Origin of the sequence: Dyella agri (assembly GCF_044904705.1) — a bacterium.
GTDB lineage: Bacteria > Pseudomonadota > Gammaproteobacteria > Xanthomonadales > Rhodanobacteraceae > Rhodanobacter_A > Rhodanobacter_A agri.
On record NZ_JADIKL010000011.1, the window covers coordinates 1 to 56,557 of the forward strand.

49 protein-coding genes and 1 pseudogene are annotated in these 56,557 nt (G+C 66.8%); 36 read left to right on the plus strand and 14 right to left on the minus strand.

Going from position 1 to position 56,557, the window contains the following annotated elements:
- The first annotated feature begins 208 nt into the window (after positions 1–208).
- Positions 209–574: a DegT/DnrJ/EryC1/StrS family aminotransferase gene (locus ISP14_RS16030; protein WP_404541734.1), complete on the plus strand. Its 366-nt coding sequence runs from the start codon at positions 209–211 to the stop codon at positions 572–574.
- 42 nt (positions 575–616) lie between these two features.
- Here ISP14_RS16030 and ISP14_RS16035 read toward each other — a convergent pair whose 3' ends face one another.
- Both ISP14_RS16035 and ISP14_RS16040 read right to left on the minus strand, forming a co-directional pair.
- On the minus strand, positions 617–2,452 hold the full coding sequence (locus ISP14_RS16035; protein ID WP_404541735.1) for a hypothetical protein: 1,836 nt from the start codon (positions 2,450–2,452) through the stop codon (positions 617–619).
- 477 nt (positions 2,453–2,929) lie between these two features.
- Positions 2,930–3,133, minus strand: coding sequence for a hypothetical protein (locus tag ISP14_RS16040; protein WP_404541737.1), 204 nt, complete (start codon positions 3,131–3,133; stop codon positions 2,930–2,932).
- Between the two features lie 53 nt (positions 3,134–3,186).
- Here ISP14_RS16040 and rsgA point away from each other — a divergent pair, with 53 nt between their 5' ends.
- The 4 genes from rsgA (at position 3,187) to aceE (ending at position 11,291) form a co-directional block, all read left to right on the plus strand.
- Entirely contained in the window at positions 3,187–4,242 is a 1,056-nt protein-coding gene (gene rsgA / locus ISP14_RS16045; RefSeq protein WP_404541740.1) for a ribosome small subunit-dependent GTPase A, read from the plus strand.
- 8 nt (positions 4,243–4,250) lie between these two features.
- Complete coding sequence (locus ISP14_RS16050) at positions 4,251–5,519, plus strand: flavohemoglobin expression-modulating QEGLA motif protein (protein ID WP_404541742.1); 1,269 nt, start codon at positions 4,251–4,253, stop codon at positions 5,517–5,519.
- A 267-nt stretch (positions 5,520–5,786) separates the two neighbouring features.
- Positions 5,787–8,063 carry an NADP-dependent malic enzyme gene (locus ISP14_RS16055; RefSeq protein ID WP_404541743.1) on the plus strand — a complete coding sequence of 759 codons (2,277 nt, stop codon included), beginning with the start codon at positions 5,787–5,789 and terminating at the stop codon, positions 8,061–8,063.
- 531 nt (positions 8,064–8,594) lie between these two features.
- Positions 8,595–11,291: a pyruvate dehydrogenase (acetyl-transferring), homodimeric type gene (aceE, locus tag ISP14_RS16060; protein WP_404541745.1), complete on the plus strand. Its 2,697-nt coding sequence runs from the start codon at positions 8,595–8,597 to the stop codon at positions 11,289–11,291.
- 77 nt (positions 11,292–11,368) lie between these two features.
- Here the strand turns inward: aceE and ISP14_RS16065 are convergent, their stop codons facing one another.
- The 4 genes from ISP14_RS16065 to ISP14_RS16080 all read right to left on the minus strand — a co-directional run bounded on the left by ISP14_RS16065 (position 11,369) and on the right by ISP14_RS16080 (position 15,346).
- Positions 11,369–11,689, minus strand: a complete 321-nt coding sequence (locus tag ISP14_RS16065) for a hypothetical protein (RefSeq protein WP_404541747.1) — start codon at positions 11,687–11,689, stop codon at positions 11,369–11,371.
- A gap of 74 nt (positions 11,690–11,763) precedes the next feature.
- On the minus strand, positions 11,764–12,315 hold the full coding sequence (locus ISP14_RS16070) for a hypothetical protein (protein WP_404541748.1): 552 nt from the start codon (positions 12,313–12,315) through the stop codon (positions 11,764–11,766).
- A gap of 88 nt (positions 12,316–12,403) precedes the next feature.
- Entirely contained in the window at positions 12,404–14,026 is a 1,623-nt protein-coding gene (locus ISP14_RS16075; RefSeq protein WP_404541750.1) for an alpha/beta hydrolase-fold protein, read from the minus strand.
- Between the two features lie 45 nt (positions 14,027–14,071).
- Positions 14,072–15,346, minus strand: a complete 1,275-nt coding sequence (locus ISP14_RS16080) for an MFS transporter (RefSeq protein ID WP_404541751.1) — start codon at positions 15,344–15,346, stop codon at positions 14,072–14,074.
- A 247-nt stretch (positions 15,347–15,593) separates the two neighbouring features.
- On the opposite strand from ISP14_RS16080, the pseudogene ISP14_RS16085 reads away from it, so the two are divergent.
- Positions 15,594–15,662 (plus strand): annotated as a pseudogene (locus ISP14_RS16085) (hypothetical protein); the annotation flags it as partial.
- A 150-nt stretch (positions 15,663–15,812) separates the two neighbouring features.
- Here the strand turns inward: ISP14_RS16085 and ISP14_RS16090 are convergent.
- Positions 15,813–17,615, minus strand: a complete 1,803-nt coding sequence (locus ISP14_RS16090; RefSeq protein ID WP_404541753.1) for an FAD-binding oxidoreductase — start codon at positions 17,613–17,615, stop codon at positions 15,813–15,815.
- 157 nt (positions 17,616–17,772) lie between these two features.
- On the opposite strand from ISP14_RS16090, the gene ISP14_RS16095 reads away from it, so the two are divergent.
- The 3 genes from ISP14_RS16095 (at position 17,773) to ISP14_RS16105 (ending at position 19,968) form a co-directional block, all read left to right on the plus strand.
- Complete coding sequence (locus ISP14_RS16095; protein WP_404541755.1) at positions 17,773–18,648, plus strand: LytTR family DNA-binding domain-containing protein; 876 nt, start codon at positions 17,773–17,775, stop codon at positions 18,646–18,648.
- 67 nt (positions 18,649–18,715) lie between these two features.
- The gene (locus ISP14_RS16100) at positions 18,716–19,450 is read left to right on the plus strand and encodes a hypothetical protein (RefSeq protein WP_404541904.1); all 735 of its coding nucleotides are present in this window, start codon (positions 18,716–18,718) and stop codon (positions 19,448–19,450) included.
- 68 nt (positions 19,451–19,518) lie between these two features.
- The gene (locus ISP14_RS16105) at positions 19,519–19,968 is read left to right on the plus strand and encodes a DUF6491 family protein (protein ID WP_404541757.1); all 450 of its coding nucleotides are present in this window, start codon (positions 19,519–19,521) and stop codon (positions 19,966–19,968) included.
- A gap of 6 nt (positions 19,969–19,974) precedes the next feature.
- Here the strand turns inward: ISP14_RS16105 and ISP14_RS16110 are convergent, their stop codons facing one another.
- A complete protein-coding gene (locus ISP14_RS16110) occupies positions 19,975–20,388 on the minus strand; it encodes a universal stress protein (protein ID WP_404541760.1) in 414 nt (137 codons plus the stop codon).
- Positions 20,389–20,593: 205 nt separating this feature from the next.
- Between ISP14_RS16110 and ISP14_RS16115 the strand changes: the two genes are divergently transcribed.
- From ISP14_RS16115 to ISP14_RS16150, 8 genes are all read left to right on the plus strand, one after another.
- A complete protein-coding gene (locus tag ISP14_RS16115) occupies positions 20,594–21,052 on the plus strand; it encodes a hypothetical protein (protein WP_404541762.1) in 459 nt (152 codons plus the stop codon).
- A gap of 99 nt (positions 21,053–21,151) precedes the next feature.
- The gene (locus ISP14_RS16120; protein ID WP_404541764.1) at positions 21,152–21,694 is read left to right on the plus strand and encodes a peroxiredoxin; all 543 of its coding nucleotides are present in this window, start codon (positions 21,152–21,154) and stop codon (positions 21,692–21,694) included.
- Positions 21,694–22,230: a hypothetical protein gene (locus tag ISP14_RS16125; RefSeq protein WP_404541767.1), complete on the plus strand. Its 537-nt coding sequence runs from the start codon at positions 21,694–21,696 to the stop codon at positions 22,228–22,230. Before ISP14_RS16120 ends, ISP14_RS16125 begins: the two co-directional genes overlap by 1 nt.
- A 99-nt stretch (positions 22,231–22,329) precedes the next feature.
- Positions 22,330–23,082: a DUF2884 family protein gene (locus ISP14_RS16130; protein ID WP_404541769.1), complete on the plus strand. Its 753-nt coding sequence runs from the start codon at positions 22,330–22,332 to the stop codon at positions 23,080–23,082.
- 146 nt (positions 23,083–23,228) lie between these two features.
- A complete protein-coding gene (locus ISP14_RS16135) occupies positions 23,229–23,672 on the plus strand; it encodes a PA2169 family four-helix-bundle protein (RefSeq protein ID WP_404541770.1) in 444 nt (147 codons plus the stop codon).
- A 139-nt stretch (positions 23,673–23,811) separates the two neighbouring features.
- The gene (locus ISP14_RS16140; protein ID WP_404541771.1) at positions 23,812–24,138 is read left to right on the plus strand and encodes a DUF2845 domain-containing protein; all 327 of its coding nucleotides are present in this window, start codon (positions 23,812–23,814) and stop codon (positions 24,136–24,138) included.
- Between the two features lie 51 nt (positions 24,139–24,189).
- Complete coding sequence (locus ISP14_RS16145; RefSeq protein ID WP_404541772.1) at positions 24,190–25,107, plus strand: DUF2884 family protein; 918 nt, start codon at positions 24,190–24,192, stop codon at positions 25,105–25,107.
- A gap of 228 nt (positions 25,108–25,335) precedes the next feature.
- Positions 25,336–26,172, plus strand: coding sequence for a mechanosensitive ion channel family protein (locus tag ISP14_RS16150; RefSeq protein ID WP_404541774.1), 837 nt, complete (start codon positions 25,336–25,338; stop codon positions 26,170–26,172).
- Positions 26,173–26,309: 137 nt separating this feature from the next.
- Here the strand turns inward: ISP14_RS16150 and ISP14_RS16155 are convergent, their stop codons facing one another.
- Together ISP14_RS16155 and ISP14_RS16160 are read right to left on the minus strand one after the other, a co-directional pair.
- Positions 26,310–29,894: an ABC transporter permease/M1 family aminopeptidase gene (locus tag ISP14_RS16155; RefSeq protein ID WP_404541775.1), complete on the minus strand. Its 3,585-nt coding sequence runs from the start codon at positions 29,892–29,894 to the stop codon at positions 26,310–26,312.
- A 25-nt stretch (positions 29,895–29,919) separates the two neighbouring features.
- On the minus strand, positions 29,920–30,804 hold the full coding sequence (locus ISP14_RS16160; protein ID WP_404541777.1) for an ABC transporter ATP-binding protein: 885 nt from the start codon (positions 30,802–30,804) through the stop codon (positions 29,920–29,922).
- 251 nt (positions 30,805–31,055) lie between these two features.
- On the opposite strand from ISP14_RS16160, the gene aceF reads away from it, so the two are divergent.
- The 3 genes from aceF to dapB all read left to right on the plus strand — a co-directional run bounded on the left by aceF (position 31,056) and on the right by dapB (position 35,526).
- A complete protein-coding gene (gene aceF, locus ISP14_RS16165) occupies positions 31,056–32,744 on the plus strand; it encodes a dihydrolipoyllysine-residue acetyltransferase (protein WP_404541779.1) in 1,689 nt (562 codons plus the stop codon).
- Positions 32,745–32,843: 99 nt separating this feature from the next.
- On the plus strand, positions 32,844–34,679 hold the full coding sequence (gene lpdA, locus ISP14_RS16170; protein WP_404541782.1) for a dihydrolipoyl dehydrogenase: 1,836 nt from the start codon (positions 32,844–32,846) through the stop codon (positions 34,677–34,679).
- Positions 34,680–34,725: 46 nt separating this feature from the next.
- Positions 34,726–35,526: a 4-hydroxy-tetrahydrodipicolinate reductase gene (gene dapB, locus ISP14_RS16175; protein WP_404541783.1), complete on the plus strand. Its 801-nt coding sequence runs from the start codon at positions 34,726–34,728 to the stop codon at positions 35,524–35,526.
- A gap of 60 nt (positions 35,527–35,586) precedes the next feature.
- On the opposite strand, the gene ISP14_RS16180 is transcribed toward dapB, so the two are convergent.
- The 3 genes from ISP14_RS16180 to ISP14_RS16190 all read right to left on the minus strand — a co-directional run bounded on the left by ISP14_RS16180 (position 35,587) and on the right by ISP14_RS16190 (position 37,413).
- A complete protein-coding gene (locus tag ISP14_RS16180) occupies positions 35,587–36,273 on the minus strand; it encodes a hypothetical protein (protein WP_404541785.1) in 687 nt (228 codons plus the stop codon).
- 94 nt (positions 36,274–36,367) lie between these two features.
- Positions 36,368–36,841 carry a hypothetical protein gene (locus ISP14_RS16185; protein ID WP_404541786.1) on the minus strand — a complete coding sequence of 158 codons (474 nt, stop codon included), beginning with the start codon at positions 36,839–36,841 and terminating at the stop codon, positions 36,368–36,370.
- Positions 36,838–37,413, minus strand: coding sequence for an RNA polymerase sigma factor (locus ISP14_RS16190; RefSeq protein ID WP_404541787.1), 576 nt, complete (start codon positions 37,411–37,413; stop codon positions 36,838–36,840). The genes ISP14_RS16185 and ISP14_RS16190 overlap by 4 nt, the downstream gene beginning before the upstream one ends.
- Positions 37,414–37,533: 120 nt before the next feature.
- Between ISP14_RS16190 and ISP14_RS16195 the strand changes: the two genes are divergently transcribed.
- The 4 genes from ISP14_RS16195 (at position 37,534) to ISP14_RS16210 (ending at position 43,540) form a co-directional block, all read left to right on the plus strand.
- Positions 37,534–37,860, plus strand: a complete 327-nt coding sequence (locus ISP14_RS16195; RefSeq protein WP_404541789.1) for a hypothetical protein — start codon at positions 37,534–37,536, stop codon at positions 37,858–37,860.
- A 57-nt stretch (positions 37,861–37,917) separates the two neighbouring features.
- Positions 37,918–38,547, plus strand: coding sequence for a trimeric intracellular cation channel family protein (locus tag ISP14_RS16200; protein ID WP_404541792.1), 630 nt, complete (start codon positions 37,918–37,920; stop codon positions 38,545–38,547).
- Between the two features lie 344 nt (positions 38,548–38,891).
- A complete protein-coding gene (locus ISP14_RS16205) occupies positions 38,892–42,668 on the plus strand; it encodes a YadA-like family protein (protein WP_404541793.1) in 3,777 nt (1,258 codons plus the stop codon).
- A gap of 50 nt (positions 42,669–42,718) precedes the next feature.
- The gene (locus ISP14_RS16210; protein ID WP_404541906.1) at positions 42,719–43,540 is read left to right on the plus strand and encodes an OmpA family protein; all 822 of its coding nucleotides are present in this window, start codon (positions 42,719–42,721) and stop codon (positions 43,538–43,540) included.
- A 158-nt stretch (positions 43,541–43,698) separates the two neighbouring features.
- Here the strand turns inward: ISP14_RS16210 and ISP14_RS16215 are convergent, their stop codons facing one another.
- Positions 43,699–44,697 carry an AraC family transcriptional regulator gene (locus ISP14_RS16215; protein WP_404541795.1) on the minus strand — a complete coding sequence of 333 codons (999 nt, stop codon included), beginning with the start codon at positions 44,695–44,697 and terminating at the stop codon, positions 43,699–43,701.
- Between the two features lie 590 nt (positions 44,698–45,287).
- On the opposite strand from ISP14_RS16215, the gene ISP14_RS16220 reads away from it, so the two are divergent.
- From ISP14_RS16220 to ISP14_RS16275, 12 genes are read left to right on the plus strand one after another with little or no spacing between them, the layout of a single operon-like run.
- Entirely contained in the window at positions 45,288–45,464 is a 177-nt protein-coding gene (locus tag ISP14_RS16220) for a Flp family type IVb pilin (protein WP_404541797.1), read from the plus strand.
- 49 nt (positions 45,465–45,513) lie between these two features.
- Positions 45,514–46,035, plus strand: coding sequence for an A24 family peptidase (locus tag ISP14_RS16225; protein ID WP_404541800.1), 522 nt, complete (start codon positions 45,514–45,516; stop codon positions 46,033–46,035).
- A 50-nt stretch (positions 46,036–46,085) separates the two neighbouring features.
- The gene (locus ISP14_RS16230) at positions 46,086–46,571 is read left to right on the plus strand and encodes a pilus assembly protein (protein WP_404541804.1); all 486 of its coding nucleotides are present in this window, start codon (positions 46,086–46,088) and stop codon (positions 46,569–46,571) included.
- A 28-nt stretch (positions 46,572–46,599) separates the two neighbouring features.
- Positions 46,600–47,628, plus strand: coding sequence for a Flp pilus assembly protein CpaB (gene cpaB, locus ISP14_RS16235; RefSeq protein WP_404541806.1), 1,029 nt, complete (start codon positions 46,600–46,602; stop codon positions 47,626–47,628).
- A 20-nt stretch (positions 47,629–47,648) separates the two neighbouring features.
- Positions 47,649–48,974 (plus strand): type II and III secretion system protein family protein, encoded by a 1,326-nt coding sequence (locus tag ISP14_RS16240; RefSeq protein WP_404541808.1) that lies wholly within the window; start codon positions 47,649–47,651, stop codon positions 48,972–48,974.
- Between the two features lie 60 nt (positions 48,975–49,034).
- Positions 49,035–50,264: an AAA family ATPase gene (locus ISP14_RS16245; protein ID WP_404541810.1), complete on the plus strand. Its 1,230-nt coding sequence runs from the start codon at positions 49,035–49,037 to the stop codon at positions 50,262–50,264.
- On the plus strand, positions 50,249–51,544 hold the full coding sequence (locus tag ISP14_RS16250; RefSeq protein WP_404541813.1) for a CpaF family protein: 1,296 nt from the start codon (positions 50,249–50,251) through the stop codon (positions 51,542–51,544). The genes ISP14_RS16245 and ISP14_RS16250 overlap by 16 nt, the downstream gene beginning before the upstream one ends.
- Positions 51,541–52,479, plus strand: coding sequence for a type II secretion system F family protein (locus ISP14_RS16255; protein WP_404541814.1), 939 nt, complete (start codon positions 51,541–51,543; stop codon positions 52,477–52,479). The genes ISP14_RS16250 and ISP14_RS16255 overlap by 4 nt, the downstream gene beginning before the upstream one ends.
- The gene (locus tag ISP14_RS16260; RefSeq protein ID WP_404541817.1) at positions 52,476–53,423 is read left to right on the plus strand and encodes a type II secretion system F family protein; all 948 of its coding nucleotides are present in this window, start codon (positions 52,476–52,478) and stop codon (positions 53,421–53,423) included. The genes ISP14_RS16255 and ISP14_RS16260 overlap by 4 nt, the downstream gene beginning before the upstream one ends.
- A gap of 2 nt (positions 53,424–53,425) precedes the next feature.
- A complete protein-coding gene (locus tag ISP14_RS16265; protein ID WP_404541818.1) occupies positions 53,426–54,289 on the plus strand; it encodes a tetratricopeptide repeat protein in 864 nt (287 codons plus the stop codon).
- Positions 54,286–54,708 (plus strand): DUF3613 domain-containing protein, encoded by a 423-nt coding sequence (locus ISP14_RS16270; protein ID WP_404541821.1) that lies wholly within the window; start codon positions 54,286–54,288, stop codon positions 54,706–54,708. The genes ISP14_RS16265 and ISP14_RS16270 overlap by 4 nt, the downstream gene beginning before the upstream one ends.
- Positions 54,709–54,725: 17 nt before the next feature.
- Positions 54,726–56,510 carry a TadG family pilus assembly protein gene (locus ISP14_RS16275; protein ID WP_404541823.1) on the plus strand — a complete coding sequence of 595 codons (1,785 nt, stop codon included), beginning with the start codon at positions 54,726–54,728 and terminating at the stop codon, positions 56,508–56,510.
- The last annotated feature ends 47 nt before the right edge of the window (positions 56,511–56,557 follow it).

The following is a 56,557-nucleotide window of genomic DNA, read 5'->3' on the forward strand; positions in this document are numbered from 1 at the left end:
AAGCATCGGCGACCCACTGGCTATGGACATACAACCACGAGCGTCCGAACATGGCTCTCGGCGGCATCACACCCATGCAGAAATTGGCCTTGCCCGCTTAGCTCCACTTTTGGCGAGCGCTAAAAGCGGGGGGATTACCCATCGATCCGGGCTGGCATCGTCATTTCCAGCCAGTGGACAGCGCAGGATTCCCTCCAATAGGCCTTACATGACCGGCGACGAGCTTCGATTCATCGGGAAGGCCCATGCCAACAAACAGCTCTCTGGTGACGGCCTGTTAACGAGGCGTCGCCATGTTTGGCTTGAGCAGCGTATCGGATGCAAGAAGGCCTTGCTGACCCACTTGTGTACCGGGGCGCCCGAGATGGCGGCATGGCTGCTCGATCTGCAGCCCGACAATGAAGTGATCATGCCGTCCTTCACGTTCGTGCCCACATCCAATGACTTCGCTCTTCGTGGCGCCACTCCTGTCTTCGTGGACATTCGGCTCGGCACGCTGAACATCGACGAGACGCTCTTCGAGGCGGCCATCACGCCACGCACCAAGGCCATTTCCGTCGTGCACACGTACTGAGGCTGGGCCGCCGATCTTGCTTCAAAGCGCCATGGTGCGCGATCAAGGCATGGCGGCTCGGTCGAACACCACCCACTGTCCGACCAGGGCCACTTGACGATAGTGAGCTGAAGCAAGATAAGGCGCGGCGACTACACGAGCAGCGCTGGCGGTGATGACAGTATCCGGCTTTTCCCGTTGCAACACATCGGCAAAGTCCTGTGCGAAATCGCCCTCTCCCGTGACGAATTTCGCTGCACGGTCGCGTCGGTTGAACTCGTCCGGGTCCTTGAAGAAGGCGTTCTTCATGAAGTCGGGGCGCGTCATCACCAGCGTATGGTCCGCCGAAAAGAGGGCCATATCCTGGGCCAACGAGATAGGTGCCAATATCGCCCCGGGCCTTGCGAACCTCAGGCAAGCGCGAGCGTCCGCCGCATAGGCATCAAGTGTCAGGCCGGGCGGTGCAATGCGGACACCGTTGCCGTGGCGCGTGACGGATGTTGGCACAACAGTCACCGCGGCTCCCAGAGCCAGCAACGCCACCCAGGGCAGGAGGCGGCCAGCCTTTGAATCGGTCCCGATGCGGGCAATGCCGTATCCCATCACCATGCCTATCGTGAGGGGTATCGGAAGCAGGTAGAAGAGTCGCCAGTAGATATTTTCCGTAGTGACAAACCTAATGATGCCTGATGCCGACCACGGATTTAGATACAGCGCCATGGTTATGGCCGTCCACAGCAATAAAAATGCGTGTTGACGAGTGCGCCACGCGTATAGGCAGACACCGAGTGCCAAAGCGAAGGCTGCAAATGTGGGTGGAAAACTCAATCCGCCTGTAACCAGCTCGATTTGATCCATGAATGTGCTGGGGAAGCCGGCGTTGAGATCCGATCCGAAACCCGCGCGTTCCAAGGCATAACGACGATAGTCGAGAGCGAATGCGGCAACCGGTAGCAAGGCCAGGCCGTAGGCAATACTCGCGGTCGTGACGCGATGATGTGACTCCGTGCACCACCACGATACAAAAAGCGGTATGGCGAGCATAGGGATCATCACAAGCGCAGAGGTCGTCACACCGGCTATCGCCAAGACCACCACCAATAGCGCGACCCAGCGGGATGACCCCGGCTCTTTGAAGAAAAGCAGCGAAGCGGCGATAAACGCCTGGATACCAGTGAAGATAAATGCGCACTTGGACTGATAGATGCGTACGAGTGTGAAATTGCCAAAGCTGCGATGGCTTTCGCCCATGAGTAAGAACAAGGGGATCAGCAGCGCAGCACAGATGGCTGCAGTACGCGCAGACTGGCCAAGCAGCCTCAGGTTAAGAATGATCAACAAGACCCCGAAAATGGCAGCGGCACAAGGGGCAAGTACATAGTAGATCGTCAGGAAATTCGTTCGGGTCGCATGGGCGAATACTGCCTGGATGAATTCGTACGACGTCGGGTAGTACGTCGCCGCGGCTTTGGGAAATGACAGCATCGGATTGCCCGCCAGCGCGGGGATCAGGCCGTCCATTCGGGTTTCCGGGTGCGCCAGCAAGTAGAGCACCTTAGGGACATAGATCACGTCATCCGCATCGGAGCGATGAAGACAAGTGGCAGCCAGCGCTCCGAGTGTGCACGCCACCAGCACCCAAATCACTGCCCCTCTGTCCGTGGTTCTCGCCAACAAGTACAGGTTGTGCCGACGGTTCACAGCAAACGCGAGTGTGCCCATCGCGAGCATGAGCGTTAGGCCGCTCTGCAGTAACGCTGCCGTATGAAACGAGAGACCGCCATAGACGGCGAGGCGAATCACCAGCGTCGCCGATGCCAACGGCGACAGCAGGAGAGCTAGAGTCAGCGCAACAAGATCAACGCAACCATCGGAATGTGGAACCCGCTGCTCCGGCATTACCCTGCGCCCAGACAAAGGACCCATCGAGTTCAGCCAATCTGGTCAGGAGAGGAACCACTGAAACCGATGCAGGAAGCTATCGACGAGTTCCCTGGTCGTATCCCGCGCGTGATGTTGCAGGATCCTTGCGATGGGATTCCTGCAGCATTGACAGCAACGCCCCTGGCCATTTGTCTCCAATCTCTCTCTTTCAGTACTGCCTAGCCTAGCGCTTGCGTTGAATGAATCGAAGACTGTAAATGTCTCCAAGAGGCTTCAGAGACGATGGACGGGTCTAACTATCTTGTGGCCGGCCCGCCCGGCGCGTACGGCCTAAATGAACCTGTCCCTGTAGACCGGGCGAGGACACAAAAATTGCGGGGACGGTGGCCTTCGCACCCAAGGGATTTTCCGTGGGCCAAATTGCGGGACTGAAAACTGCACAGGCATGCGATGTCCGCGCTGGTGCCGTTCCAAATAGGACACTCACACCCCTCACGGCCTGCCCTTGGCGGCCATCAACACGGTGTCTGCACAAGCACGGCGCAGTGTTTCAAGATTGTCGATTGTGTGCCGAAGGCGCGTTTCTTCAAGTCTTTGATTAAAAGCTAAAATGTCGAAAATTTGCCTAACTTGCAGCTTGTTGGCGCCATAGGCCAACGTTTGTGGGGCCGGCACAAACGATGGCTTTTTGAACACCGGCTCTTTCGAGGCAGGGCATAATCACGCCACATGTCGAAGCCCCCTGACTCATGAGCGATGCCGAAACCCTGGAACGGCTGCGGCGCATTGGCTGGCGCGGAGCGGTCCTGCAGACCGCCGATCGCCGGCTGGCGCGGGTGGTGGCGCAGCACCGCACTGGCTACGAGCTGCACGACGGCGAACACAGCTTCGGCGCGCAGCCGGCCGGCCAATTCCTGAAGCGCGGCATCGATCCGGCTCTGCGGCCGGCGGTGGGCGATTTCGTGGAGATCGAGCACGGCCAGCCGCCGCACATTGTCGCCGTGCTGCCGCGGCGAACCGTGCTGTCGCGGGCCGCTGCTGGCGAACGCTACGCGCGGCAGATCATCGCCACCAACATCGACTACGTGCTGGTGCTCACGGGACTCGACGGTGACTACAACCCCGCGCGCATCGAACGCTACCTCTCGCTGATCGAGGATTCCGGCGCACGGCCAGTGGTGCTGCTGAGCAAGCCGGACCTGCACGAGGATGTCCAGGCGCGCATAGACGAGCTGCGCCAGCGGCTGGCGCCCGGCACGGCCATCCACACGATCAACGGCAAGGACCCGGCCAGCGCGGAACAGCTCGCGCCCTACCTGCAGCCCGGCGACAGTGCGGTGCTGGTGGGGTCTTCCGGCGCGGGCAAGTCCACGCTCACCAATACTTTGCTCGGCATCGACAAGATGGCGACCAGTGCGGTGCGCAGCCACGATAGTCGCGGCCGCCACACCACTACGCACCGGGCGCTGCTGCAACTGCCCACCGGTGGCTGCCTGATCGACACCCCGGGCATGCGCGAGCTGAAACTCACCGGCGAGGAAAACCTCGACTTGTTCGCCGACATCGAGGAGCTGGCCGAAGCCTGCCGCTTCGCCGATTGCGGCCACGGCAGCGAGCCCGGTTGCGCGGTACAGGCCGCGCTGGACAGTGGTGAACTGTTGCCCGAACGCTGGCGCAATTACCTCAAGCTGCGCGACGAACGCGAGGAGCAGGCCACCACGCTGGAGGCGAAGCTGCGCCGCCAGCGCGGAGGGCGACCGTCCGAGCGGCCGCATGCGCCGCGTGGCCGGCGTGAGAGGGAGTGAGAGTGCGCATGAATAGCTTGAATCCCGAGCTGCAGCATTGCGCCGCGCTCGACCAGCGCCTGCTGGCCGCGGTGAAGGGCATCCAGATCCTGCCCACGGTGGCGTGGCCGGCCTCGCTGGAGAACAGGATGATCGCGGACTATGCCGCGGGCCGCTTCGCCTTGCCCGAGGTGAACTACAAGCGGCCCGATCTCGCGGCCGCGCGTGTCGAGCTGGCCGCGATCGAGCGCGAGACGGCGGCGCTGGGCGGTGACCCGCTGGGTGACTACCTGGCGCGCACCGCCGAATCCTGGCGGATCGCGGCGGAGATGCTGGAGGCGGTGGGCAGCGACGGGGTCAGCGCGCCATCGATCACGCTGTATGGCCGGCCGGGCGACGCGATTCCCGGCAGCCAGCGCAGCAACCTCGATGCGGCGCGCTACTTCGTGGAACTGTCGGACGAGCTTGGCGCTGACCTGCTGGCCGACGACACCCGCGAAGGCATCACCGCCGAAGTGCTGCGCGATGAGATGGCGCGCACGCTGGACGATTTCTTCGGCGCGGGCACGGTGAAGGTGGAGGTCGATCCCGAGCTCACCGCCAAGGCTGCCGCTGGCGCTGCCCGCATCCGCCTGCGCGGCGGCGCCATGTTCAGCGATTACGACCGCCACCAGTTGCTGGCGCACGAGGCGCTGGTGCACACGCTTACCGCGCTGAACGGACGCGCGCAGCCGCTGCTGGCCTCGCTGGGGCGCACCTCGCCGCGCGTCACCGCCACGCAGGAAGGCCTGGCAGTGTTCGCCGAGCTGATGTCGGGCGCGATCGACATCGCGCGGCTGAAACGTATCAGCCTGCGCATCCTGGCGATCGACATGGCGCTCTCCGGCGCTGATTTCGTGGAGGTGTACAAGTTCTTCGTCGGGTGCGGACAGAGCCCGGCGGACAGCTTCCATTCCGCCCAGCGTGTATTCCGCGGGGTGCCGGTGACCGGCGGCGCAGCATTCGCCAAGGACAATGTGTACCTGTCCGGTCTGCTCACCGTGCACACCTTCTTCCGCTGGGCGCTGAAGGAGCGGCGCCTGGACATGCTGCGCTGCCTGTTCGCCGGCAAGCTCACCTTGCACGACGTGGTGGCGTTGCAGCCGCATTTCGAATCCGGAGCGATCGCGCCGCCGCGCTGGCTGCCGCCGTGGATGCAGCACGTGCACGGCCTGGCCGGCAAGCTGGCGTTCTCGGTGTTCGTCAACGGCATCCGCATGGGCAAGGTGCATGCCGACGAGCTGTCGCTGAGCGTTTAGAGCCTGTTCCCTATCTCCGCGTAGCTCGCGTTGCCTTGCCGAGGCAACCCGCAGGGCCGGGTCTGTTTGCCCGCATACCGGCGTCATCACTCGGTCGTGGACGGACGTCCACTCTCTCCCTCTTCCTTGGCCTGCGCGCAAACAGCTCCCGGCGCGGGCCATGCGGAGATAGGGGGCAGGCACTATAGCCGCGGCCCGGGCGATGCCCGGTGTTACCATGTCGCCACCGCCCCGCGGCCCCCCTGAATCCCACGAAAAGCCCCCTCCATGGCCCACTCTGAAGACTTGCGCCGTGCCGCGCTCGAATACCACCGCCTCCCGCGCCCGGGCAAGATCAAGGTCAGCCCGACCACCCCGCTGCTGACCCAGCGCGACCTGTCGTTGGCCTATTCGCCTGGCGTGGCCTACGCCTGCGAGGCTATCGTCGAGGATCCGAACGCGGCCAGCGAGATGACCGCGCGCGGCAACCTGGTCGCGGTGATCACCAACGGCACCGCGGTGTTGGGCCTGGGCGATATCGGGCCGCTCGCCGGCAAACCGGTGATGGAAGGCAAGGGCGTGCTGTTCCAGAAGTTCGCCGGCATCGACGTGTTCGATATCGAGCTTGCCGAGCGCGACCCGGACAAGCTGGTCGAGATCATCGCCGCGATGGAGCCCACCTTCGGCGGCATCAACCTGGAAGACATCAAGGCGCCGGAGTGCTTCATCGTCGAGCGCAAGCTGCGCGAGCGGATGAAGATCCCGGTATTCCACGACGACCAGCACGGCACCGCGATCATCGTCGGCGCCGCCATCGTCAACGCGCTGGAAGTGGTGGGCAAGAAGATCGAGGACGTGCGGATCGCCACCACCGGCGCCGGCGCGGCCGGCATCGCCTGCCTCGACATGCTGGTGGCGTTGGGCGCGAAGCCGGAACACATCCTCGCCTTCGATCGCGAGGGTGTGATCTACCAGGGCCGCGACCACCTCGATCCGGACAAGGCGCGCTATGCGCGCGATACCGACAAGCGCACGCTGGCTGAAATCGTGGCTGGCGCCGACGTGTTCCTGGGCCTGTCCGCCGGCGGCATCCTGAAGCCGGAGATGGTGGCCACCATGGCCGACAAGCCGGTGATCCTGGCGCTGGCCAACCCGAACCCGGAGATCCTGCCGGAAGACGCCAAGAAGGTGCGCCCGGACTGCATCATCGCCACCGGCCGTTCGGATTATCCGAACCAGGTCAACAACGCGCTGTGTTTCCCGTACATCTTCCGCGGCGCGCTGGATGTGGGCGCCACCGGCATCAACGAGGCGATGAAGACCGCCTGCGTGCGCGCCATCGCGGAACTGGCGCGGATGGAAGCCTCGGACCTTGGCAGCGCCTACGGCGGCGAGGTGCCTTCGTTCGGCCCCGAATACCTGATCCCGCGCCCGTTCGATCCGCGCTTGCTGGTGATGCTGGCGCCCGCGGTGGCGCAGGCGGCGATGGATTCGGGCGTGGCCACGCGGCCGATCGCCGACATGGATGCGTACAAGGAGAAGCTCGGCCAGTTCATCTACCGCACCGGCCTGATCATGAAGCCGGTGTACGACCGCGCCCGCTCCGACCTGAAGCGCGTGGTCTACGCCGAGGGCGAGGAAGAGACCGTGTTGCGCGCGGTGCAATCGGTGGTCGACTACAAGCTGGCCTATCCGATCCTGATCGGCCGCCCCGAAGTGATCGAGATGCGCATCCAGCGCCTCGGCCTGCGCCTGCGCGCAGGCGTGGATTTCGAGCTCACCAACATCAACGACGATCCGCGCTTCAACGAGTACTGGCAGCAGTACCACACGATGACCGAGCGCCGCGGCGTGACGCCGGACGCGGCGAAGAACCTGATGCGCTCGCGGCCCACCCTGATCGCCGCGATGATGGTCGAGCGCGGCGAGGCCGACGCGATGATCTGTGGCCTGGTCGGCCGCTACCACAAGAAGCTGGGCTATCTGCGCAGCGTGTTCGGGCTAGACCCGGGCGTGCAGTGCACCTCGGCGATGACCGGCGTGATCAACGACAAGGGCGCGTGGTTCTTCCTCGACACCCACGTGCAGCTCGATCCTGGCGCGGAGCAGATCGCCGAGGCCACGCTGCAGGCCATCTATCGACTGAAGCTGTTCGGCATCGAGCCCAAGGTGGCGCTGCTGTCGCACTCCAACTTCGGCAGCCACGACAACCCCAGCGCGGCGAAGATGCGCAAGGTACGGGAGATCCTCAAGGCGCGTGCACCCAAGCTGGACATGGACGGCGAGATGCAGGCCGACACCGCGTGGGACGAGGTGCTGCGCCGGCGTATCTTCCCCGGCACCACGCTGAGCGGGCGCGCCAATCTGTTCGTGCTGCCCAATCTCGACGCCGCCAACATCGTCTACAACATGGTGCGGGTGATGACTGACGGCGTGGCGATCGGGCCGATCCTGATGGGCGTCGACAAGCCGGCACACATCCTCACCACCTCGTCCAGCGTGCGCCGCGTGGTCAACATGACCGCGGTCGCCGCGGTGGATGCGCAGATCCGGGCCCGCAGCTAGCAGGCTGTCGAAGACAGCCTGCTAGCTGCGGGTATCAAGTTGGGAGCTGGTGCCGAAGCCTGACGCTGTCGTATTCCGCAACGCTCGGCAGGCGAACCCGCCCACTGCCTTCGCCTCCTCTCCCCTATGGGGAGAGGATTGAGGTGAGGGGCAGGTGCTCGCGACGGCGCATCATCGAGGCACGCTTCGCAGCCCCCACGTGGCCAGCGTGTCCGCTCACCCCAGCCCGTTGCCAGGCTCGTTCCTCGCCAGGCAGCCCCCGGCCCTCGCGCCAGCGCTAGTGCGCTCAGCCATGCACGAGCCGGTGGCTCGCAAGCAGCATGGCTTCGTCCCCGGAGGGGAGAGGGAGTATTCGGCCTTGCGCTTGCTCTCGGACGACCGCCATGCGCCCCCGCATGGCCTCCCATCGACGGACGTCCAACTGGCAGCGATGTGCCGCGAAGGCTAGACTTGGGCGTCGGCCTGCCGCTTCCCCCGGCAACGGCTCCCCTACAGGCACCTGCGCCGCGCGGCGCTGCGGAGAATCTCCCCATGGATCAGCTCGACGACGTCCTCAACCAGGATCTCGATCCCACCGAAACCCGCGAGTGGATCGACTCGCTCAATGCAGTCATCAGCCATGACGGCACCGAGCGCGCGCATTACCTGCTGGAGCAGATGGTCGATTCGACGCGCCGTGCCGGCGGCTACCTGCCGTTCGATCCCACCACCGCCTACGTCAACACCATCGCCCCGGCCAGCGAGGCCAAGAGTCCGGGCGACGCGGCGATGGAGTGGCGCATCCGCTCGCTGGTCCGCTGGAACGCCATGGCGATGGTGGTGCGCGCGAACCGCAAGCCGGGCGAACTGGGCGGCCACATCGCCAGCTTCGCCTCCTCGGCCACGCTGTACGACGTGGGCTTCAATCACTTCTGGCGCGCGCCCAGCGCCGACCATCCGGGCGACCTGGTGTTCCACCAGGGCCACTCCAGCCCGGGTATCTACGCGCGCTCCTTCCTGGAAGGCCGTCTCGCCGAGGACCAGCTCGACCTGTTCCGCATGGAAGTGGTGGGCAAGGGCCGCGCGCTGTCGTCCTACCCCCACCCGTGGCTGATGCCGGACTACTGGCAGGTGCCCACGGTGTCGATGGGCCTGGGCCCGATCCAGGCGATCTACCAAGCGCAGTTCTGGAAGTACCTCGAGCACCGCGGTCTGATTCCGAAGTCCGACCGCAAGATCTGGTGCTTCATGGGCGACGGCGAAACCGACGAGCCCGAGTCGCTGGGCGCGATCGCGCTGGCCGGACGCGAGGGCCTGGACAACCTGGTGTTCGTGATCAACTGCAATCTGCAGCGCCTGGACGGCCCGGTGCGCGGCAATGGCAAGATCATCCAGGAGCTGGAGGGTGTGTTCCGCGGCGCCGGCTGGAACGCGATCAAGGTGATCTGGGGCAGCTACTGGGATCCGCTCCTCGCGCGCGACAAGGACGGCGTGCTGCGCAAGCTGATGATGGAAACCGTCGACGGCGAGTACCAGGCCTGCAAGGCCTTCGGCGGCGCCTATACGCGCGAGCATTTCTTCGGCAAGTACCCGCAGACCCGCGAGATGGTCGCCAACCTCAGCGACGATGACATCTGGCGCCTCAACCGCGGCGGCCACGACCCGCACAAGGTCTATGCGGCCTACCACGCGGCTTCGCAGACCAAGGGCATGCCCACGGTGATCCTCGCCAAGACGGTGAAGGGTTACGGCATGGGTATCGGTACCGGCGAGTCGCAGAACCCCACGCACCAGCAGAAGAAGCTGGACGACGAGGCGGTACGGCATTTCCGCGACCGTTTCCAGATTCCGGTGCCGGACGACAAGCTGCACGAGGTGCCGTACTACCACCCCGGCAAGAACTCGCCGGAAGTGGAATACATGATGGAGCGCCGTCGCGCGCTGGGTGGTTTCCTGCCGCAGCGCCGCCGCAAGGCCGACGCCAAGCTGAAGGCGCCCGAGCTCGCTGCGTTCGAGCAGATCACCAAGGGCACCGGCGACCGCGAGATCAGCACCACGATGGCGCTGGTGCGCGGCATGAACCTGTTGCTGCGCGACAAGCAGCTGGGCGAGCGCGTGGTGCCGATCGTGGCCGACGAGGCGCGTACCTTCGGCATGGAAGGCATGTTCCGCCAGATCGGTATCTATGCGCCGTTCGGCCAGAAGTACCGCCCGCAGGATTCCGACCAGCTGCTGTACTACCGCGAAGACCAGAAGGGGCAGGTACTGCAGCAGGGCATCAGCGAGGCCGGCGGCATGGCTTCCTGGCTGGCCGCGGCCACCAGCTACAGCATCAGCAACCAGGCGATGCTGCCGTTCTTCATCTACTACTCGATGTTCGGCTTCCAGCGCATCGGCGACCTGTGCTGGGCCGCCGGCGACATGCGTGCGCGCGGCTTCCTGGTCGGCGGCACCTCGGGCCGCACCACGCTCAATGGCGAGGGCTTGCAGCACGAGGATGGCCATTCGCACCTGATGGCCGGCACCATCCCGAACGTGAAGGCCTACGACCCCACCTTCTCCTACGAAGTGGCGGTGATCCTGCAGGACGGCGTGCGCAGCATGATGCAGGAGCAGGAGGACCACTACTACTACCTCACCGTGATGAACGAAAACTACGTTCATCCGGACATGCCCGAAGGCAGCGCCGAAGGCATCATCAAGGGCATGTACCTGTTCAAGGACGGCGGCAAGCCGAAGAAGGGCGAGCCGCGCGTGCAGCTGCTGGGTTCCGGCACCATCCTGCGCGAGGTGATCGCGGCGGCCGAACTGCTGGAGAAGGATTTCGGCGTGAAGTCCGACATCTGGTCCTGCCCCAGCTTCATCGAGCTGCGCCGCGACGGCTTTGACGCCGAGCGCTGGAACCGACTGCATCCCGAGGACAAGCAGCGCGTGCCCTACGTCACCGGCCTGCTGGAAGGCCGTAGCGGCCCGGCGATCGCCGCCACCGACTACGTGCGCGAATACGCCGACCAGATCCGTGCCTTCCTGCCCGACGGTATGCGCTACACCGTGCTCGGCACCGACGGCTACGGCCGCTCGGACACCCGCGCGCACCTGCGCGATTTCTTCGAGGTGGATCGCTACTGGGTCGCTCACGCCGCGCTGGCCGCGCTGGCGAAGGACGGCAAGGTCAACGCCAAGGACGTGGCCCGCGCGATCAAGGAATACAAGCTCGATCCGGAAAAGCCCAATCCGCTCACCGTCTGAGCCGATGGCTGCAAGCAAAAAGAAACCCGCCAGCGGCGGGTTTCTTTTTGTCCGGGCGAACCCTGCGGGGGGGCGGCTCAGTCGTCTTCTTCGCCGTTGCGGAACACGCGACGCAGCAGCAGGAACGCCCCGATGGTGCCGGCCACGATCGCGACGGTGGCGACCGGATGACGGTTCACCTGGCGCTTCAGCCGCCGGTAGTGATAGTTCGTCTCGTCGACGAGATCCTCGGCGGCGCGCGCCAGCCGGCGACGGTAGCCGTCGCCGTCGAAACGCGCTGCGGCATGGCGGCCACGAGCGATCCAGCCGCGCGCGGTGTCGCCGGCGCCGTCGGCGTAGCGACGCACGCGGTCGCCGAGTTCGTCCATGCCTTGTTCGATGTCGCGACGGGTACTCATGATGGACTCCTGCAGTATCGACGCCACGCTGCCAGCGTCCACGTGAGCAGTGCGTAAAGGTTGCGTCGAGGCGTTCACCTCAACGGACGGAATTCGTCGCGTACCGGCGTGCTGCGCAGGCGGCGGATGATCCAGCCGAACAGCACGCAGAAGGCCAGCGCCATCAGCGTGGCGAACACCTGCATGGCGCGGATGAAGCCAAGCATGACTGTGTCCATCTCCGCAGGCGCGCCAGAGGCTTGCATGAGACCCGGCATCGACCCCATGAACCACCATTGCCACACCAACCCAAGCAACTGGTAGGCGATGGCGAAACCCATCAAGCCGATGAACAGGCGGCGCGCCCACTCGTGCCGGCGCAGCAGGCCGATGGCGGCGACCAGGGTGACGGTCGAGACCAGCAGGAAGGCGCGAAAAAACCAGGCGAAGTGCCCGAAGATCCAGTGTGTCGGCGCGGGCAGCCCAGGCGGCAGCGGCGGTTGCGCCTGCTGCATCATCGGCAGGAACAGCCATTGCAGCATCAGGTTCTGCAGCGCGGAGATCAGCGTGGCGAATCCGGCCATGCCGATGAACACCCAGGCCAGCACGGTCACGAAGGTGGAGCGCAAGGGCGGCGGTGCAGACATGCGTCTTTCCAAGGGACATGACAGTGCCAGCATCGCGGGTTTGCGCATGCCGGGCAATGCGGGTTATCAGGGAGGCGTAGACAGGTCCTTAATACCGCCAGCTCTTGAGATCCGCGTTCGCGGGTGCGTGGCCATCGATGTAGGTGGTGATGGTCTCGATCAGTTCCTTGCCGCGCGGCCCCCAGCAGTGCGGAGCCATCGGCTGATAGGTGACGCTGCCGCCGAAGGCGGGATCGCGTGCGCCGCGCAGGAAGGCGTCCATCTCGCGTACGCCCATGTTGAGGTTGTAGGTGTCCATGTCGCCGACGTAAATGTGCAGCTTGTCGGCCAGTTTCGGACCCAACGTGTGCCACTGCGTTTCCAACAGATGGCGCAGGTCGAAATGCTGCTTCCAGTACGCCGCCACCGCGTGATCGACGGCCCCGCTGCGCTTGTCCCACAGCCGCTGCGGATAGCCGTCCGCGCCGACCGGGCCGAAGGCGGCCTCCCAGATATCCCACTGGCCGCCCGAGCGGTCGTGGTCGCCCACCGCCAGCTCGTACCAGTTCTCGTCCTTCATCATCGCCTTGATGTTGCCGTCCGGCTGGCGCATGTCCACCCGATCGACCTTCACCCAGCCCTTGTCGATCCAGTAAGCGTTGGCGTCGTCGTAGATGTTCACCACCTGGTGGTAGCGAAAATCCAGCGCATCCGGGCAGGAGGCGAACGCGCTGCCGTAGAAGTCCGGGTGGAACACGGTCTGCGCCACGGTGATCCAGCCGCCGGTGGAGCCGCCTTCGAGAATGCGCGCCCAGGGCTGCTCGATGGTGCGGAAGCGCCGCGCGATCTCCGGCAGCAGCTCCTGGTGGATGGCGTCGTCGTAGGGGCCTTCGTTGGCCGAGTTCACCGCGTAGGAATCGTCATAGTACGGCGAGGGATGCTGCAGGCTCACCATGATGTAGCGTGGCGTGCCGTCGGCCAGCCAGTAGTCGCGGAAACCGCTTTTCGGGCGGTCGAAGCCGCCCGGCGCAGCCGTGGAGAAGTGGCTTTGCTCGTAGATCACCGGGTAACGCATGCCGGAATGCTTGTCGTAGTCCTTCGGCAGCAGCACGGTCGCGCCCAGGTAGATCGGGTGGCCCCACCATGCGCTGAGCAGCTTGCTCTGGATACGAAAGCGCTTGACCTGGGGCGTGTCCCTCGGGAACGGGATCGGCGCGATCGCCTGGTCCGCAACCAGATGCAGCGGTTCGCGCGAAGCCGGGTCGTAATGCACCTTGACCGGCTTGCCGTAGAGATTGCCGGGTGAGCGTTTCCAGTCCTGGCCTTCCCACTGGTCCATATGCAGCCATATCGTGTGGCCGTCGGCGCGCTTGAACTCGGTGTAGACGTTGACGAAGGGCTGCATCCAGTAATCGCCGGCGGGCAATTGGCGCAGGCTGGCCAGCGGCGCACCGAAGTCGTTGGCGTCGATAGTCGCAGCCTGGCCTGGTGCCAGCGCGACCACGTCGTGGCCGAACAGCGGCACGCCGGTAACGTCGGCTTCCTCGATCGGTGGCTTGCCGGCATCGCGGCTGACCGCCACATAGACCCGGCCGGTCACCGGCTGCATGCGCGCCTGTGGGCTGAAGCTGACCAGGATGCGCGGGCCGTCGTCGGCGGCGCGGGCCGCGGGCGCGAGGAGGCACAAGGCGAGAACGATACCGGCGGTGCGGAGGATCGGGTGCGGATTCATCTGCCGATCCTAGCCGGCGCCAGCAACGGCGCCCAGTGCGGCGCGCTACACCGATTCGGGGGTGCCCAACGCTTCCTTGGCGGGCTCTTCCAGCTGCAGGCGCTGGCGCCGCCGCAGGCTTGGAAACATGGCCATCCACAGGCCCACCACCAGCAGCGTGCCGAGGCCGCCAACCACGGCGGAACCCACCGCGCCCAGCCAGGCGGCGAGCATGCCCGATTCGAATTCGCCGAGCTGGTTGGAGGTATTGATGAAGATGGAGTTCACCGCATTGACCCGGCCGCGCATCGCGTCGGGCGTGTCCAGTTGCACCAGCGAGCCGCGGATCACCATGCTCACCATGTCGAACGCGCCCAGTGCAAACAGCGCGGCCAGCGACAGCCACAGCACGGTGGAGACCGCGAACACCAGCGTCGCCACGCCGAAGCCAGCCACTGCGGCGAACATGGTCATGCCTACGCGCCGTTGCAGATCGTGCTTCGCCAACCACAGCGACATCAGCAGGGCGCCCACCGCAGGCGCGGCGCGCAACAGACCCAGGCCCCACGGTCCGGTGTGCAAGATGTCGCGCGCGAAGATCGGCAGCAGCGAGGTGACGCCGCCTAGCAGCACCGCGAACAGGTCCAGCGAGATCACGCCAAGCACGTCTTTGCGTTCGCGGATGAAGTGCACCCCGGCGAACAGCGTCTTCAGCGTGGCCGGCTCGCGCTTCGGCGGCGCCTGTTCGTAGCGCAGCGTCGCCATCATGCCGGCGGCGACCAGGTATAGCGCGGCGGCGCTCAGGTACACCACGCCCGGACCCGCCACGTAGAGCAGACCGCCCACCGCGGGACCGAGGATCATCGCCATCTGGAAGGCCGAACCGCTCACCGCTACCGCGCGCGGCAGGATCGCCGGGGGCACCAGCGCCGGCAGCAGCGATTGCATCGACGGCGATTCGAATGCCTTGGCCACGCCGATCACGAACACCAGCAGCAGGATGCCGGTCTCGTGGATGCGGCCGAGCAAGGTCAGTACAGCCAGCAGCACGATGGCCGTCCATTCCACGATCTGCCCGATCAGCACCACGCGCCGCCGCTCGAACTGGTCGGCCACGTGCCCGGCCGGCAGCGCCAGCAGCACCGAGGGAATGAACTGCACCAGGCCGATCAGGCCAAGGTCGAAGGCGCGCCCGGTGATCGCGTAGATCTGCCAACCTACCGCCACCGACAGCATCTGGAAGCCGAAGCCGGAGGCGATGCGCGCGCACCAGAACTGCACGAAGGCGCGATGGCGCAGGGGCGAATCCGTTGCAGCGGATGGGGGAGTCGGGTTCGACATGGAAATCCTTGCCAGAGAGTGCGCATTGTAGTCGCGCCGCATGCGGCGGCAGACGGCGCGACTTGACGCCATCGTGCGGAGGATTTGATCCGGGCTTCCTCTGTGCGTGATTCCCGTGGGGCAGCTTTCCCCGAGGAGATACCTGTCGAAGAGCCAATCCGCCAAACATGTCTAGTCCGACCCGGATGCTGTGCAGGCGCTCGAAACGCTTGCCGCCGAACTCCCTGCCAACGGGCATGTGCGCCTGATGCTGAAAGATGGCGGCACCTGCGAGGGCGTGGTCGCGGAACGCGCCACCGTGCAGGTTTATTACGACCCCGCCGGGCAACGCCAGGGCATCCATGGCGAGCTGCGGTTGCAGCGCCCGGACCGGCCTGACTGGCACCCTGGATGCGGCTGGACGAGATCGCTGGCGTGGAGCATCTCGACTCCACGCTGGGTAGCGAAAACGGAGTGGGTTCGCGTTTTACGCCCGCAGTCGGGTGAAGCCGTCCGCGCTCCAGTCCTCGCTGCCGACGCCGTGGTGCACGAAGAACAAGCCATCGGGATCGTACCTGCGCTTCGCCGCGGCGAGTCGCGGGTAGTTTCCGCCCCAGAAGCCCTGCTGCCAGTCGCGCAGGAAGTAGTCGCTTTCCGACACGTAGGAGCCGGCGTTTGGCGCCACGGCGCGGATGGTGTCCATCGCTTGGTCGATGGCGGCCGCTTCGTGCCGCGCCTTGGCCAGATCGGGCTTCGCGCCCGGCAGGCCGGGGTAGGCCGGCGGACCGCCATTGGCGCAGATCAGCAAGGCGAATGCGTCGAGTACCTGTGGATGGGTGGCAGTGTCGCGAGCGCGGGCGATGGTGTCGGCCGGTGCGCCGGCCAGCCCCTTGTTGAAGTGCAGGGCGAAGCCCCAGTGCTGCGAAGCAGCGATCAAGGCCTGCACCAGCTGGGCCTGCCGCCCTGGTTCCAACAGCGAAGCCGGCAGCCAGGCCGACTGGTAGGCGTGGATGAACCAGCCGACCTGGTCATGATCGCCGGCCCAGAGCATGTGATGGCGGGGTGCGCCCGGCCGGTCGTCGGGCACGATGGCGCCCGGCAGGTGCTTGCGCAGGAATTCGGCATCCCAGAGATATCGGGCGGGTGCCACCAGCGCCTGGAACGGTCGGGTGACGTGGCAGTCCTTGCGCGCGTGCACCCAGTCGAGGAAGGGGGCCCAGGTCTGTTCGACCTGTCCCTGGGTGAGGCCCTGGATCGACATGGAAATCTCGAGGGTATCGCCACCGTAGAATTTCATCTGCTCGCCCCAGTGCGGGTTGAACAGTGCGCGCTGGTAGAAGCTCACCGCCTCGGCGATCAGGGCGCGATAGGCCGCGTCCGAATCGGCCTTGACGGTGAGGTTCACCCCGCCGAAAAACTCGGGCAGTTCGAAAGTGCGCAGGGTCAGCCGCGTGACCACGCCGAGGCTGCCGCCACCGCCGCCCTTGAGGCCCCAGAACAGCTCCGGATTCGTGCGGGCGTTGGCGATGCGTACCTTGCCGTCTGCGGTAACGACCTCCGCCTCCAGCAGGTTGGACGCCGCCGTGCCCCAACGCTTCGAGAAACTGCCGAAGCCGCCGCTCTGCACCAGCCCGGCCACGCCCACGGTGGTGCAACCGCCGCCCTGCACATAGCGGCCGCCACGGGTGGTCACGGCGTCGTAGGCGTCGATCCACATGGCGCCGGCCTGCACGCTTACCGCCGCCTGCGGTGTCATGTGGCCGGCGCAGCCTTGCGGCACGAAGGCATCATGCAAGGCCACCTGGTTCATGTGGCGCGTCCACACCAGCAGCGAATCCGGCGCGTCCGAGGTGCCCTGGTAGCTGTGGCCGCCGCCTTTCACCACTAGCCGCAGGTGATGCTTGCGCGCGAAGTCGATGGCGGCGACTACATCGGCGGTGTTTTCCGCCGCCACCGCCCAGGCGCTGGGTTGCGACGCCCAGGCATCGGCCCAGCCGCTGGTCTGGGTCAGTGCGGGGTTGTCGCCCACTGCGAACGGGTTGCCCAATTGCTTCAGCGCCAACGAGGCGTCGCCTTGGGCAAACGGCGGTTCCAGCTTCAGCAGCCGGCCGCCGACCTGCCGTTTCAACTGTGCCCATTCCGTGGCCGCAGGCCAGCCCGGTTGGCCCGGGCGCGGTCGCAGGATCGTCGCGAGCGTGCCGGCACCGCGCGCCAAGGCCGCACTGCTGCGCATCAGCAAGGGCAGCAGGGGCAGTGTGACGGCAGCCTTCAGCAAGTCGCGCCTTTTCATCGTGCCGCTCCAGGGTGGATGGGTGGCGACCAGCATGAGCCTGTGGCGCCGCCATTCCCAGCATGGGGTGACGGATTGCGGGCAGTCAGGGACGAATCGACCCCGGTGCGGGACGGAGCGCAGGGGAATTTCGCCGCAGCCACGTAGAATCGCCGGCATGAGCGAGCAGGCTGATGTCGGATACAGGGATTTCCAGCGTTGGCGCCCCTCGGTCGAGGTTGCCTTCTGGGTGGTTCTGTACACCCTCAACACGGTGTTCAACGGGATCGTCGCGCGGATCGACCATGCCCGTACGGCGGCCTGGGAACCGTGGGTGTGGGAATCGAGCAGTTCGCTGCTGATCCTGCTGCTGATCCCCTTCGTGAAGGCGATGGAGCGACGCTGGCCGTTCCGCTTCGATACGTGGCGGCACAGCCTGCCGTGGCATCTGTTGGCCACCGTGGTGTTCAGCCTGGTGCACGTGGCGGGAATGGTCGAGGTGCGCAGGCTGGCTTATGCAGCGGTTGGCCAGCACTACCGTTTCGGCGCCTGGTGGCCGAACTTCGGTTACGAATACCTGAAGGACATCCGCAGCTATTTCGTCATCATCGCGATGATCTGCTTGTCGCGGTTGTGGCTGCTGCGCCAGCAGGGCGAGGCGAAGCTGCTGGCCGAGCCGGACGACGGCCCGCCGGTGGAACCGGTGGAGCGGCCCGAACGCTTCCTGGTGCGCAAGCTGGGCAAGGAATTCCTGGTCAATGCCAGCGAAATCGAGTGGCTGCAGGCCGCGGGCAACTACGTGAACCTGCACGTGCGCGGCCGTGACTACCCGCTGCGCAGCACGATGGCGGCCATCGAGACGCGGCTAGACCCGGCGCGTTTCCTGCGCGTGCACCGCGGCTATGTCATCAACCTCGACTACCTCGCCGAGATCGAGCCGCTGGACACCGGTGATGCACGACTGCACCTGCGCGACGGCACCGGGATTCCCTGCAGCCGCCGCTATCGCGCCGCGTTGCGCGAGCGCTACGGCCAGCCGGTCACAATGGAGTAAGCCTTGCATCGCGGCGAGGGATCGTTCCAAGCTAACCGCTGGTTCCGCCCCGGATGCTCCGCCGATGATGACCTTGCCATCGCCCCGCCTCGCCGTCGCTGCCCTTGCCGGCGCCCTGGTTCTCGCCGGCTGCTCGCAGAGCAGCGCGCCCGCAGCCAATGCCGCGCAGCAACAGGCCCAGGCCCAGGATGCCGAAGCGGCGCGCAACCTCGACACGTATCGCCAGCTGTTGCGCATCCACAACGACCAGATGGCGGTGTCGATGGGCGAGGACATCGTGCAGCGCTTCCCCGGCAGCGCGGCGGCGAAGGAGGTGCAGCAGACCCTGCCCGAAATCGAGAAACGCTGGAAGGAAAACAGCGAGAAGGCGCGCCTCGCCGCGTTGTGGCAATACCAGGTGGCGCCGATGGCCGGCGGCACGCAGTCCACCGCGGCGACCTACGATAGCCAGCCGGCGAGTGTGCGTGTGCGGCTGGTGCTGCGGCGGCATACCAGCTGGGGCCAGAGCGCCTTCCTGTTCAACGACGGCCACGGCGGCTTCGTCTGCAAGGGCGAGTGCACGATCGCGGCGAAAGTCGACGACAAGACGCGCGCGATCAAGGCTTATACGCCTCCCACCGGCGAACCGGCGCTGATGATCCGCGACGACAAGGGCTTCATCGCGCTGTTGGAGAAGGCGAAGAAAATCAGTCTTCCCGTTACCTTGCAGGATGGCGACAAGAAGGTGGAACTGGTCTACGAGGTCGGTGGCTTCGCACCGGACCGGTGGCAGGCATTGCCGAAGAAGAGCGGCAGGAAATAGCACACCGGCGGTACACGCGCCGGCTGTTCGCGCGTTTCGGCGTCTATCGACGAATGGAGGATGCAGCCATGTCTCGCAAGGGTTTGTGGGTGACTGTCGCCTTGGCGGTGGCGCTGGGGGCTTGTTCCAGCGTGCCGTACGCACAGCGGACGGCCCAGCGACAAGCTGCCTACGCGGCGGCGGCCGGCGAGCCGGTGCGCAGCTTCCATTTCTTCAACCTGTACTCGTGGGAGCCGCTGGGTGATAACCAGGTGGCCATCTACACCCAGATCAATCGCGCCTGGCTGCTGGACCTCGGGCCCTGTCAGAACCTGGGGTTCACCAACGCGATCGGTCTCACCTCGTTCGGTGGCGAGGTGTCGATGAACTTCGACAAGGTGCTCGTCGGCCGCGGCTATCCGCCATGCTTCATCTCGAAGATCCGCCCGGTCGACGTAGCGAAGCTGAAGCTGGAGCAGCAGGCGCAGCGCAAGATCGATGCCGAGCCGCGGCAGCCGGCGGTGCCGGCCGAGCACTGAGGCCGTTCAACGCACCACGGTCACCGGCACGTGGGCGCGGGCCAGCACGTTGGTGGATACCGAGCCGAGCAGCCAGCGCGCCAATGCACCACGCTCGGTGTGGCCGATCACGATGTGGTCGATCCCGTGATGGCCGACCTGGCTGAGCAGCACGTCGCCGGGGCTGCCGTGGATCAGTTCGACATCGACGAGGCTGGCCGCGTCCGGCGCCATGGTGGCCAGTTCGTCCTTCAGTTCCTGCACGCGCTCGGTGCCGGTGTCGGTCATCATCAGCGCGCAGGTGTCGCCGCCTTCGGCCACTTGCAGTACCGACACTACGCGCACCCGGCCGCCGCAGGCGCGGGCCAGTTCCATCGCGAACGCGAACGCGCGGCGCGCGGCATCCGAACCGTCGTAACCGACCAGTGAGTACTTGGGCATGCCTGCTCCTGTCGAAACGAACGCATCGTCGTTTGGTGAAGAAGTCTGAACGGCTGGGTGTTAGCGAAACATCAAGATGAATGGTGCCAAGCGCGGCTCACATGCCCGTCACGGTGGGCTGCCGATGCTGGATCGCGCCTTCCTCCGGATGGCCGGATGGAAACGGGTTCCGTACCAGATGGCGCCATTGAAAAAGGAGAAGCCGATGAGCAAGCACACACTCGCCCTGACCGCCGCCCTGCTGCTGGGTACCGGCGTCCTGACGGCCTTGCCGATCGCACCCGCGCATGCCGCGAAAGCCGACGTGAAATGCCATCTCGACTTCACCTTGTCGGGCTGGTCGATCATCTACAAGCACGCCGAAGGCAGCGGCACCGTGCGCTGCGGCAACGGCCAGGAGGCCGCGGTGAAGATCTCGGTGATAGGTGGCGGCCTCACCGCAGGCAAGTACCGCATCGACCATGGCACCGGCGACATCACCCACGTGCGCGGCATCGATGACGTGTTCGGCGACTACGCGCAGGCGGGCGCCGAAGCCGGCGTGGTGAAGAGCGGCACCGCCCAGGTGCTGACCAAGGGCACCACATCGCTGGCCTTGGCCGGCCACGGCGAGGGCATCAACCTCGGCGTGTCGATCGGCAAGTTCACTATCAGCCGTCGCTGAGCATCGCCGGCTTGCCGGTGCGAAGGGCGCCCTCGCGGCGCCCTTCGCGTACCTGTGCGGCGTACACTGGGCGGCGTCGTCCCCTTCCAGAGAGCCGCCATGCGCCGCCTGTCGCTGCTGTTCGTGCTGACCTTGTTGTGCGGTCTGTCCGCCGCGCCCGTGTTCGCCGCCGATACGATGCCGAAGGCCGGCACCATCGCTCCCGCCTTCCGGTTGCAGGACCAGGACGGCCACTGGCGCAGCCCCGCCGACTACCACGGACACTGGCTGGTGCTGTACTTCTATCCCAAGGATTTCACCCCCGGCTGCACCACCGAGGTCTGTACCTTCCGCGACGACGTCGCGAAGCTGCGTCAGGCGGGCGCCTCCGTGGTGGGCGTGAGCCTGGACGACGTGAAGTCGCACGCCGACTTTGCCGCCAAGTACCACGTGCCGTTCCCGCTGCTGGCCGATACCGAACACCAGGCGGCTGCTGGATACGGCGTGCTCGGCAGCATGGTGGGCATGCACTACGCCAAGCGCACCACCTTCCTGATCGACCCGCAGGGCCGGATCGCCAAGATCTATGTCGACGTCGATCCCAAGGCGAACTCGGGCCAGGTGCTGGCCGACCTCGCCGCCATGAAGAAGGCGGCGCCCTGATGGCGGTGATGGCCCGGGCCGAACCCGGTTCCACCGCGCGCGGTTTTGCGGCCTGGCGCGTGGCGGTGTGGTTGCTGCTGCTTCTGGCGGCGTTCGGCTGCGTGCAGTACCTCGGCCATGCACAACTGCTGTGGGCGCAGCGCGCCGGCTTGTCGCCGACCGACAGCGCCGCGATGCACCGCATGCTGGCCTGGGACATCGGTTACCTGCTCGCCGCGTTCGCGTTGATCGTGCTGTGCGCCGGCTGCATCCTGCGCCAGGGCTGGGCGCGTGTACCGCTGCGCGTGGCTGCGGGCGTGCTGGCGCTGTGGGCGCTGGTCGGCGGCGGCATGATGCTGGCGCAGTGGCCGCAATACGACCGCGCCAGCGCCGACGCGCTGGTTCAGTTCGGCAACGATGCCACCTTGCGCGCCGCGGTGGTGCACGCCCGGCGCGTCTACCGCCTCACGCTTGCGCTGAAGGCGGTCGCGATGCCCGTGCTGCTGTGGCTGGCCTGGCGGCTGGGCACGCCGGCGGTGCGCGCGCAATTTCGCTAGCGGCGCTGAGCGGCAGCACCCACTGCCGCAGCGCATGTTCAGCATGGGTTGCTCCGGACGCAGGTATCGCTGCGCCATCTCGCCTGCGGAATCCCCTCGATGCGCTTCTGCCGTTTGCCGTTGTTCTTGTTGCCGCTGTTGGCCGTACTGCCGCTGCACGCACAGGATCTGGCCACCACCTGTCATGCCACCAGCAGCTACGACGTGACGCTGCGGTCGGGCAGCGTGCTGTTCGACCGTTCCGCGCCCACACCCACGCGGGTGGAGCTGAGCCAGGGCGCGCTGCGCGTCGACGGCGCGGCCGTGCCGCTGAATGCCGAGGATCAGGACCGCCTGAGCCTGTTTGAACGCGACCTGCGCGCGCTGGCGCCGCAGGTTCGCACGGTAGCGCAGCACGGTGTGGATATCGCGGTGCGTGGGTTGCGCGAGGAAGCGGCGGGCATGGGCCTGGACGCCGACACCCGTGTCCAGCTGGATCAGCGGCTGGCGGCGAATGCGGCGAGCCTGAAGCGGCGCATCGCGGCCAGCAACAGCACCCACGACTGGCAGGGCGGCGCGATGGACCAGACCATCAACCAGATCGAAAGCGACCTGCTGCCGCTGATCGCCGGCGACCTCGGTCAGCAGGCACTGAACGCCGCCATGGGTGGCGATCTGCAGACGGCCGGGGATCTGCGCGACCGCGCGGCGAACCTGGCCACGCAACTGGAGCCGCGCATGCGCCAGCGGATGCAGGCGCTGCGGCCGCAGATTGCGGCGTTGTGCCCGGCCATCCGGCAGCTGGCGACGCTGCAGCAGGGCGTGCGCGACAACCGCGGCCGGCCGCTGGATCTGCTGCAGATCGGCCAATAACCGGCCCATTCAGGGTGGCGGCGAGCCGGCCGCGGTGCTCGCCACCGGTCGGCAGGCGGTGGCAATTCTGCCGCGGATTAATCTCCGGCTAAGTAGCCATGGCCGAGGATAGCGCCACCATCCTTCATGCTCGTCCGGGGGCGACCGTGACAGCGCGCGTCACTCGTACCATCTGCAATCAGTTGATCCGCCGTGGCATTGACCTGTGCCATCTGTACCGTCATGCCGCCCTGGCAGTGAGCGAACCGGGCCTGCGCACGGTGCTGGGCGAGGAGGCGCAGACGCTCGCCGTGCTGGTCGCCGAGTTGCAGCGCGAAGTGGTGCGAACCGGCGGCGAACCGCGCACGCGCGGCAGCTGGCGGGCTGCGCTGCGCTGCCGGCTGGTAGACAGCATGGCGCGCGCTACCGCACGGCGCGACCACACCTGGATCCGTGCCCTGGTGCAGGACGAAGGCGCTCTGCTGCATGCCTACGAGCGCGCGATCGCCGATTTGCCGGAGGAATCCGCGCAAGGCCTGCGCCGGCAGCTGCCGCGCTTGCGCGGCATCCATCTGGACATGCACAGCCTGGCGGGTGCCGCGCATTCCTGAGCCTGGCGCGGCAGGCGACTACACGGACGCGTGCGCCGCACCCACCTGACCCCAGGCATCCAGCCATGACAGGCGCCGCCATGGGCGGGCTAGCCTGCGTGACCGGGTGCAGTCGCGCCCGTCACCTGGGGAGCGCACCATGCGCCATCGACGACTCGCCGGCCTGTTGGCCTGCATCCTGTTCACCGGCAGCGCCGGTGTGTCCGCTTCCGACAGCCTGCGCGTGGGAAACCGTGTGCTGGTGGTAGGCGACAGTGCTGCCACGGTAACGGCGCTACTCGGCAAACCCACGCACAAATCGCACAGTAGCGCGGCTCGCGGCAGCGGTCGTGGCAGCAAGCGCGGCCGCACGGCCCGCGGCAACACGGCGCATGGCGAGCAATGGCAGTACCGACGCCGTGGCCGGGTGATTGTGGTCACCCTGGTCGCCGGCCGCGTCAGCGACATCGACGATCGCAGCAGCTGACGGTCCCGGGGCGTCAGCCCGTGACTGATGGCAGGGTATGACGCATGGCGCATGCCGCCGCCGGCTACATGGTCAAACCTTTCGGGCGGGTCGGCACATCCAGACCGGCATTGGGCCAAGAGGCCCGCGTCACGGGAGGTTTCCATGTCCAGACACGGCACAACGGCGGCGCTCGTCTTCGCGATCGGCCTCGCCTTCGGCCTGCAGGCGCAGGCCGGCGAAGTCCATGTGAACGGCGACCAGTGTGGCTACAACAGCAACTACGACGTACAGGTGACACCCGCGGGCATCGGATTCAGTCGCGGCGGCACGCGGCCGAACGCGGTCTTCATGCACGACGGCACGTTGCGCGTCGATGGGCAGCCGGTCGCGGTGTCGGCGGACGATGCGGTGCGGCTGCGGAGCTACGAAGCGGACATGCGCGGCCTGCTGCCCGAGATGGCAGGCATCGCGCACGACGCCGTGGATATCGCGTTTGACGCGCTGGACACAGTGGCCGCCACCTTGGGCGGCAGCCAGCACCGCCGTGACGCCCTGGTACATCAGCTCAACCAGTCGCGGATGGAAGCGTTGCGCGGGCTGGAGGCCAACATCAACGCCGATCACTGGAGCCAGCAGGATTTCTCCGACGCGATCGAGCAACCGGTCAGCGCGGCCAGTGATCAATTGGCCGGCGCGCTGACGCGCAGCGTGATGTGGTCGCTGTTCACCGGGCGCGCCAGCGAGCTCGAGGCCCGTGCCGACTCGGTCGACCAGTCGATGGAAAAGGAAATGAAGGCGCGTTCGGGGCAACTCGAGGCGCGCGCCAAGGCGATCTGTCCGCGCCTGGCGGAGATGAACGATCTGCAGCGGCAGTTCCACTTTCGTCTCGCCGACGGCCAGCCGCTGCAACTGCTGACGGACAATCGGGATCGCAAAGGCAGGGACAGCCAGAGCGGCGCAGACGGTGACGAAGTCGCCGGGCGCTGATACCCCCAAGATCCGTGCGCTCCCCGCACGGTGACATGCCGCGCCCGGCGTGATGCCGCCCGCGGCATTTTTTTTGCGGCCACCATCCTCGGCGATCGTTCTTCGGGTCATCGCTGCGCGACATAAAAAACCGCTACTGCGGGGGTTTGTGCGGCGCAGGCAAAGGTAGGGACGCGGCGAACACGATCCTGCTGCTAGGCTCGCTGCCAGTCTTTCCGGGTGACCGCCATGCACGAACTGTTGAGCCGCCTTGCCTCCGTGGACCTTTCCACCATCGCGGCCAACATCGGTCCGCGTCTGCTCGGCGCGCTGCTGATCCTGTTGATCGGCACGTGGCTGGCCGCACGACTGGCGAATTTCACCCAGCGTGCGCTGCATCGGGCGAAAGTGGACGACACCCTCGTCGGCTTCCTGCGCAACCTGGTCTATGGCGTGCTGATCGCGGTGCTGGTGGCGATGGCGCTGGCCGCGCTGGGCGTATCGCCGGCACCGATGGTGGCCGCGCTGGGCACGGCGGGACTCGCCATCGGCCTGGCCTTGCAGGGCTCGCTCTCCAATCTTGCCTGGGGCGTGCTGCTGATCATGTTCCGGCCGTTCCGGGTGGGCGATTACGTTACCGCCGGCGGCATCGACGGCACGGTGCAGAGCATCAACCTCATGCACACCTTGCTGGTGTTGCCGGACAATCGCGAGGCGATCGTGCCGAACGCCAAGGTAGGCAGCGACGCCATCCTCAACTTCAACCGCCGCGGCACGCGCCGGGTCGACCTGAAGATCGGCCTGGGCTGGCGCGACGACCTTACGCAAGCGATGGCCACCTTGCAGCAGGTGCTGGTGGACGAGCCACTGGTGCTGGCCGAGCCTGCGCCGGGCGTATGGGTAGACGGCATCGCCGGCCAGACCGTGACCCTGGTGCTGCGCGGCTGGGTGAACAGCCCGGATGTGTGGTCAACGCAGACAGCGTTGTTGCGCGCGGTGAAGCGGCGCATCGATGCCGGCGAGCTCAGCTTGCCGGCAGCTGCGCATGAGGTGAGTGTGGTGCAGGTGCCGGCGAAGGGTGGCTGAGGGGGCGTTTGACTGCCTGCAGGATGGCGATAACGGACCGGTGACTGTTTGCGCCGATGAAGTTTCGCGCCGCTGATGCGGCGCGATCTGCCTCAAGGTCCGGGTGCCGCCATCTCCAGCCGCCAGCCATCGCCCCTCTACTGCAGCGTCACCGCCTTGCGGTTGTCGTCGGGCACGCGGTCGATCAGCTCGTTGTAGGGGTCGATGCCGGCCATCGCCGGTTTGCCGTCCACGGTTACCGTGATGGTGCTGTCGCCCTCGGGCAGCAAGCGCTTTTCCAGGTACAGCGGCTTGCCGTCCTTGCCGTCGCCGGGCGAGGCGGCGAACACGCCGATCTCGATCGGGATATTTGGTGCCGCCGGGGTTTCCTTGCCCTTGCCGTCGGCGTAGGCCATGCCGGCGTGTACCTTCATGGTCACCTCGTACCTGCCGTCGGGCAGCTTTTTCGCGGTGGCGTCCTGCAGGCGGTTGTCGAACAGGGCGATCTTCCAGAAGAAGCTGTCGAGCAGCGGCTGCGATTTCGGTCCCAGCGCGGCCGACAGCGCATCCATGAATTCCTTCGAGGTGGCGTAGGGCGGCTGCTGGAAACCCTTGTCGACGAGGAACTGCTTCAACATCGCATCGAGCTTGTCTTCGCCTACGTAATCCTGCAGTGCGTAGAAGACCAGCGAACCCTTGTTGTAGTGGATGTACTGCTCGTCCTCCACCTTCGCGAGCGGCTCCTCGGCCACCTTGTCGGTGGCCCGTCCGGCCAGGTACCTGTCCAGCTCGTACTTCAGGAACCGGCGCATCTGGTCGGCGCCGTATTTGTGCTTCATCACCATCATCGCGCTGTACTGCGCCAGCGATTCGCTGAGCATGGTGGAGCCCTGCATGTTCGCGCCGATCACGCGGTGCGCCCACCACTGGTGCGCCACTTCGTGGGCGGTGACGTAGTAGACGTAATCGATCTGGCCAGGGTCGCGCAGGTCGGCGATGAAGCCGATCGATTCGGAGTAGGGAATGGTGTTGGCGAAGGACTGCGCGAACGAGGCGTAGCCAGGAAACTCCAGGATGCGTAGCTGCTTGAACTGGTATGGCGTGAAGTGGCTGTCGTAATAGTCCAGCGAATCCTTCGCGCCCTCGATCATGCGGTCCACGTTCCAGGCGTGCGCCGGGTTGTAGTAGACCGAGATCTTCACGCCCTTCCAGTCCACGCTCTTCACCGCATAGCGCGCGGAAAGATAGGAATAGAAGTTCAGCATCGGCTGCTGCATCACGTAGTGGAAGTAACGGCGGTCGCCCTCCGTCCACTCCTTCTCCAGCGTGCCCGGCGCCAGCGCGATCTGGTCGGCGGCGGTGGAGACGGTGGTATCGAAGCTGATCCAGTCCGCGTCGTTGGACAGATAGGTGTCGGCGCGCGCCTTCTCGTCGTCCAGTGGCGGCATGCGCGGCACATCGGGCTTCAGGCCGTACTTGCGGCGGTCGTTGCGGTCGGTGAGCTGGCGGCTGGCCTGGTAGCCGAACTGCGGCAGCATCTGGCTGTTGAAGAACGTGCCGTTGTGCACCAGGAAGGTTTCGCCGGTGCCGTTGGTGAAGCCCTTGGGCGCGTAGTCGATGTCGAAGTCGAACGGCATCGATGCGCCGGGCGCCAACGGCGTCTTCAAGGTGTAGACGGCCACGCCGAGGCGCCGGTCGAAGCTCGCCGTGTCGTGTGGCGCGAACGCGAGCGCCTTCGGCGCGAAATCGTCGGCGTAGTTCACCAACAGCTCGGTCACCGGCACGTCGCGCTTGTTGACCAGAGTGTAGTGCGCATGGATGCGCAGCCGGCGCTGGTACGGGTAGATATCCACGTCGGCCTTCACCGCGGTGATGCGCGGCTGCGGCAGGTCGGCATACTTCGCGTACTGCTTCTCGTAGTCGGCCTGTTCGCGCTGCTGCGCCGCGCCGTCCTGGTAATGATTGAGCACGTTGGTGTTGTAGAAGATCCACACGCCAAGGCCGGCGAAGCCCAGCAACGCGGCGGCCAGCACCGCCGCCGACGCGGGGTGCAGCCGCGCCCGCGCTTTGCGCATGCGTTCGCGCCAGCCCTGGCCGGTGCCGCGCACCCACAGCAGCGCGGTCAGCACCAGCAGCGCCAGCGCGAGGCAGGCCCAGTACGCGTCGAACCACAGCGCGCCGACGATGAAGTGGCCGAAGCCGTTCATGTCCGAATACGGCACGTCCGGCGCGCCGGCGTAGTTGTACAGGTTGTGGTCCCAGTGCAGCCAGGGAAAGGCCAGCTGGCTGATGAACCACAGGACCACCAGCAGGTAGCCGAGATAGCGATTGTTGGTGGCCACCTGCAGGAACAGCGCCAGTACCGCTAGCAGCACGAACGGGATCGCCTGCAGCGCCAACGTGCCGAGATAAAGTCCGGGCTCGATGTGCGTGTAGCCATGGCCCAGCTGCCAGCCGATGCCCAGCACGGCGCCTGCGCCGAGGAACACCGTGATCACCGCCAGCAACGCGCCCAGCTTGGCGGCCAGCGCGATCCAGTCGGGCAGCGGGAAGGCGTCGCTGACTTCGGCGGTGTGCTGATTGCGCTCGCGCCACACCAGCTCGCCGGCGTAGAACATCACAATGACGTAGAGCAGCCACTGCATGCCGGAGCGCTGCATCTCCAGCAAGTTGTGCGTCACCGGCCAGGTGGGCGTGACGTAGATGCGCGCCACCAGGGCGTAGGCGAACAGCGTATTGACCAGACCGAAGGCCAGCATCACCAGGAACGGCACGCCGCGCAGCACGCTCCAGGTCTCGAACGCCAGCAGGTGCCGCAGCTGGACCAGGCGCGCGCGCCAATCGGTGGACCGCCGTACCGTCGGCAGGCTCAGCGTGGCAGCCATGGCGGCCGGGCGCAGCAGCGGCGGTTCGGTGCGCCGCACGCGCCGGCGCAGTTTCAGACCCTCGCGGTCGGTGCGGAACAGGGCGAACGCAGTGCCGGCCAGCAGCAGCGCGACGCCGATCCACAGCAGCCGGTTGAACAGCAGCAGGCCACCGAGCGGCGGCAGCTGGCGGTTGATCTGGTCCGGCGTCCAGTAGCGCGTGACGATCTGCAGCGTCCGGCTGCCGAACGGGTCGAGGATCGCCGCCAGCGCGTGGTGGCTCACGTCCTGGGTCAGCAGTTTGGCGATCGACAGCAGCACGATGAAGGCGATCACGCCAATCAAGGTGGCCAGCAGCGAGCGCGTGGCGGTAGCGAGCAGGAACAGCACCGCGGCGATGAACAGCAGGTTCGGCAACGCCATCACGCCGAGCGCCCAGGCGTAGCCGTGCCAGTCCGACGGGCCCAGCCGCGCCGCATCGACCCACGACATGCTGCCGCCCAGCGCCAGCCCCAGCGCGCACAGCAGCATGATCGCCACCATCACCAGGTAGCCCGCGGCGAAGCGCCCGCCCAGGTAGGCGCGCTTGCGCAGCGGCGTGGCGAACACCAGCTCCGAGGTGCCGTAGTCGAAGTCGCGCAGCGCGGCGCCGGCCACGAAGGCCGCCGCCAGTAGCAGGCACAGCGGCGTGAGGTTGTCGAGCAATCGCACGATCACCAGCGGCGCGTTGCGCAGCACGTTGCCGCTGGCGCCGCCCAGCATCACCGCATCGGTGCTGGCGGATATGAAGGCCAGCGCCCCGAACACGAAGGCGATGATCCAGAACAACGGCGCCTTCAGTTGTTGGCGCAGCTCGAAGCGGAGGATCTCGAAGAGCATGGTTTCCTTCCCGGCGGGCGTGGCGTCAGGCGGCGCGCGTAGCGACCTGCGCGCGCAGGCGGCCGAAATACACGTCTTCCAGGTCGGGGGCGACCGGCTCGAAGCCCGCCTCGGGCAGGCTGTCGGCCAGCACGTGCAGCAAGGTGCGGCCGCCGGCAAGGCGGGTGGACAAGATGTTCATGCGGGCGCGGTAGCCGTCCAGCTCTGCCTTGTCGATCATGCGCCGCCAGACCCGGCCTTCCAGCGCCCGAATCGCTTCGTACGGTTCGCCGGCCAGCAGCAGCTGGCCCTGGCCGATGATCGCCATGCGCTGGCAGAGATCGGTGACGTCCTCCACGATGTGGGTGGAGAGGATCACCACCACCCGCTCGCCGATCTCGGCCAGCAGGTTCAGGAAGCGGTTGCGCTCCTCGGGGTCCAGGCCGGCGGTGGGTTCGTCCACGATCACCAGCCGCGGGTCGCCGATCAGCGCCTGGGCGATGCCGAAACGCTGGCGCATGCCGCCGGAGAAGCTGCCCAGCTTGCGTTTGCGCACGTCCCACAGGTTCACCTGGCGCAGCAGCGCCTCCACCAGCTCGCGCCGCTCGCCTTTCGCGACGACGCCCTTCAGCACCGCGAAGTGGTCCAGCATCGCCTCGGCCGAAACTTTCGGGTACACGCCGAATTCCTGCGGCAGGTAGCCGAGCAGGCGTCGGGTGGCCTGTTTGTCGGCCAGCAAGTCCATGTCGTCGAGCCGGATGGAGCCTTCGTCCGGGTCCTGCAGCGTGGCGATGGTGCGCATCAGCGAGGACTTGCCCGCGCCGTTGGGTCCCAGCAGGCCGAACATGCCGTTGGGGATGTCCAACGAAATGTCGCGCAGCGCACGCACGCCGTTGGCGTAGGTCTTGGACAGGTGGCGGATGCTGAGCATGGCTTCCTTGGTGCCGTGGGCGGTGACGGGCCGGTGGGCACAGTGTGGCCGAGCGGGTCGGCGCGCCGCATGGGCCTCACGTCACGGGACTTTCGTCACGGCCAGGATTCGTCACGCCGTGCATACGTATGCGCATGCGCGCCAAGTGCGGCGAAAGCTGCCGCTGGAGCGCCCCGTTCGCTATGATGGAAGCCTTGCGGCCGCCCCCTGTCCCCCCGCGCGGTCTGCCCTCGCCATTCGCAGGAGACACCATGGCCGACATCCAAGAAGCCCGCGTACCCGACATCGGCGGTCACGACAACGTGCCGGTGATCGAGGTGATGATCAAGCCCGGCGACCGGGTGGAAAAGGAACAGAGCCTGATCACGCTGGAGTCGGACAAAGCGACCATGGAAGTGCCCGCGCCGTTCGCTGGCACCGTAAAGGAAGTGAAGCTGAAGGTGGGCGACGAAGTCTCCGAAGGCGCGCTGATCGCGCTGATCGAAGCCGACGGCGCCGCCGCAAAGCCGGCCGCGGCACCTGCACCTGCGCCGGCGGAAGCCCCGAAGCAGGCTGCCCCTGCCAAGGCCGCGGAACCCGCGCGCAGCGAGGCGCCGAAGCCCGCAGCCGGTGGCGTGCGCGAGGCCCGCGTACCCGACATCGGCGGCCACGATGGCGTGCCGGTGATCGAGGTGCTGGTGAAGGCCGGCGACACCGTGACCAAGGACCAGAGCCTGGTCACGCTGGAATCGGACAAGGCCACGATGGAAGTGCCCGCGCCGTTCGCCGGCGTGGTGAAGGAAGTGAAGCTGAAGGTGGGTGACGAGGTCTCCGAAGGCGCGCTGATCGCACTGATCGAGAGTGCCGACGGCGGCGCTGCCGCGCCGGCTCCCGCTGCAGCACCTGCGCCGGCCAAGGTCGAGGCGCCGACGGCGGAGGCGCCAGCCCCGGCCAGCCGTCGCCCCGAGCCGGGCCATGCGCCGGAAGGTGATGTGCCGCCGCAGGCGCGCCCGCCGTTCGACGCCAACATCGTGATGCCGGGCGACGCGCCCTACGCCAGCCCGGCGGTGCGTGCCTTCGCGCGCGAGCTGGGCGTGGACATCCACCAGGTCAAGGGCAGCTCACGCGGCGGCCGCATCGTGCGCGAGGACGTCAGCGCCTACGTCAAGCACGCGCTCGCCTCGGGCGCGCGGCCGGTGAGCGGCGGTACCGTGGCGGCAGGCGGCGGGCTCAACCTGCTGCCGTGGCCGAAGGTGGACTTCAGCAAGTTCGGCGCGATCGAGGAAAAACCGCTCTCGCGCATCCAGAAGATCTCCGGCGCCAACCTCGCGCGCAACTGGGCGATGATCCCTCACGTCACCCAGCACGAGGAAGCTGACATCACCGAGCTGGAGGCTTTCCGCAAGAAGCTCGGCGAGGAGAACAAGGACCTCAAGATCACCCCGCTGGTGTTCCAGATGAAGGCAGTGGTGGCGGCGCTGAAGGAATACCCGCAGTTCAACGCCTCGCTGGACGAGACCGGCGAGAAGCTGATCCTCAAGAAGTACTTCCACATCGGCATCGCGGTGGATACGCCCGACGGCCTGGTGGTGCCGGTGATCCGCGACGTGGACAAGAAGGGCTTGCTCGACCTCGCCCGCGAACTTGGCGAGATCTCGAAGAAGGCGCGCGACAAGAAGCTCGGTCCCGCCGACATGTCCGGCGGCTGCTTCTCGATCAGCTCGCTGGGCGGCATCGGCGGCACCGCGTTCACGCCCATCGTCAACGCGCCGGAGGTGGCCATCCTCGGCGTCTCCAAGGCCTCGATGAAGCCGGTGTGGAACGGCAAGGAATTCGAGCCGCGCCTGATGCTGCCGCTGTCGCTGTCCTACGACCACCGCGTGATCGATGGCGCGCTGGCCGCCCGCTTCGCCGTGTTCGTGGCCAAGCAGCTCGGCGACATCCGCCGCATGTTGCTCTGACCTCCGGCTCCCTCTCCCCCTGCGGGGAGAGGGCTGGGGGTGAGGGGCTGGGCTTGCGCCGCCGCCCCATCGAGCGAAAAGAATGACGAAGGATTCCCCATGGCGAACACGATCGAAGTGAAGGTCCCCGACATCGGTGGCCACGACAACGTGCCGGTGATCGAGGTGCTGGTGAAGGCCGGCGACACCGTGACGAAAGAACAGAGCCTGATCACGCTGGAGTCGGACAAGGCGACGATGGAAGTGCCGTCGAGCGCCGCCGGCACGGTGAAGGAACTCAAGGTGAAGGTGGGCGACGAGGTCTCCGAGGGCGCCGTGATCCTGGTGCTTGAGGCGGAGGGCGCCGGTTCTCCCGCTGGAAACGCCGGCGCTCCGCTCTCCGCTCCCTCCGGAAGAGGGGCTGGGGGAGAGGGTTCGGCCTCGCCGGGCGCTCCCGCAAGCCCCGCCCCCTCACCTCAATCCTCTCCCCAAAAGGGAGGGGAGGCGAAGGCGCCGCAGGCGGCGGCGGTTACTGGGAAAAACCCGGACATCACCTGCCAGCTCGTCGTCCTCGGCTCCGGCCCCGGCGGCTACTCCGGTGCGTTCCGGGCTGCCGACCTCGGCCTCGACACCGTGCTGGTGGAACGCTACGACACCTTGGGCGGCGTCTGCCTCAACGTGGGCTGCATTCCCTCCAAGGCGCTGCTGCACGCCGCCGCGGTGATCGACGAAGCCGAGGCGATGGCCGCGCACGGCGTCACCTTCGGCAAGCCCAAGCTCGACATCGACAAGCTGCGCGACTTCAAGGCCAGCGTGGTGGGTCAGCTCACCAAGGGCCTCGCCGGCATGGCGAAGCAGCGCAAGGTGCGCACCGTGATCGGCACCGGCAGCTTCGTGTCGCCGCATGAAATGGAAGTCCATACCGCCGAAGGCGTGAAGCTCATCCGCTTCGAGCAGGCCATCATTGCCGCCGGTTCGCAATCGGTGAAGCTGCCCGCGTTCCCGTGGGACGATGAGCGCGTGATGGATTCCACCGGCGCGCTGGAAATGAAGGACGTGCCGGGCAAGCTGCTGGTCGTCGGCGGCGGCATCATCGGCCTGGAAATGGCCACGGTGTATGCCGCGCTGGGCAGCGAGGTGACCGTGGTCGAGTTCATGGACCAGATCATCCCCGGCGCCGACGCCGACCTGGTGAAGCCGCTGGCCAAGCGCCTCGGCGGCAAGGTCAAGGGCATCCATCTCAAGACCAAGGTGACCGAGGCCAAGGCCGGCAAGAAGGGCATCGAGGTCAAGTACGAAGGGGAGAGCATCCCCGAAACCGCCGTGTTCGATCGCGTGCTGGTCGCCGTGGGCCGTTCGCCCAACGGCAAGAAGATCGGCGCCGAGAAGGCCGGTGTGGCGGTGACCGATCGCGGCTTCATCAACGTCGACACGCAGCTGCGCACCAACGTGCCGCACATCTTCGCCATCGGCGACATCGTCGGCCAGCCCATGCTGGCACACAAGGCAGTGCACGAGGCGCACGTGGCGGCGGAGGTCGCGGCGGGCCACAAGGCGCACTTCGACGCGCGCGTCATCCCGTCCGTCGCCTTCACCAACCCCGAAGTGGCCTGGGTGGGCGTCACCGAGCGCGAAGCCAAGGAGAAGGGCCTCAAGGTCGGCGTGGGCAAGTTCCCGTGGGCGGCCTCCGGCCGCGCCATCGGCATCGCGCGCACCGAGGGCTTCACCAAGCTGATCTTCGACGAAGAGACGCATCGCATCGTCGGCGGCGCCGTGGTCGGCGTGAATGCGGGCGACCTGATCTCCGAGCTGGCGTTGGCGGTGGAGATGGGTGCCGAGGCGGCCGACATCGCGCTCACCGTGCACCCGCACCCGACGCTGGGCGAATCGGTGGGCATGGCGGCCGAGGTCTACGAAGGCACCATCACCGACCTCTACATTCCGAAGAAGAAGTGATTGCCGCACTGTGCTGCAACGTGGTGCGCAAGCCCGCGAGGTGAGTATGTCGCTGAAGGTATGTCTTGCCGGTGCCACCGGCTGGGCCGGTTCGGAACTGGCGCGCGGTATCGCCGCCAGTGCGGACCTGGAACTGGTTGCCGCGGTGTCGCGCCGGCATGCGGGTCAGCTGCTGGGCGCGGCACTGGGCGATACCGCCATCACGGCGCCGGTGTTCGCCAGCGCAGCCGAGGCGCTGGCTACGCCTTGCGACGTCTTCGTTGAATACACCCACCCCGATGCCGCACGGGCGAACATCCTTGCGGCGCTGGAACATGGCGCCCACGTGGTGGTGGGCACCTCGGGCCTCACCGACGAGGACTATGCGCGGATCGACACGGTGGCGCGCGAGCGTGGCCGCGGCGTGCTTGCCTGCGGCAATTTCGCGTTGACCGCGGTGCTGCTGATCAAGTTCTCCGAGATGGCGGCGAAGATCCTGCCGCAGTGGGAAATCATCGACTACGCCTACGCCGGCAAGCCCGACGCACCCAGCGGCACCGTGCGCGAGCTGGCCACGCGCATGGGCAAGGTGCGCCAGCCTCGGCTGGAAGTGCCGCTGGAGGAAACCCGCGGTCTGCGCGAGGCGCGCGGCGGCACCTTGGCGGGCAGCCAGGTGCATGCGGTGCGCCTGCCGGGTTTCGTGCTCGGTGCCGAGACCATCTTCGGTCTGCCGGACCAGACCCTCAGCATCCGCCACAACGCAGGTGGCAGCGCCACGCCCTACGTGGACGGCGCGCTGCTGGCGATCCGCAAGGTGTCCACGCTGGCCGGCTTGCACCGTGGCCTGGATGCGGTGCTGGAGCTTTGATCGATCTGGCGCGGGTTACGCGGTGCGGTCGGTGGCGATGCCGGCGCAGGCCGGCGCGAATCACGTGCTGGCGGGCTTGCTGACTGCGCTGCCGTCGACTGCCGGCGCGATGCGTTTGGCGGCGTAGTCCAGGTGCGAGACCATCGAACTGAGCATCATCTCCATCTGCTTCAACGAGCGCAGGAAGTCGTAGGGATCGACGGGGTGGACGGTTTGCAGGTCCGTGAGGGTATCCACCAGATGCGGGGCGTTGAGCACGAGCGTGGAGTCGTGCTGCAGCCAGGTGCCCAGTTCCTGTTCGGCGGTATAGGCGGTTGAATAACGCTGCAGGGCGTTGGCATCGAGCCAGCCGGCCGACTGGTCGGCGAGGGCGGTATCCCATGCGACGCTGGACATCGTCGGCCAGTTGGAATTGAGCAGGAAGTTGTCGCGGTTGGCCTGGATCTTCCGGTTGATCGTCGCGTTGTCGAGGTTCGCCTTCAAATCGGCGGACACCTGCGTATCGAGTGCAAGCAGCATCGCCAGGTTTTTCTTGTTCATCGCGGTGGATTGCTTGATGTTGTCGAGCACCTTGTGCAGCTCGCTGTTCATGCGCTGGCTAGCTTCCGCCGCCGCATGCGCATGATGCGTGTGCTCGATCCACGCCTCCAGCCCCAGCGCGGTGAGGATGCTGAGCACGATCATCAGGTAGTGCCTGGCGAAATCCTTGAGGGACGCCAGCCGGGTGTTCGGCAGTTCGAGGTGCATAGGGGCTCCGACGGAAGCGGGATCGGTTGCGAAGCGTAACGGATCGTCCGGCCCGTGTTCGGAGGACGTTCGGGGGATGCGCCGGTGCGGTGGCTCAGGCGACCCGCCCCGGGGTGTGCCGCTGCCACAGCCCGAGCAGCCAGGACGCGCCGAGGCAACCGCCCAGCGCCAGCAGCCAGCCGGTTGCCGGTGCACCAGATGCCGGCAGCAGATCGCGAAAGGCGGGTAGCCAGGCGCTGCCGTAATCCGCGAGCATCACGCAGCCGGCCACCAGCAGCGCGACAGCGAGCACGCCGGCCAGGGTGGATTCGAAGCGTGGGTCGGTGGCCTGCCGCCCGGCCGGTGCAACGGCGACCCGGTCGGCCATCTGCCGCGCGAAATCCGCCGGCAAGGCTTCGGGCATGGGCTGGCGCAAGCTGCGCGCCAGCAGGCGGTAGCGGCGCACCAGTGCATCGCCGTCGGCTGGGTCAAGGCCTTGGCGTTCGGCCTGCAAGGCGCGCTCCTGTGCCTGCCATTCGCGCTCGTGCGCGGGGTCGGCGAAGGGGGGGAGGTCGTGTTCGTGGTTCATGCTGCAACTCCCGTCCGGGCTTCCAGCGCCTCGCGCAGGCGCAGGCGCGACCGGAACAAGTGGCTCTTGATGGTACCGCTGGCGAGCCCGGTGATGTGGGCGATCTCGGGGATGGAGTTTTCCTCGAGGTAGTACAAGGTCAATACCGTGCGTTGCAGCGGCGGCAGCGCCTCGATGGCCTCATGCAGGTGCGCGGCGGTTTCCGCATCCACGCAGGCGGCCTCGAGGTCGAAATCGTCGGCCACGCATTCGGTCGGCGAGCAGCCGTCGTCGTCGTAGGCTTCGACCAGCGGGATGCGCTTGTGCTGTAGGTGGCGCAGGGCGATGTTGTACGCCACGCGGCCGATCCAGGATTTCAGCGCGCTCTCGCCGCGGTACTGGTGCAGGCACTGGTGCACGCGCAGGAAGGTGTCCTGGCACAACTCGCGCGTGTCCTCCGGGTTGCGCACCATGCGCTGGATGATGTGCCAGCACAGCCCCTGGTGCGCGCGCACGAGGCGTTCGAACGCGCCGGGCCGGTTGGCCAGCGCGGCGTCGACCAGGGCGCGGTCGGAGGCGTGTGAGTCATCCATGGCGCAAGAGATACGCGCAGGCGCGCGACGGTTGCAGCGCGTCGACTGCAACCGTTGGCCGGTGACCGGTATCCATGTTTCCGAAACCCGTCATCACCCTTTCCCCTCAAGGAGGTAGCCATGAATCACGGCATCTTGGTCCCGATTTCGCTGTTTGTCTGCATTACCTACGCCATCAAAATCTGCGTGGACGCGGTGACGCGCCGTCGCATGCTGGATGCTGGCGGCTCGGCCGACCTGGTCGCTTCGGTGCTGCACGACGAGGAGGTGCGCCGTCGTTATTCCTCGTTGCGTTGGGGCATCGTGCTGCTGTCGGTGGCGCTGGGCTTTGGCCTGATCCAGTGGTTCGGCTGGGAGGACGTCACCCCCGGCATGATCGCCGTGCTGGCGGGCGCCACCGGCCTCGGCAATCTGGTGTTCTTCGCCATTTCGCGCAAGCTGAGCTGAAGCTGGTTCAATGGCGGGCATCGCCGCAGTGTCGGCATGCCCGCCTGAGCCAGCCACATGAACGAGCAACTGTTGTTCAACCTGCTGGACCTGGCTGGCACCTTCGCGTTTGCGATCAGCGGCGCCACTGCGGCGCGGCGCCGCGACCTCGATCTCTTCGGCATTCTCGCGATCGCCTACATCACCGCCTGTGGCGGGGGCATCGCACGCGACGTGTGCATCGGCGCGATCCCCCCGGCCGGCCTGGCGGATTGGCGCTATCTGTTCACCGCGGTGGTCGCCGCACTCGCCACGGTCGTGGCCTACCGCCAGGTGGAACGGCTGACGTATCCGGTGCGGCTGTTCGATGCCATGGGCCTGGGCTTGTTCGCGGTATACGGCGCGCACAAAGCTTTGTTGTCCGGCGCCAATGCGGAAGTGGCGATCCTGCTCGGCATGGTCACCGCGATCGGCGGAGGGCTTGCCCGCGACGTGTTGCTGGCCCGCGTGCCGATCGTGCTGCAGCGGGAGATCTACGCCAGCGCGGCCTGCGCCGCCGCTGCGCTGGCGGTGCTGGGCGAGCGGCTCGGTTGGTCCGTGCTGTGGGCCACCTGGCTGCCGATTCTGCTGTGCTTCGCGCTGCGCTTCGTGTCGTTGCGCTACCGCTGGAATCTGCCGCGTTTCGGAAGCGAGCGCGGGGCGGACTGAATCGATCCCGGCCGACGCCGGCGGCTAAGCAGGCTGATCGGGGCTGGCCGGTCGCCGAGCCTCACCCGGCTGGTCGCCGGCGCGGCATGAGGCCGGCCTTCACGCGGCCTGCGCCGTCGGCGCCTCCCAGTCGACTTGCCGTATTCGTGCATGCGCTTGCCGGATACGCCCCCTGCGTTGCCGGATACGCATAACGCACTGCCGGATTGGCTCATGGCGGGCGTTGGCCGCGCGCTTGAATGATCCCGCAGCACCTCTGCCGCAAGTTGCAGCGCACTCGTGCTGTCGTCGCCCAGCGCAAGACCGGGCGCCGGGGGTTCACTCATCGGCAAGGGGGCATCATCATGAATCGCATCTATCGCCTGGTCTGGTGCCGTGCGCGCGGCGCGCTGGTGGCCGTTTCCGAGCTGGCTCATTCCCCGCGCGTGGAAGTTGGTCATGGCCAAGCGGGGCGCCTGCCGCTGCTGCTGTCCGCCATCGCGCTCGGCATCGCCGGCATCCTGCATGGTCCTGCTGCGCATGCGCAAAGCGTAAGCGACGCCAAACTGGCCGACCTGCAGTCCCTGGTGGACAAATACAGCCCTGCGCCTGCGGCAGGCGGACTTTCCGCCGCCGCGCGAGTACAGCTGCCCCCGGTGGTATCGCAGGCGCAGGCAGATGCATCGGTACTTCCGGCAGCGGCGCTGCACGCAGACGCGGCTGCCTCGACGCCGGTGGCTACCGTGCGCGCCAAGCTGCGCGCTGACCGGCGCGGCGCGACGATTCATGCCGGACTGGACACGCGCGGGCTGGCAAGCGGGTTATCGACAGTCACGCAGGCGGCCTCCCCGCTGCCGGTGGCAGGGAAGGCACTTTCGGCGGTCGATGGATTGGCCGGCGCGATAGTCGCCGCGGTGCCCCCGGCGCACGTGGGCGTGGGCGCGACGGTGGGTGCGCCGACGGTGGTCGAGCCGCTGGCTGCCGATCGTCGCCGCGTGCTTGTTTCCGGCCAGGTGCATGCGTCCGGTACGGCGGCCGAGGGCCATGTCTCCGGCGTGGTGACGGGCGGCGCAGGCGGCGTGGTGGGCGGTGTGGCCGATGTGGTGACGGATACGGCGTCGAAGCTGCCGGTGGCGGGCCCGGTGGTGGCGCAGCTGGGCCAGGCGCTGGGCACGGCGACCTCGGCTGGCGGCCATCCCGTTGGCGTGGTGGGTGGTGCGGTCGATGCGGTGACGGACACCGCATCGAAGCTGCCCGTAGCCGGCCCGGTGGTGGCGCAGGTGGGCCAGGCACTGGGCACGGTGACCTCGGGTGGTGGCCACCCCTCCGGTGTGGTGGGCGGTGTGGTCGATGCGGTGACTGACACCGCATCGAAGCTGCCCGCGGTTGGCCCCGTCGTCGGACAGCTAAGTGGCGATCTTGCTTCGGTCACTTCCGGCCATGGCGATCCGGGCACGGTGCTCGGCACCGTGGTGGGTGGTGGGGTGAATACCGCCGCTGGTTTGCCGGTGGTCGGCTCCACGGTGGCGAGCACCGGTCAGGCGCTGAAGACAGCGACTTCGGGCGGCAGCCTCGGTGGTGGTCTGGAAGGCCAGCTCGGCGTGGTGGCGGGCGATACGCTGAACACGTTGGCGCACACGCCGGGTGCCGGACCGGTGGTGGCCAAGGTCGGCCAGACCCTGGGGGAGACGACGGCACCGATCGGCAATGGCACGGCGGTGGCCCCTGGCCTCACCGCTGCGGTGGGCAAGGTGGTCGACGGCGTCACGGGTACGGCTTCGGAACTTCCTGTGCTCGGTTCGACCGCGGGCAAGCTGGGCGACGCATTGAAGCCGGTCACTTCGGGAGACGGCAACGCGGCGGGCGCGCTGGGCACGGTGATCGGTGACGTGACCGATCCACTGGCGAAGCTGCCGGTGGCCGGTCCTTTGGCCGGCCAGATCGGTGGCACGCTCGCCTCGGTAGCTTCGGGCAATGGGAGCGCGACGGGCCTCGTCGGCCAGGCGGTCGAGGATGTGACCGATACCGCGTCGCAACTGCCGGTAGCGGGGCCGGTCGTGGGGCAGCTGGGGCAGACGCTGGGTGCGGCGATGAACACTGCCGGAGCAGGCAATGCCGGTTTGTTCGGCCCGGTAAACAATCTGCTGTCGCTGGCTAGCCCAGGCACGGCCAGCATCACGCCTGCGGCGGTCCCTGTGGTACCGCCGCCCAGTGCGACGCCCTCGGGTTTGATCATCGGCAACGGCGGCGTGGTGGGCACCTCCACGCAATTGCTCGGTTCCAGCGAGAGCTCGCTGTTCACCAACTCCAATCCGAACGGCTACATCACCAACGGCAGCCTGCAGGTAAGCAACGCGAACTTCAGCCAGGGGTATTCGACGCTGAACCTTCTGGGCCTGCCGGTGCTGAACTCGACCCCGGTGGGTACCGTGCTCACCACAACAGGTGGCACCACGCTGGGCGCCACCGGCGCCAACTCGCACCTCACCTTGATCGGTGGCGTCACTTCGGGCAACTACATCTCCGACATCAACAATGGTGCGGACGGCGGCACGCTAGGCCTGGTGCTGCCGACCGGGGCACCTGCCTGGGCCTCCACCTGCCTCAATGTGCTGGGTGTGCTGAGGGAGTCGTGCTGGGCCGTGAACGCGGCACAGGACTACCAGGTGCTGATGGGCGATGGCGCTTCGGCCAATGGTTCGGAAGAGGTGGTGATCGGCACCAATGCCAGCCACACCTTGCCGACGGTGAATGCGAATACCGCGTTCCCCGGCAACGGGGCCAACGACCCGAACAATCCGAGCGGCGTGCCGACTGCCGACTATGCGACGCGTCTCGGCCACTCGGTGGTGATCGGCGACAGCGCGTCCGGCACGGCGAATGCGCAGACCATTCTGGGCGCGGGCGCCACTTCCAGCGTGGCGAACAGCGTGGCGCTGGGTTTCGATTCCATCGCCAGCCGCGGCGCGCTTGCGAACTACAGCGCGTTTGGCCTCACGGCGCTGCAGAACTCGGCCGGGGAGGTGTCCATCGGTTCGCCCGGGCAGGAGCGGCAGATCACCAATCTTGCAGCGGGCTCCTCCGCCACCGACGCCGTGAACCTGGCCCAGCTGCAGGCGGTGGCCAACATCGTCCAGGGGACCGACAAGCTTGCGGTGAAATACAACGCTGATGGCGCGGGCAACGCCACCGACACGATCGGTCTGGTCGGCGCAGGCAGTGGGGCGGTGCTCATCACCAACCTGGCGTCGGGCGCGGTGAGCGCCACCAGCACGGACGCCGTTAACGGCTCGCAGTTGTGGGGGTGGACCCAGGACACCGCCAATCAGTACAGCAACTACAGCCTCTACAACGACATCCAGAACATCAAGCCGGGTGGTAGCGGCAGCGGTAGCGTGAAGTACTTCAACGTGAACTCGACGCTCGGCGATTCCACGGCCAGCGGCAGCAACAGCATCGCAATCGGTCCGCAGGCCACGTCCAGCGGCGCCGGCAGTGTGGCGATGGGCAACGGCGCCAACGCCAGCGCCAACAACTCGGTAGCGATCGGTGCCGGCTCGGTGGCCAATCGCGCCAACACGGTGTCGGTGGGCAGCGCCGGCAACGAGCGGCAGATCACCAATGTGGCTGCAGGCACCGCGGCGACCGATGCGGTGAATGTGGGCCAGCTCGACTCGGCCGTGCAGTCCTCCACCGCTGGCACGGTGCGTTACGACACCAACAGCAACGGCAGCGTCGACTACGGCAACATCACCCTGGGCAATGGCAACGCCGGCACCGTCATCCACAACGTGGGCGCCGGCACGGCGCAAATGGATGCGGTGAACGTCGGCCAATTGCAGAGCGGCATGCAGCAGGCGGTGAACTGGGCGAATGCCTATACCGACCATCAAGTGCAAGAGCTGGGCAATCGCGCCAACGCGGGCGTGGCGGCCGCGCTGGCCGCCGCCGGCCTGCCGCAGGCCTACGAGCCGGGCAAGAGCATGGCGGCCATGGCGGGCGGCAGTTTCCGCGGCGAATCCAGCATAGCCATCGGCATATCGACGATTTCGGAGGGCGGCCGCTGGGTCTACAAGCTGACCGGCTCCGCCGACAGCCGCGGCGACGCGGGCGTATCCATCGGCGCCGGTATTCAGTGGTGAGCGGTCGTGCACGGGTGGCAGCACAACAGGGGGGAAGGGCCATGCTGACGATGAAGCGGCGCGCAGGCGTCTGTGCGGTGGCATTGATGGCGGCGTTACTGGTGGATGGCTGCGGCATGGTGCAGCGGCATGCAGCTGCCGATGACGCTGCGTCCACCGAAGTGGGTTTTCCCGATCCTTCCCGCGCAAGCCTGCCCGAAGGCAGCTACGTCAACTTGGAGAACCTGCGCAAAGTCGGGCCGGGGATGAGCAAGGCGCAACTGTACGCGCTGCTCGGTGCGCCGCATTTCAACGAAGGCGTATTCGGCGTGCGGGAGTGGAACTACATTTTCGATTTCCGCAAGGCCGACGGCAGCGGCGAACATTTCAGCTGCCAGTACCAGGTCGACTTCGACAAGCATCATCTGGCCGCCGGCTTCCACTGGAAGCCGGCATCCTGCGAATCCGTGCTGGAGCCGCCGCGGCCTGCCCCCACCCCCGCGCCGGTGGCCATGCCCAGCCAGCCGATCAGGCTCTCCTCCGATGCCTTGTTCGCATTCGATCGCTCCACGCTGACCCCGCAGGGACGCGGGAAGCTGTCGGACCTGCTGGCGCAGGTGCAATCCGCCAGCCAGATCGAGGACATCATGATCGTGGGCTACACCGACCGGATCGGCAGCGACCGCTACAACCTGGCGTTGTCGCAGCGCCGGGCGGAAGCCGTGCGCGACTATCTGGCGGCCCAGGGCGTGCCGGCCAACGCCATGCGCACCGAAGGGCGCGGGAAGAGCGATCCGCTGGCGCGTTGCTCCAACCGGAACCGCGCCGCGCTGATTGCCTGCCTCGCGCCCAATCGCCGCGTGGAGCTGTCTGGCGTGGTGCGCCGGTCTTGAACTCGCTCGAGTCCGCCGCGATCGGCACCGTGGGCGTCTGTCCAGGCCAGGCAGGCCTGCAGTGGGAGCTACCCCCTTCGCTCTCGCCCACGGTGCCGATCGCGGCGGATTTGTGCCGGGCCGCTGGTCGGCGAAGCGGGCGGGCAGCGCGGAATGCTTCAGGGCGTCGTATGGGTGGTGTCGCCGGGCGGCGAGCGCATCAAGGTATCGCTCGGCAATTCGCCGAACACGCGTCGATAGCTGTCGGCGAAGCGGGAGAGATCCCACAGGCCGCAACTCAGCGCCACCGATTTCACCGAGCGGCGACTGGCGTCGGACAATGCCAGGCTGCGGCATGCGGTGCACAGACGGAGCATCGACAGGTAGCGGTTCGGGGAAATGCCGAGCAGGTCCTCGAATGCGTAGCGCAGCGCCCGCTCGCTGACGCCGGCCGCGTTGCACATCTCGTTGACGTAGATGTCGTTGCGCAAGTTGGCGCGCATGAACTGGTCGACGCGCTGCATGATCACGTAGTGCTTGCGGCGACCGCGCGAGCAACTGGGCAGGTGTTCGGCGGTAACGCTCAGGCCGGCGTCGAGATGGGCGTCCAGCACGGCCGCCAGATCGATAGAGGGAGGCTGGGCGGGAGTACTGTCGCCAGTTGGAGGGCCGTGGATAAGGTTCTGCCGGAGGTGCTGGTACATCGCCTGCAGCACCTGTGCCGTCGCATTGCCTTCGGTCCGGAACATCGACGGCAGGTGGATCGAGGTGCCGCCCTGCAGCGGGTCGCGGCGGGCCAGCCGCTCGTGCAAACGTCCAAGCGGCAGCAGCAGCAAGGTGAGCCGCGTGTCCGCGCTGAACATGAATTCGCTGCTGCCCTCGGGCATCACCGCAAAGGCGGTGTCGCGGGCGAACGGGATGCCATGGCACCAGCTGGTTTCGAGCGTGCGATGGACGTAGCCGAGCAGGCACCAGTCGGTAGGCAAGGTGAAGCGCGCCCGGAAGGGAAACGATGCTTCGGTGCTGCACAGCAAGGCGTCGTCCACGGTACGGCTGTCGACGATCGCGCGTGGCCCCTGATCGCCGAGCAATACCATTTCCATCTTGCAGACCTTGAGCATGCCGCTCAGGGAAATGAGGTCGCAAGGCAACAGTGTGTCGACGCCCTCAGTCGTCATAATCCGCGAGCTGCCCCCTGTTGCCAGAATCCTTGCCAACATTCGCGGAGGAAATTATCCGCCGCGCGGTCGCGTCTTAACATTTAACCCGAATGGCGCTTCGAATGCATGCACGTATTCGGCATCTTCCCTGATCGCCGACACGCCGTCGCCGGGTAATGCGATTTACATCACGTGGGCGGCAGTCGATACGTGCCGTTTTTGTGCATTTCCGGATGGTGTGTCGTAAAAGAATGTGCTACGCCTTGGCCGAAAACGGGTTTTGAAATTCGGCTGTGCGAACAAGGGGGACATAGGGATGTCGTGGGCCATCGTGCACGGTGCGCTGCAACGCGTCACCGCTCCACCGCTGCGCAATGTGCGTGCATCGGCCCGCGCCCGTCGGGCTGATGTTGATCACGGCCGGAAACCCACCCCAGCCACTCCCCCCGGTAATTCAAAGTGCGGCCCTCGGCAAAGGGCCGTACCCCACGCAGACGGCCCGGGCGGGCCAACCGCGGCCGCGGCCGCGGGTAGTCGGATGGCGGGCCTTGGCTATCGCACCGCGCCATTCGTGAAAACGGGTCGGCCATTGCGCCACAGGAGGGGACATGAAAACCTCAATTCGTAATTTCATTCGTGAAGAAGACGGAATCACTGCGCTGGAATATGGGGTTTTGGCGGCGATTGTGGCCGCAGCCATCGTTGCCGTTTTTTCAGGGCCTCTTCAAACCTTGCTTACCAACCTTCTCAACATGATTGCCAAAGCGGCGGGCACAACAGCGTAGCGCCGAACTTTATCGTTGCTGCAAGTGCACGCATGTATGGAGACAGGGTTTGTCTTATCTGCCGCACGCATCAGCCATTGCGTTATGTGTCCTGACGATCGCTAGCGATCTGTACGCGCACCGCGTGCGAAACGTCTGGTTGCTGGCGGCGTTGCTGCTGGGGGCGGTGGGGGTGATCTGGACGTGGCTGGGCGGTACGGGGCCGACGCCCTGGACAGCGTTGGCAGGACTGGTCATCGGTCTGCTGGCGCTGCTGCCTTTCCATGTGCTCGGCTGGATGGGGGCAGGCGACGTGAAACTGTTCGCGGTGCTTGGTTTTCTTCTGGGGGGCAAGGCCTTGCTGCCGATATGGATCGTCGCCAGCTTGTTCGGCGGCGCGCACGCCCTTTGCATGCTGCTGATGCGCCGTACCGGCGCGGGCATGCAACGGTTGCGAATGAAGATGGCCGGCACGCGTGCGTGGCAATACGTACTGGCCGCGCGACAGGGGCGCAAGGGTTTGCCGTTTGCCGCGTATATGGCAATGGGGGCGCTGCTGACAGTGGCGGCACCGCAGTTGACGCGATGGTGAACGGCATGCGCATTCGTTCCCGCCGAACTTGTCGTGGCGTCGCTACCCGGATGGCGACGCGCTGCGGTGGCGGAACACGCCACCAGGCGCAGCGCGGCGTGGTGGCGGTGGAATTCGCGCTGGTATTCCTGTTCGGTGTGCTGCCGCTTCTGTTGCTTACCCTGTCGGGGGTGCTGATTTTCGCTGCCAAGCAGTCGTTGGCGCTGGCGGCGGCCAATGGCGCGCGCGCGGCCTTGCGCTACGGCAGCGACGGCTCGCTGGCCGGGCGCGAGGCAGCGGCCTGCACGACAGCGGCGCAGTCGATGAACTGGCTGCTGAGTTTTTCCGGCGCATCGCAGGCGTGCCCCACGCCGCTGATCGCCGTCACCGCGGTCCCCTGCCCATCGGCTGCAAGCGTGCAGTGCGTGCAGGTGACCACGACCTTCGATTACGACGCGCACCCCTTCATACCGGGCACCGCCACGGTGTACGGCTGGGTGCTGGGCAAGGATTTGAGCAGCACGGCCTTGGTTCAACTGGATACCACCGGCGATTGAAGTTCGGTCGCCACGGATGGGGGGTGCGATGCAGAAGATCACGCGCATGGTTGCGTTGCTGCTGGTGCTGCTGGCCGTGGTACTCGCCGTGCTGGCGATCATGCTGGGTCGTCATACGACCGGGGCGTCGCGGAACGTGGCGGGCGTCGCCACGGCAGCAGCGGAAACGGCCCGTGCCGCGCAGGCGCAGGGCATGGCCGTGGCGGTGGCGGCTACCACCTTGCCGCCCGGCGTGCCGATTGCCCCGGACGCGTTGCAATTGGCGCAGTGGCCGCAGCATCCGGCCGGCGCATTTGCCGATGTAGCTTCGGCGGCCGGTGGCATTCCGTTGGTCAGGATTCCCGCGGGCACGCCGGTGGTGGCAAGCCTGCTCGCCCACGACTTGGCGATGGCACTGCGCCCGGGCGAGCGTGCGATCGCGGTGCCGGTCGACGAACAAGCCGGTGCCGGCAATCGAATCCGGCCTGGCGACTATGTGGATGTCTTCCTCAGCCTGAAGGCAGCGCCCGGTACCGACAACGGCAAGGCATCGACGGATCCCACGCAGACGCGATTACTGCTGTCGCGCCTGCGCGTGCTGGCCTACGGTGACGAGGATCTGCCCGTGCCGCCGCACGCCGATGACGCGAAACCGGCGGATACCGGCAAATCGTCCGCGGCCTCGCGCGATGGCGATGCCCAGCGCGCCGCGCCGCACACCGCCGTGCTGGCGGTGCCGGTCCAGGATGCCGACCACCTGCTGCTTGGCGCGCAGAACGGCAAGCTGTCGCTGGCGTTGCGGCGTCCGGATGACGAGGGCGGTCCCGATCATGCGCTGTTCCCGCCGCCTCGCGGCGTGCTGGTCGCACGCAGCGATCTCGGTGCGGAGCAGAAGCAGTCGCTGGCGTCGCCCGAGAACCGCGCCTATGCCGGCATCGATGGGGTGGATCTTGCCGGCAGGGCATCGGCCAGGCCGATGCCCTTCGCCGCCGGGCATCGCGCAGTTGCCTCGCAGGGCGTGGAGGTGATCCGCGGTACGGGCAGCGAGGCGCACGGCAACCGGAGCAATTCACCGTGAGGTCGATGATGCGGCAAGCGATGTCACGAACGCATTCCCTTGCGGCCACCGGCCTCGTTGCGGCTATCGCGGTGTTGTCGCTGGCGCCCGCAGTCATGGCGGCGGCGCCGGAAGCCTCGGTGGTGTTGCAAGTGCATGAGCAGCGGCCATGGACCTTGCCACGCAGCCTGGAGCGCGTGGCGATCGCCGATCCCGCGGTGGCGGACCTGGTGATGCTGAAGGGGCGGCGCGAGGCCTTGCTGGTCGGCAAGCAGGCGGGACAGACCACCTTGCTGATCTGGCAGCGTGGCGAAGCGGCACCGCAGCGTCTGGCCGTGCAGGTACGCGGCGCGGTGCAGGAACAGTTGCAGGACGGCAGCGGCACCGGCCTCACGGTGCAGGATGGCACGGCGTTGCTGCGGGGTAGTGTCCCCAGCCTGCTCGACCACGAGCGCAGCCGCGAAGCCGCGGCGGCGGCGGTCGGCGACAAGGGACGGGTGGCTGATACCTCCACGGTGGACAGCGGCGGCGTGGTGCAGGTGGACGTGAAGGTGGTCGAGTTCGACAAGACCGCGATGAGCCAGATCGGTCTGAACTTCCAGGCCGGCAACAACGGCTTCAGCTACGGCTTCGGCAAGACCGCCGCCGCCTCCGGCAACGGTTCCGGCAGTGGTGGCGCGCTGTCGTCCGCCTTCAGCCTGGTGGCGGGACACAAGAGTGCCGACGGACATCATTTCTGGAACGCCGACATCGACCTGCTGCAGTCCGATGGCATGGCCCGGGTGCTGGCCGAACCCTCGCTGGTCGCGCTGTCCGGGCAAAGCGCCAGCTTCCTCGCTGGTGGCGAGCTGCCTATCCCCGAGCCGCAGGGGCTGGGCACCACCACCATCATCTACAAGCAGTTCGGCATCGGCCTCACGGTGACGCCGACCGTACTGTCGGCCGACCGCATCGCGCTCAAGGTGGCGCCGGAGGCAAGCGATCTCGACTACACCAATGCGGTTACCCTCGACGGCATCTCGGTGCCGGCGATCACCACCCGCCGCGCCGACACCACGGTGGAACTGGGTGATGGCGAGACGTTCGTGATCGGCGGGCTGGTCAGCCAGTCGATCAGCTCCCAGGTGGACAAGATCCCGCTGCTGGGCGACATTCCGGTCATCGGGGTGTTCTTTCGCGATTTGAGCTACAGCCGGCAGGACAAGGAACTCGTCATCGCCGTCACGCCGCACCTGATAAAACCGTTCGCGCGCGGCAGCAAGCTGCCGATGCCCGGACAGCGTGAGGCGCAGCCGAACCAGCCGGTGTGGGGCTCGTTTCTGCTCAACCCGGCGGGTTCGGATCAGTTGCCGGGATTTTCGCGCTAGGTGAGGTGACCCATGTCCGCTCAGCCTGTCCTGCGACCCGTCGATCAGCCGGAACCCGGCATGAAACTGCGGTTCTGTTCGCCCGATCCCTATCGCGCGGAACAACTCGCCGCCAGGTTGAAACAATTGGCGATGGTGCGCTGGGAGAACCTGCCTGCGGCATTGGTAGCCATGCCATCGTCGCTGACGGATGGGCAGCACGTGATCCTGCTGGACTTCGCGCCGGATGCCGTCGCCGACTCCGCGGAGCTGGCGAGGCGCCTGCTGACGCGGTCGCCTGAATTGCCCCTGGTCGGCGTGGGTAGTACGGAGGGTGCGGAAGCTGCCGGCGTGCTGGCGGCGCTGCGTGCCGGCGTGCTCGATTTCATCGATCCGAACATGCCGGACGAGGAGATCCGCTCGTTGCTGGCGCGGATGCGCGAAGCGGCCGCGCAAGGGCGGCTCCGCGCACCGGTGCAAGCGCCTGCGCCGGTAGCGCGCGGGCGCATCGTGCTGCTGTTGGGTGTGCGCCCGGGAATCGGCACCAGCACGCTTGCCGCGCACCTGGGCGTATCGGCGATGGGCGGCAACGAACCGGACACGCAACGCCAGGTGCTGCTGCTGGAACTGGGGCGCCCCGCCGGGGATGCGGCGCTGTACCTGGGCGTCGAAGGCGAGTTCCAGTACAGCGACGCCCTGCGTGGCGCGCACCGCATCGACGCCACCCTGATCCGTACCGCGCTGGGGCGCCACACCAGCCAGTTGGCCGTGCTCTCGCAACGCAGCGACCTGGCTGAGCCGCCGCGCAGCGAAGACGATAGCGGCACGCTGATGGAGCGCCTGCGCAACCATTTCGAGCTGCTGCTGTGCGACCTGGGTGGCCTGCCGCTGCCGCAGGTTCCGCTGCCCTTGCTGCAGCTCGCCGACGAGATCTGGCTGGTCGCCGACCAGAGCATCGGCAGCATGGTGTCGCTGGACGCCGCGCTGCGCGAACTCGGGCAGCGGGGGTTGCGCGATGAGCGCCTGTCGCTGGTGATCAACCGCTACGACCGGGAAGGCGGCATGGAGCCGGAGCAGGTCGCTCGCCGCTTCGGGTTGCCTTTGCTGGCGGTGTTGCCCGAGCGCTCGCGCGTGCTGCGCGCCAGCGCCAACCAGGGCTTGCTGCTGCAACAGATCGCGCCACGCGACTCCTATTTGCGTGCCATGCGCCCGCTGCTCGAGCGACTGCAGCCGGCAACCGCCGCCACGGCGCAGGCGCCGCGGCCGCGTTGGCTCGCCCGTTTGGGAGGCTTCCGATGGAAGAATCAGTGATTCCCTACGAACAAACCCAGCAGTTCCACGACGTGATGTCGGCGGCGCACGAGTTCCTGCTGAATCGCATCGAGGACAACCATCTCGACATCGCGGCCTGGTCGCGTGACACCACCGTCAAGTACGTCGACGCGGAAACCTCGTGCTTCGTGCAGGAATGGCGCATCCCGATCAACGAAGAGGAGATGCGCAAGGTATCGACGGCGCTGGTCAAGGAATTGGCCGGTTACGGTCCGTTGGACGACCTGCTTGCCGATGCCGAGGTAGAGGACATCCTGGTCAACGGCTACCAGGATGTCTATGTCTCGCGCCGCGGCGTGCTGGAGCGGGCGCCGGTGCGCTTCATCGACAATCGCCATGTGCTGCGCATCGTGCGCCGCATCCTGGCGCCGCTGGGCCGGCGACTGGACGAGAGCACGCCGATGGTGGATGCGCGGCTGCCCAACGGCGGCCGCCTCAACGCGGTGATCGAGCCGTTGTCGGTGGGTGGTCCCAGCGTCTCGATCCGCAAGTTCCGCCGCGACCCGTTCACGCCGGATGACTTGCTCGCGAATGGCACGTTCGACCGCCAGATCGGCGCGCTGCTGCAGGCGGCCGTGGAAGCGCGCTGCAACATCTTGATCTCCGGCGGCACCAGCTCCGGCAAGACCTCGCTGCTGAATGCGCTGGCATTCCATATCCCGAGGCAGGAGCGCGTGGTGACCATCGAGGACACCGCCGAGCTCTCGCTCAACCATCCGCACGTGGTGCGGCTGGAAAGCCGGCTAGGTGGCTTCGACGGCGGCGGCGCGGTGAGCATCCGAGAGCTGGTGCGCAACAGCTTGCGCATGCGCCCGGACCGCATTGTGGTGGGCGAGGTGCGCGGCGCCGAGGTGTTGGAAATGCTGCAGGCGATGAACACCGGCCACGACGGTTCGATGTCCACCATCCACGCCAACTCGCCGCGCGACGGTCTGTACCGGCTGGAGATGCTGGCCGGCTTCGCCGACTTCCAGGGCAGCGAGGACAGCCTGCGTCGGCAGATCGCCAGCGCCATCGACTTCGTGGTGCAGATCGCGCGGCTGGGCAACGGCCGCCGCGTGATCTCCTCGGTCACCGAGGTCACCGGGGTCAGCGACCGCATCATCACCACCCAGGAGATGTATCGCTACGAAACCCAGGTCGACGCCAACGGCAACGAGCGCGAGTCCTGGCCCGGGCTGGGCTTCCAGCCGCATTCGCGCAAGCTGGAGCCGTTCCGGCAGTTCCTGCTGGATGCCGCACGCGAGGTCTGGACGTGATCTCTGCGCTGGCGCTGCTCAGCGTGGTTTCGTTGCTGCTGGCCGCGGCGGTGGAACTGTGGTGGGGCAGCCCGTTGCGGCAGCAACACCGGCGCAGCATGGCGCGCCTGGAGAAGAGCCTGGGTGAGCCGGTGCGCGCGCCGGCCGCCGCCACCCCTGCCGCCGCGCCGCCGTCAGAGCCGGTGCCGGGGCAGGGCATCGCCCAGTGGGTCGACGCGCTGTGCTTGCGCGCCGACTTGCCGGTTGGCTGGCGCACGCTGCTGTCATTGCTGTTGCCCGGCGTGCTGCTGGCGATGCTTGGTGCGTGGCGCATCGGTACCGCATGGGCGTTTCCGCTGCTGATCGTCGTCTATGCCATCGGCCTCGGCTTGTGGCTCCGTGCGCGCATCGAACGCCAGCGCAAGCGGCTGGCGCGCCAGCTGCCGGACTTCCTCGACGCGATGGTGCGCCTGGCCAGCATCGGCAACAGTTTGCCGATGGCGTTCCAATCGTCGGCGGCCACGGTGCAGATGCCCTTGCGCGCCGTGCTCGACCGCGCCATCCAGTCCGCGCGCAGCGGCATGGAACTGGATCGCGCGCTGCAACTGGCAGCGCAGCCTTACCGCCTGAACGAGCTGGACCTGTTGCACGTGGTGCTGGGTACCGGCATGCGCATGGGCGGCCGGGCCGATCACATCCTGCAGCGCATGAGCGACTTCATGCGCGATCTGGACCAGGCGCAGCTCGAATTGCGCGCGATCACTTCCGAGACCCGCATGTCGGCCTGGGTGCTCGGATTGCTTCCCGTGGTCGTGGCGATCTTCATGACGCTGGTCAATCCCGCGTTCTTCCATCCCATGTTCACCGAGCCGATGGGCCACCGCCTCTTGCTGATGGCGCTGGGCCTGGAATTGCTGGGTGGCTTCCTGTTGTATCGGTTGGCGAGGTCGCTGTGAGCGCCGGCCTGTTGCTGGCCCTTGCACTGCTGGCGTTGGCGCTTGGCCTTGCGCTGCTGGGCGTGAGCCTGCTGCAGCGCGTGCGCCAGACCGAGCAGCGCACCCAGGTGATCGACCAGGCGTTGTCGCGCATGGCGCGCGAGAGCCCACGGCGCGAGGCGGGCGGGGCGCGCTGGCGCGTCGTGCTGGAATGGCTGGAATCTATCGGTAGGCACTTCGGCGAAGGTCATCTGGGCAAGGCTTTGCTGGCGCCCGAGGATCGGTTGCTGCTCGACCAGATCAATCGCAACGACCGTTCCGGCCGAGCGATCTTCCTCGGCCTGCGCCTGGCCCTCGCCCTCGTCTTGCCGGTGCTGCTGGCGCTGCTGCTGCGTCCCGAGGGCCTGCGCTTCGTGGCCGTGCTGGTATTGGGGCTGGCGCTCGGCGTGTGGTTGCCGAAGCTGGTGTTGCGCAGCTGGGCCGAACGCCTGCGCAGGCGCGTGGAAGACGAACTACCGCTGCTGATCGACCTGCTGCGCCTGCTGCAGGGCGTGGGTTTCAGCATGGATCAGAGCCTGCAGCTGATTGCCGAGCGCTTCCATCCCGTGTTGCCGGTGCTTGGCCGGGAAATCCGCGACGCCAACATCGCCTACATGCGTGGGCGGCCGCGCGACCAGTCGCTGCGGCGGCTGGCCGAGTCGTTCGGCAACGATGACCTGAAGAGCCTGGTGCAGATCATCCTGCAGGTGCACCAGCACGGCGGCGCCGTACAAGAGCCGCTGCGCCAGTTTGCCGAACGCCTGCGCGAGCAGCGGCGCATGAGCATGAAGGAAAAGACCGGCAAGCTTTCGGTGAAGATGACCATGGTGATGATGCTCACTCTGTTGCCCGCGCTGATGCTGGTGCTGGCCGGTCCGGCAGTGGTGTCGCTGATCGGCACCGTGGTGAAGTTGAGGGGCCATTGACCATGACACACCACTGCGTGCCGCGTGCACTGGCGCTTTTGTTCGCAGCGGCCGGATGCTTGTTGCTCGATGCCTGCGCGGCGCGCGGCGGCTATCTGAATCATGTGCAGCCCAGCTTGACGCCGCCGACGCAGGCTTCGGCCACGAGTAGTCGCGCGATGTACCTCGACCTGATCCGCCAGATGCAGCAGAAGGGCGCCTACTACGCCTCGCTGGCGCACATCGACGCGTTTCGCCAACTCTATGGCGATCCGCCCGAGCTGCGCCGCCTGCAGGCCGATGCGCTGCGCGAAGTCGGGCAGCCCGCACGGGCCGAAGTCGTATACCGCGGTCTGCTCGGCACCGACCAGGCCGCGGCTGCCTGGCATGGGCTGGGCTTGATCGATGCGGCTGCCGGCGATCATGCGCAAGCGGAACAGGCGCTGGAGCGGTCGGTCGGCATGGAGCCGATCAACGTGAATTACCTGGGCGATCTTGGTTACGAGCGATTGCAGTCTGGTCGCATCGCCGCCGCGCGCGAGCCGCTGGCCAAGGCCGCCGAACTGGCGCCGGACAGCGTCAAGGCGATCTCCAATCTCGCGTTGTGGATGCTGTTGAGCGACAGGGATGCGCAGGCCGACGCCTTGATGAGCCGCGCCGCGCTGCCGCAAGCCACGCGCGATGCCGTGCTGCAACTCGCGGCCCATCTGCGCGCGGCCGCGCCGGCCGCGGATGCGGCGCCGGTCGCCGACAACGCAGCGATGCCGCCGGCGACATCCGCGCCGCAGGGCATGCGCTCGCAGCCGCCAGCGCGGATCGCCGGCATACCCGGTTCGATGCTCGATCGTTTCGGCCCATCGTCCACGACCACTGAGGCCCATCCATGAAGACCCAGTTCACGCGCATACAGCACGGACCCATGGTCGTTGCGCTGATGGCGGCTTGCCTGCTCACCGCGTCGCCACGAGGCATGGCCCAGCAGCAGCCGCTGACCGGGCGGATGATGGGCCATGGGGCCGCTGCGCCGTCGCCCGCGCCGTCGGCAGCTGCCGCGCCGTCCGCCACGCCGTCGCAGCAAGCCGATGCGAATCCCGCATCCGCGCCGGCGTTCCGCGCGAACGAAGTCGGCGACACCACACGCTACCTGCTCGGCCTGCAGGCCGACGACGACCGGCCCGGTACACGCCTGCCCATGCTGGGCAACCAGGCCAGCGCCGGTTACGACCGCTACATGAAGAGCTTCAACCACGGCATTCCGGAGTTCTACGAATCGAGCGTGGGCAAGAACGGCAGCGGCGGGAGATAGCTGCCATGGCCAGGGGGATGCTCCATAGTTGCCCGGGTACGGCGAATGCGTCGACGCACCACCTGTCCGCGCGCCAGCAAGGCTCGATGGTGGTGGCCATGCTGCTGTTGCTGCTCGGCCTGGTCAGCATCCTGGGCGCGGTCGAGGTGGGTTACCTGTACTGGGCCAAGCGCGATTCCCAGAAAGCTGCCGACCTCGCCGCGCTGGCCGGTGCCCAGCGCCTTTCGACCTGCAGTGCCGACAATACGGACAACGCGGCGGCGCGCGGCAATGCCGCCACCGACAATCAGTTCGGCGGCACGCTGGCGATCCAGTGCGGACACTGGGACCCCACGAAAGCCGGCGACGATCCTGCCCATCCCGATCAGCATTTCGTAGCCGGCGCCGGCCCGGCGAATGCGGTACGGGTTGCGGCCACGATGCCGCTGGTGCCGATCTTCGGCATCACCAACTACAACGGCACAGGTTCCACGGCCGTCGCTGCAAATGCCGATCCCATCGCCGCCTTCTCGGTGGGTTCGCAGCTGGCCGGAATCAATGCCTCCAGTCCCTTGAATCAGGTGCTCACCAGTGCGCTGGGTACCCAGCTGGGTCTGAGCCTGCTGAGTTACCAGGGCATCGCGAACGCGGATATTTCGCTGCTCGACCTGGTCCAGCAACTGCCGATCAGCGCCGGCACCGTCAACGGCGTGCTGAATGCGCCGATCACCGTCGGCGACTTCCTCAACGCCTACGTGAGCGCCTTGTCGCGCAGTCCGCAGGCAGCCAACATCGACCTGACATTCGTGCAGCAGCAGGTGGCGACCATCGCGGCGCAAATGGGCAACGTGCCCATCGACCTCGGCACGATACTCAACGTCGATGCCAACACGATCGACCCGACGGCTGCACTGAACACCAACGTCAATGCGCTGGACATATTGAACGCCACGCTGCTGGCTGCCGACAGCCGGAACGCGGTAGCGCTGCCTGCCGCCACCGTCAGCTTGCCGGGAGTGGCACAGGTCGGCGTGCAACTGAGTGTCGTGGAGCCGCCGCAGATCGCCGTCGGCGGTGTGGGTGCGACGGCGCATACAGCGCAGATCCGGCTGGCGCTCAGCGTGTCCGTTCCGAGCAATCCGCTGACCGGGAACGAGTCGCTGGCGCAGGTGCCGCTTTACCTGGAGGTGGCGCCGACGGACGCCACCATCACCGCTATCCAGTGCGGTGTGCAGGGAAGCAACGGATCGATGGCGAACGAAGTGACCATCAAGACTTCGCCCGGGTTGTTGAATGCTTTTCTTGGCAGCCTGCCGCAAGGGGCCATCGGGAACACCAGCCAGTCATGGTCCTTGATCGTTGCCACCGGAAAGCCGGCGCCGCTGGTCAACGTCAACCTGCTGGGATTGCCCGTAGCGACGTTGAACGCCTCCTCCAGCGTCTCGCTGACGGCCATCCCGGCGTGGACGCATACCTTCAGCGTCGATCCCACCGTGCCGATGACGCAGCAATCCGGCATGACCTGGCCGCCGCCAACGACCAGCCAGCCGCCTGAACTCGGCAACGTCATCAGCAGCCTGCTGACGTCGAGCAACCTGCAAACCAGCACGACCGTGCTGGGCGGTTTGGGTGGACTCAATCTCGGGCCGTTGCTGTCCGGGCTGACCGGCGTCCTGCAGCCGGTGCTGCAACCGCTGTTTTCCACCCTGGATACCGCGCTGGTCAGTCCGTTGCTGCAGGTGCTCGGCGTCCAGTTGGGCACGGCCGAAGTGAACCTGCGCGCGGTGCAGTGCAACGCCGCCGGCCCGCAGCTGGTGTACTGATCGTGCCTTCCACGCTCCGACACTTGACCCGCGGTGGCGCGGCCTTA

Excerpts from the sequence above, each read along its gene's own strand:
- ISP14_RS16030 (WP_404541734.1), top strand. The coding sequence starts at position 209 with ATGACCGGCGACGAGCTTCGATTCATCGGGAAGGCCCATGCCAACAAA.
- ISP14_RS16035 (WP_404541735.1), bottom strand. The coding sequence starts at position 2,452 with ATGCCGGAGCAGCGGGTTCCACATTCCGATGGTTGCGTTGATCTTGTT.
- rsgA (WP_404541740.1), top strand. The coding sequence starts at position 3,187 with ATGAGCGATGCCGAAACCCTGGAACGGCTGCGGCGCATTGGCTGGCGC.
- ISP14_RS16050 (WP_404541742.1), top strand. The coding sequence starts at position 4,251 with ATGAATAGCTTGAATCCCGAGCTGCAGCATTGCGCCGCGCTCGACCAG.
- ISP14_RS16055 (WP_404541743.1), top strand. The coding sequence starts at position 5,787 with ATGGCCCACTCTGAAGACTTGCGCCGTGCCGCGCTCGAATACCACCGC.
- aceE (WP_404541745.1), top strand. The coding sequence starts at position 8,595 with ATGGATCAGCTCGACGACGTCCTCAACCAGGATCTCGATCCCACCGAA.
- ISP14_RS16065 (WP_404541747.1), bottom strand. The coding sequence starts at position 11,689 with ATGAGTACCCGTCGCGACATCGAACAAGGCATGGACGAACTCGGCGAC.
- ISP14_RS16070 (WP_404541748.1), bottom strand. The coding sequence starts at position 12,315 with ATGTCTGCACCGCCGCCCTTGCGCTCCACCTTCGTGACCGTGCTGGCC.
- ISP14_RS16075 (WP_404541750.1), bottom strand. The coding sequence starts at position 14,026 with ATGAATCCGCACCCGATCCTCCGCACCGCCGGTATCGTTCTCGCCTTG.
- ISP14_RS16080 (WP_404541751.1), bottom strand. The coding sequence starts at position 15,346 with ATGTCGAACCCGACTCCCCCATCCGCTGCAACGGATTCGCCCCTGCGC.
- ISP14_RS16090 (WP_404541753.1), bottom strand. The coding sequence starts at position 17,615 with ATGAAAAGGCGCGACTTGCTGAAGGCTGCCGTCACACTGCCCCTGCTG.
- ISP14_RS16095 (WP_404541755.1), top strand. The coding sequence starts at position 17,773 with ATGAGCGAGCAGGCTGATGTCGGATACAGGGATTTCCAGCGTTGGCGC.
- ISP14_RS16100 (WP_404541904.1), top strand. The coding sequence starts at position 18,716 with ATGACCTTGCCATCGCCCCGCCTCGCCGTCGCTGCCCTTGCCGGCGCC.
- ISP14_RS16105 (WP_404541757.1), top strand. The coding sequence starts at position 19,519 with ATGTCTCGCAAGGGTTTGTGGGTGACTGTCGCCTTGGCGGTGGCGCTG.
- ISP14_RS16110 (WP_404541760.1), bottom strand. The coding sequence starts at position 20,388 with ATGCCCAAGTACTCACTGGTCGGTTACGACGGTTCGGATGCCGCGCGC.
- ISP14_RS16115 (WP_404541762.1), top strand. The coding sequence starts at position 20,594 with ATGAGCAAGCACACACTCGCCCTGACCGCCGCCCTGCTGCTGGGTACC.
- ISP14_RS16120 (WP_404541764.1), top strand. The coding sequence starts at position 21,152 with ATGCGCCGCCTGTCGCTGCTGTTCGTGCTGACCTTGTTGTGCGGTCTG.
- ISP14_RS16125 (WP_404541767.1), top strand. The coding sequence starts at position 21,694 with ATGGCGGTGATGGCCCGGGCCGAACCCGGTTCCACCGCGCGCGGTTTT.
- ISP14_RS16130 (WP_404541769.1), top strand. The coding sequence starts at position 22,330 with ATGCGCTTCTGCCGTTTGCCGTTGTTCTTGTTGCCGCTGTTGGCCGTA.
- ISP14_RS16140 (WP_404541771.1), top strand. The coding sequence starts at position 23,812 with ATGCGCCATCGACGACTCGCCGGCCTGTTGGCCTGCATCCTGTTCACC.
- ISP14_RS16145 (WP_404541772.1), top strand. The coding sequence starts at position 24,190 with ATGCCGCCGCCGGCTACATGGTCAAACCTTTCGGGCGGGTCGGCACAT.
- ISP14_RS16150 (WP_404541774.1), top strand. The coding sequence starts at position 25,336 with ATGCACGAACTGTTGAGCCGCCTTGCCTCCGTGGACCTTTCCACCATC.
- ISP14_RS16155 (WP_404541775.1), bottom strand. The coding sequence starts at position 29,894 with ATGCTCTTCGAGATCCTCCGCTTCGAGCTGCGCCAACAACTGAAGGCG.
- ISP14_RS16160 (WP_404541777.1), bottom strand. The coding sequence starts at position 30,804 with ATGCTCAGCATCCGCCACCTGTCCAAGACCTACGCCAACGGCGTGCGT.
- aceF (WP_404541779.1), top strand. The coding sequence starts at position 31,056 with ATGGCCGACATCCAAGAAGCCCGCGTACCCGACATCGGCGGTCACGAC.
- lpdA (WP_404541782.1), top strand. The coding sequence starts at position 32,844 with ATGGCGAACACGATCGAAGTGAAGGTCCCCGACATCGGTGGCCACGAC.
- dapB (WP_404541783.1), top strand. The coding sequence starts at position 34,726 with ATGTCGCTGAAGGTATGTCTTGCCGGTGCCACCGGCTGGGCCGGTTCG.
- ISP14_RS16180 (WP_404541785.1), bottom strand. The coding sequence starts at position 36,273 with ATGCACCTCGAACTGCCGAACACCCGGCTGGCGTCCCTCAAGGATTTC.
- ISP14_RS16185 (WP_404541786.1), bottom strand. The coding sequence starts at position 36,841 with ATGAACCACGAACACGACCTCCCCCCCTTCGCCGACCCCGCGCACGAG.
- ISP14_RS16190 (WP_404541787.1), bottom strand. The coding sequence starts at position 37,413 with ATGGATGACTCACACGCCTCCGACCGCGCCCTGGTCGACGCCGCGCTG.
- ISP14_RS16195 (WP_404541789.1), top strand. The coding sequence starts at position 37,534 with ATGAATCACGGCATCTTGGTCCCGATTTCGCTGTTTGTCTGCATTACC.
- ISP14_RS16200 (WP_404541792.1), top strand. The coding sequence starts at position 37,918 with ATGAACGAGCAACTGTTGTTCAACCTGCTGGACCTGGCTGGCACCTTC.
- ISP14_RS16205 (WP_404541793.1), top strand. The coding sequence starts at position 38,892 with ATGAATCGCATCTATCGCCTGGTCTGGTGCCGTGCGCGCGGCGCGCTG.
- ISP14_RS16210 (WP_404541906.1), top strand. The coding sequence starts at position 42,719 with ATGAAGCGGCGCGCAGGCGTCTGTGCGGTGGCATTGATGGCGGCGTTA.
- ISP14_RS16215 (WP_404541795.1), bottom strand. The coding sequence starts at position 44,697 with ATGACGACTGAGGGCGTCGACACACTGTTGCCTTGCGACCTCATTTCC.
- ISP14_RS16220 (WP_404541797.1), top strand. The coding sequence starts at position 45,288 with ATGAAAACCTCAATTCGTAATTTCATTCGTGAAGAAGACGGAATCACT.
- ISP14_RS16230 (WP_404541804.1), top strand. The coding sequence starts at position 46,086 with ATGGCGACGCGCTGCGGTGGCGGAACACGCCACCAGGCGCAGCGCGGC.
- cpaB (WP_404541806.1), top strand. The coding sequence starts at position 46,600 with ATGCAGAAGATCACGCGCATGGTTGCGTTGCTGCTGGTGCTGCTGGCC.
- ISP14_RS16240 (WP_404541808.1), top strand. The coding sequence starts at position 47,649 with ATGTCACGAACGCATTCCCTTGCGGCCACCGGCCTCGTTGCGGCTATC.
- ISP14_RS16245 (WP_404541810.1), top strand. The coding sequence starts at position 49,035 with ATGAAACTGCGGTTCTGTTCGCCCGATCCCTATCGCGCGGAACAACTC.
- ISP14_RS16250 (WP_404541813.1), top strand. The coding sequence starts at position 50,249 with ATGGAAGAATCAGTGATTCCCTACGAACAAACCCAGCAGTTCCACGAC.
- ISP14_RS16265 (WP_404541818.1), top strand. The coding sequence starts at position 53,426 with ATGACACACCACTGCGTGCCGCGTGCACTGGCGCTTTTGTTCGCAGCG.
- ISP14_RS16270 (WP_404541821.1), top strand. The coding sequence starts at position 54,286 with ATGAAGACCCAGTTCACGCGCATACAGCACGGACCCATGGTCGTTGCG.
- ISP14_RS16275 (WP_404541823.1), top strand. The coding sequence starts at position 54,726 with ATGCTCCATAGTTGCCCGGGTACGGCGAATGCGTCGACGCACCACCTG.